General features: G+C 61.2%; 51 protein-coding genes. 24 read left to right on the top strand and 27 right to left on the bottom strand.

Going from position 1 to position 57,671, the window contains the following annotated elements; all coding sequences use genetic code 11:
* Positions 1-7 precede the first annotated feature (7 nt).
* Positions 8-1,117 carry a DUF3182 family protein gene (locus tag K0F88_RS28920; RefSeq protein ID WP_094470404.1) on the top strand — a complete coding sequence of 370 codons (1,110 nt, stop codon included), beginning with the start codon at positions 8-10 and terminating at the stop codon, positions 1,115-1,117.
* Positions 1,107-1,865 (top strand): S9 family peptidase, encoded by a 759-nt coding sequence (locus K0F88_RS28915; RefSeq protein WP_109635233.1) that lies wholly within the window; start codon positions 1,107-1,109, stop codon positions 1,863-1,865. The genes K0F88_RS28920 and K0F88_RS28915 overlap by 11 nt, the downstream gene beginning before the upstream one ends.
* 58 nt (positions 1,866-1,923) lie before the next feature.
* On the opposite strand, the gene K0F88_RS28910 is transcribed toward K0F88_RS28915, so the two are convergent.
* From K0F88_RS28910 to K0F88_RS28890, 5 genes are all read right to left on the bottom strand, one after another.
* Positions 1,924-2,934, bottom strand: a complete 1,011-nt coding sequence (locus K0F88_RS28910; RefSeq protein WP_219097495.1) for a lysylphosphatidylglycerol synthase domain-containing protein — start codon at positions 2,932-2,934, stop codon at positions 1,924-1,926.
* Positions 2,921-4,216 carry a cardiolipin synthase ClsB gene (gene clsB, locus K0F88_RS28905; RefSeq protein ID WP_219097494.1) on the bottom strand — a complete coding sequence of 432 codons (1,296 nt, stop codon included), beginning with the start codon at positions 4,214-4,216 and terminating at the stop codon, positions 2,921-2,923. Before clsB ends, K0F88_RS28910 begins: the two co-directional genes overlap by 14 nt.
* Positions 4,213-5,010 (bottom strand): endonuclease/exonuclease/phosphatase family protein, encoded by a 798-nt coding sequence (locus tag K0F88_RS28900; RefSeq protein ID WP_219097493.1) that lies wholly within the window; start codon positions 5,008-5,010, stop codon positions 4,213-4,215. The genes clsB and K0F88_RS28900 overlap by 4 nt, the downstream gene beginning before the upstream one ends.
* Complete coding sequence (locus K0F88_RS28895; protein WP_219097492.1) at positions 5,007-5,933, bottom strand: DUF72 domain-containing protein; 927 nt, start codon at positions 5,931-5,933, stop codon at positions 5,007-5,009. The genes K0F88_RS28900 and K0F88_RS28895 overlap by 4 nt, the downstream gene beginning before the upstream one ends.
* A 211-nt stretch (positions 5,934-6,144) precedes the next feature.
* Positions 6,145-7,356: an MFS transporter gene (locus K0F88_RS28890; protein ID WP_219097491.1), complete on the bottom strand. Its 1,212-nt coding sequence runs from the start codon at positions 7,354-7,356 to the stop codon at positions 6,145-6,147.
* A gap of 312 nt (positions 7,357-7,668) precedes the next feature.
* On the opposite strand from K0F88_RS28890, the gene K0F88_RS28885 reads away from it, so the two are divergent.
* Positions 7,669-9,777, top strand: a complete 2,109-nt coding sequence (locus K0F88_RS28885) for a mechanosensitive ion channel family protein (RefSeq protein WP_219097490.1) — start codon at positions 7,669-7,671, stop codon at positions 9,775-9,777.
* Positions 9,778-9,911: 134 nt separating this feature from the next.
* On the opposite strand, the gene K0F88_RS28880 is transcribed toward K0F88_RS28885, so the two are convergent.
* Positions 9,912-14,228 (bottom strand): DEAD/DEAH box helicase, encoded by a 4,317-nt coding sequence (locus K0F88_RS28880; protein WP_219097489.1) that lies wholly within the window; start codon positions 14,226-14,228, stop codon positions 9,912-9,914.
* 324 nt (positions 14,229-14,552) lie between these two features.
* Here K0F88_RS28880 and K0F88_RS28875 point away from each other — a divergent pair, with 324 nt between their 5' ends.
* Together K0F88_RS28875 and K0F88_RS28870 are read left to right on the top strand one after the other, a co-directional pair.
* Entirely contained in the window at positions 14,553-15,437 is an 885-nt protein-coding gene (locus K0F88_RS28875; RefSeq protein ID WP_219097488.1) for a sugar nucleotide-binding protein, read from the top strand.
* A complete protein-coding gene (locus K0F88_RS28870) occupies positions 15,430-16,359 on the top strand; it encodes an NAD-dependent epimerase/dehydratase family protein (RefSeq protein WP_219097487.1) in 930 nt (309 codons plus the stop codon). Before K0F88_RS28875 ends, K0F88_RS28870 begins: the two co-directional genes overlap by 8 nt.
* 73 nt (positions 16,360-16,432) lie before the next feature.
* Here the strand turns inward: K0F88_RS28870 and K0F88_RS28865 are convergent, their stop codons facing one another.
* The 5 genes from K0F88_RS28865 to K0F88_RS28845 form a co-directional block, all read right to left on the bottom strand.
* Entirely contained in the window at positions 16,433-17,131 is a 699-nt protein-coding gene (locus K0F88_RS28865; RefSeq protein ID WP_219097486.1) for an OmpW family protein, read from the bottom strand.
* A 222-nt stretch (positions 17,132-17,353) separates the two neighbouring features.
* A complete protein-coding gene (locus K0F88_RS28860) occupies positions 17,354-17,866 on the bottom strand; it encodes a DUF3299 domain-containing protein (RefSeq protein ID WP_102593826.1) in 513 nt (170 codons plus the stop codon).
* A gap of 11 nt (positions 17,867-17,877) precedes the next feature.
* Complete coding sequence (locus K0F88_RS28855) at positions 17,878-19,143, bottom strand: ABC transporter permease (protein WP_219097485.1); 1,266 nt, start codon at positions 19,141-19,143, stop codon at positions 17,878-17,880.
* 1 nt (position 19,144) lies between these two features.
* Positions 19,145-19,855 (bottom strand): ABC transporter ATP-binding protein, encoded by a 711-nt coding sequence (locus tag K0F88_RS28850; RefSeq protein ID WP_010467315.1) that lies wholly within the window; start codon positions 19,853-19,855, stop codon positions 19,145-19,147.
* Positions 19,856-20,021: 166 nt separating this feature from the next.
* A complete protein-coding gene (locus K0F88_RS28845) occupies positions 20,022-20,600 on the bottom strand; it encodes a DUF2796 domain-containing protein (protein WP_094470417.1) in 579 nt (192 codons plus the stop codon).
* Positions 20,601-20,734: 134 nt separating this feature from the next.
* On the opposite strand from K0F88_RS28845, the gene K0F88_RS28840 reads away from it, so the two are divergent.
* Positions 20,735-21,076, top strand: coding sequence for a hypothetical protein (locus tag K0F88_RS28840; protein ID WP_094470418.1), 342 nt, complete (start codon positions 20,735-20,737; stop codon positions 21,074-21,076).
* A 14-nt stretch (positions 21,077-21,090) separates the two neighbouring features.
* Here K0F88_RS28840 and trxA read toward each other — a convergent pair whose 3' ends face one another.
* The 3 genes from trxA to K0F88_RS28825 all read right to left on the bottom strand — a co-directional run bounded on the left by trxA (position 21,091) and on the right by K0F88_RS28825 (position 23,259).
* Entirely contained in the window at positions 21,091-21,963 is an 873-nt protein-coding gene (gene trxA / locus K0F88_RS28835; protein WP_219097484.1) for a thioredoxin, read from the bottom strand.
* A gap of 145 nt (positions 21,964-22,108) precedes the next feature.
* Positions 22,109-22,798: a methyltransferase gene (locus K0F88_RS28830; protein WP_219097483.1), complete on the bottom strand. Its 690-nt coding sequence runs from the start codon at positions 22,796-22,798 to the stop codon at positions 22,109-22,111.
* Complete coding sequence (locus K0F88_RS28825; RefSeq protein ID WP_094470446.1) at positions 22,795-23,259, bottom strand: YbaY family lipoprotein; 465 nt, start codon at positions 23,257-23,259, stop codon at positions 22,795-22,797. The genes K0F88_RS28830 and K0F88_RS28825 overlap by 4 nt, the downstream gene beginning before the upstream one ends.
* 128 nt (positions 23,260-23,387) lie before the next feature.
* Here K0F88_RS28825 and nrdR point away from each other — a divergent pair, with 128 nt between their 5' ends.
* From nrdR to K0F88_RS28765, 12 genes are all read left to right on the top strand, one after another.
* Positions 23,388-23,852 (top strand): transcriptional regulator NrdR, encoded by a 465-nt coding sequence (gene nrdR / locus K0F88_RS28820; protein WP_003228656.1) that lies wholly within the window; start codon positions 23,388-23,390, stop codon positions 23,850-23,852.
* Complete coding sequence (ribD, locus tag K0F88_RS28815) at positions 23,849-24,982, top strand: bifunctional diaminohydroxyphosphoribosylaminopyrimidine deaminase/5-amino-6-(5-phosphoribosylamino)uracil reductase RibD (protein ID WP_219097482.1); 1,134 nt, start codon at positions 23,849-23,851, stop codon at positions 24,980-24,982. The genes nrdR and ribD overlap by 4 nt, the downstream gene beginning before the upstream one ends.
* A 46-nt stretch (positions 24,983-25,028) precedes the next feature.
* Complete coding sequence (locus K0F88_RS28810) at positions 25,029-25,691, top strand: riboflavin synthase (protein ID WP_010467322.1); 663 nt, start codon at positions 25,029-25,031, stop codon at positions 25,689-25,691.
* A 16-nt stretch (positions 25,692-25,707) separates the two neighbouring features.
* Positions 25,708-26,799 (top strand): bifunctional 3,4-dihydroxy-2-butanone-4-phosphate synthase/GTP cyclohydrolase II, encoded by a 1,092-nt coding sequence (gene ribBA / locus K0F88_RS28805; RefSeq protein WP_109635198.1) that lies wholly within the window; start codon positions 25,708-25,710, stop codon positions 26,797-26,799.
* Positions 26,800-26,890: 91 nt separating this feature from the next.
* Complete coding sequence (gene ribE, locus K0F88_RS28800) at positions 26,891-27,367, top strand: 6,7-dimethyl-8-ribityllumazine synthase (protein WP_003185938.1); 477 nt, start codon at positions 26,891-26,893, stop codon at positions 27,365-27,367.
* A complete protein-coding gene (gene nusB / locus K0F88_RS28795) occupies positions 27,364-27,864 on the top strand; it encodes a transcription antitermination factor NusB (RefSeq protein WP_219097481.1) in 501 nt (166 codons plus the stop codon). Before ribE ends, nusB begins: the two co-directional genes overlap by 4 nt.
* 21 nt (positions 27,865-27,885) lie before the next feature.
* The gene (gene thiL / locus K0F88_RS28790) at positions 27,886-28,851 is read left to right on the top strand and encodes a thiamine-phosphate kinase (protein WP_219097480.1); all 966 of its coding nucleotides are present in this window, start codon (positions 27,886-27,888) and stop codon (positions 28,849-28,851) included.
* Positions 28,848-29,351, top strand: a complete 504-nt coding sequence (locus K0F88_RS28785; RefSeq protein WP_008033735.1) for a phosphatidylglycerophosphatase A — start codon at positions 28,848-28,850, stop codon at positions 29,349-29,351. The genes thiL and K0F88_RS28785 overlap by 4 nt, the downstream gene beginning before the upstream one ends.
* Before the next feature lie 22 nt (positions 29,352-29,373).
* Positions 29,374-30,111: an ABC transporter substrate-binding protein gene (locus K0F88_RS28780; RefSeq protein ID WP_094470427.1), complete on the top strand. Its 738-nt coding sequence runs from the start codon at positions 29,374-29,376 to the stop codon at positions 30,109-30,111.
* 252 nt (positions 30,112-30,363) lie between these two features.
* A complete protein-coding gene (ribA, locus tag K0F88_RS28775) occupies positions 30,364-30,981 on the top strand; it encodes a GTP cyclohydrolase II (protein ID WP_219097479.1) in 618 nt (205 codons plus the stop codon).
* Entirely contained in the window at positions 30,978-31,397 is a 420-nt protein-coding gene (locus K0F88_RS28770) for an MFS transporter (protein WP_219097478.1), read from the top strand. Before ribA ends, K0F88_RS28770 begins: the two co-directional genes overlap by 4 nt.
* On the top strand, positions 31,397-32,197 hold the full coding sequence (locus tag K0F88_RS28765; protein WP_219097477.1) for a cobalamin-binding protein: 801 nt from the start codon (positions 31,397-31,399) through the stop codon (positions 32,195-32,197). Before K0F88_RS28770 ends, K0F88_RS28765 begins: the two co-directional genes overlap by 1 nt.
* 108 nt (positions 32,198-32,305) lie before the next feature.
* On the opposite strand, the gene K0F88_RS28760 is transcribed toward K0F88_RS28765, so the two are convergent.
* The 5 genes from K0F88_RS28760 to K0F88_RS28740 all read right to left on the bottom strand — a co-directional run bounded on the left by K0F88_RS28760 (position 32,306) and on the right by K0F88_RS28740 (position 38,871).
* Positions 32,306-34,189 (bottom strand): TonB-dependent receptor domain-containing protein, encoded by a 1,884-nt coding sequence (locus tag K0F88_RS28760; RefSeq protein WP_219097476.1) that lies wholly within the window; start codon positions 34,187-34,189, stop codon positions 32,306-32,308.
* A 156-nt stretch (positions 34,190-34,345) separates the two neighbouring features.
* The gene (gene dxs / locus K0F88_RS28755) at positions 34,346-36,244 is read right to left on the bottom strand and encodes a 1-deoxy-D-xylulose-5-phosphate synthase (protein ID WP_219097475.1); all 1,899 of its coding nucleotides are present in this window, start codon (positions 36,242-36,244) and stop codon (positions 34,346-34,348) included.
* A 91-nt stretch (positions 36,245-36,335) separates the two neighbouring features.
* Positions 36,336-37,238, bottom strand: a complete 903-nt coding sequence (gene ispA, locus K0F88_RS28750; RefSeq protein ID WP_219097474.1) for a (2E,6E)-farnesyl diphosphate synthase — start codon at positions 37,236-37,238, stop codon at positions 36,336-36,338.
* On the bottom strand, positions 37,235-37,477 hold the full coding sequence (locus K0F88_RS28745; protein ID WP_007894317.1) for an exodeoxyribonuclease VII small subunit: 243 nt from the start codon (positions 37,475-37,477) through the stop codon (positions 37,235-37,237). The genes ispA and K0F88_RS28745 overlap by 4 nt, the downstream gene beginning before the upstream one ends.
* 248 nt (positions 37,478-37,725) lie before the next feature.
* Complete coding sequence (locus K0F88_RS28740; RefSeq protein WP_219097473.1) at positions 37,726-38,871, bottom strand: Fic family protein; 1,146 nt, start codon at positions 38,869-38,871, stop codon at positions 37,726-37,728.
* A gap of 276 nt (positions 38,872-39,147) precedes the next feature.
* Between K0F88_RS28740 and K0F88_RS28735 the strand changes: the two genes are divergently transcribed.
* From K0F88_RS28735 to K0F88_RS28710, 6 genes are read left to right on the top strand one after another with little or no spacing between them, the layout of a single operon-like run.
* On the top strand, positions 39,148-39,939 hold the full coding sequence (locus K0F88_RS28735; RefSeq protein WP_094470435.1) for a YfaP family protein: 792 nt from the start codon (positions 39,148-39,150) through the stop codon (positions 39,937-39,939).
* Between the two features lie 37 nt (positions 39,940-39,976).
* Positions 39,977-41,689, top strand: a complete 1,713-nt coding sequence (locus K0F88_RS28730) for a DUF2138 domain-containing protein (RefSeq protein ID WP_094470436.1) — start codon at positions 39,977-39,979, stop codon at positions 41,687-41,689.
* A complete protein-coding gene (locus tag K0F88_RS28725; RefSeq protein ID WP_094470437.1) occupies positions 41,674-42,324 on the top strand; it encodes a DUF1175 domain-containing protein in 651 nt (216 codons plus the stop codon). Before K0F88_RS28730 ends, K0F88_RS28725 begins: the two co-directional genes overlap by 16 nt.
* Positions 42,321-46,886 (top strand): alpha-2-macroglobulin, encoded by a 4,566-nt coding sequence (locus tag K0F88_RS28720; RefSeq protein ID WP_094470438.1) that lies wholly within the window; start codon positions 42,321-42,323, stop codon positions 46,884-46,886. Before K0F88_RS28725 ends, K0F88_RS28720 begins: the two co-directional genes overlap by 4 nt.
* Position 46,887: 1 nt before the next feature.
* Positions 46,888-48,507 carry a DUF2300 domain-containing protein gene (locus K0F88_RS28715; RefSeq protein ID WP_219097472.1) on the top strand — a complete coding sequence of 540 codons (1,620 nt, stop codon included), beginning with the start codon at positions 46,888-46,890 and terminating at the stop codon, positions 48,505-48,507.
* A gap of 3 nt (positions 48,508-48,510) precedes the next feature.
* Positions 48,511-49,326 (top strand): YfaP family protein, encoded by an 816-nt coding sequence (locus tag K0F88_RS28710; RefSeq protein WP_094470440.1) that lies wholly within the window; start codon positions 48,511-48,513, stop codon positions 49,324-49,326.
* Between the two features lie 399 nt (positions 49,327-49,725).
* On the opposite strand, the gene K0F88_RS28705 is transcribed toward K0F88_RS28710, so the two are convergent.
* The 8 genes from K0F88_RS28705 to eat form a co-directional block, all read right to left on the bottom strand.
* The gene (locus K0F88_RS28705) at positions 49,726-50,472 is read right to left on the bottom strand and encodes a S24 family peptidase (RefSeq protein ID WP_094470441.1); all 747 of its coding nucleotides are present in this window, start codon (positions 50,470-50,472) and stop codon (positions 49,726-49,728) included.
* Between the two features lie 230 nt (positions 50,473-50,702).
* Complete coding sequence (gene ppa, locus K0F88_RS28700) at positions 50,703-51,230, bottom strand: inorganic diphosphatase (protein WP_027924322.1); 528 nt, start codon at positions 51,228-51,230, stop codon at positions 50,703-50,705.
* A gap of 113 nt (positions 51,231-51,343) precedes the next feature.
* Positions 51,344-52,156: a zinc-dependent peptidase gene (locus K0F88_RS28695; protein ID WP_219097471.1), complete on the bottom strand. Its 813-nt coding sequence runs from the start codon at positions 52,154-52,156 to the stop codon at positions 51,344-51,346.
* A 6-nt stretch (positions 52,157-52,162) separates the two neighbouring features.
* Positions 52,163-52,819: a DedA family protein gene (locus tag K0F88_RS28690; protein ID WP_219097470.1), complete on the bottom strand. Its 657-nt coding sequence runs from the start codon at positions 52,817-52,819 to the stop codon at positions 52,163-52,165.
* Positions 52,820-53,057: 238 nt separating this feature from the next.
* Positions 53,058-53,516, bottom strand: coding sequence for an N-acetyltransferase (locus K0F88_RS28685; RefSeq protein ID WP_109635166.1), 459 nt, complete (start codon positions 53,514-53,516; stop codon positions 53,058-53,060).
* 120 nt (positions 53,517-53,636) lie between these two features.
* On the bottom strand, positions 53,637-54,461 hold the full coding sequence (eutC, locus tag K0F88_RS28680) for an ethanolamine ammonia-lyase subunit EutC (protein WP_219097469.1): 825 nt from the start codon (positions 54,459-54,461) through the stop codon (positions 53,637-53,639).
* A gap of 8 nt (positions 54,462-54,469) precedes the next feature.
* Complete coding sequence (locus K0F88_RS28675; RefSeq protein WP_219097468.1) at positions 54,470-55,864, bottom strand: ethanolamine ammonia-lyase subunit EutB; 1,395 nt, start codon at positions 55,862-55,864, stop codon at positions 54,470-54,472.
* Between the two features lie 139 nt (positions 55,865-56,003).
* Positions 56,004-57,374 carry an ethanolamine permease gene (eat, locus tag K0F88_RS28670; RefSeq protein WP_219097467.1) on the bottom strand — a complete coding sequence of 457 codons (1,371 nt, stop codon included), beginning with the start codon at positions 57,372-57,374 and terminating at the stop codon, positions 56,004-56,006.
* Positions 57,375-57,671 lie beyond the last annotated feature (297 nt).

The raw sequence follows: 57,671 nt of genomic DNA, 5'->3' as shown, positions 1-57,671 counted from the left end.
GGGACGCATGACCCCAACAAACCGCAAAAAACTGGTGGTCGCCCATTCGGTCCGCCCCGAGGCGCCCCAGCACGAAGTCGAAACCAATCGCGCGCTGGCGCGTTGGCTGGCTCAAATCCTCGGGCTCAAGTTCGGTGGCAGTTACGACCCCGAACTTCACAACGGCCGGGACCTTTATCTCTTGCCGACCCAGACCCTGGTCGGCGTCGCTGCCGCCCGGGCTTTGGGCGTCACGGGGCCGGAGGATCTGTGGGGCGGTTACGTTGACCACGATTTCATCTGCACCAAAGCCATCAGCCACGGGTTGCGCAACAAAAATGCGCAGGCACCGGAAGGCTGGTCACCGTTGTTTTCCGAACGCGTACGCAGCGTGGTGCTCGATGGCCTCAGCGTGTTCTCGTTCGACGATGCGCGACCGGCGGCGGAGCATTTGCTTTACGCAGGTCCCATCCGCATCAAGCCGATTCATGCCTGCGCCGGACGTGGACAGGAAGTGATCAAAAGCCTCGACCAGTTCGACGCCGTTCTGGCTCGCCCCGATGCCAGGGCACTGTTCAGCGAAGGCGTGGTGCTCGAGCAGGATCTCGACAAAGTGATCACCCACAGCGTCGGCCAGAGCTTTTTCGGCGGCAAGGTGCTGAGTTATTGCGGTGATCAATACTTGACCGAAGACGGTCGGGGCGAGCAGGTTTATGGAGGTTCCAATCTGTTGGTGGTGCAGGGGGATTACGAAGACCTGCTGAAACTGGACCTGCCTGACGATGTGCAACGGGCGATCCGGCAGGCGCAAGTGTTCGACAGTGCCGCAGACGAGGCCTATCCCGGTTTTTACGCCTCGCGCCGCAACTATGACATCGCCCAGGGCCTGGACAGCAGCGGCAAACAGCGCAGCGGCGTGCTCGAACAGTCCTGGCGCATGGGCGGTGCCAGCAGTGCCGAAGTGGCCGCGTTGCAGAGCTTCGTCAACGACCCTGGGATGCGCGCGATTCGCGTGTCTTCGGTGGAAACCTACATCCACCAACCGCTGCCGGCGGACGCCATCGAGGTGTATCGCGGGCCGGCGGAAAACAGTGACTTTCTTCTCAAGTACGTAACGGTCAAATCCTATGACGGCTAGAAGCGAAACCATTCAGATCGACATCGACGATGAACAGATGAGCGGGACCTTTCTGAGCCCCAAATCGAAAGTCCCCGGCGTATTGTTTGTGCACGGTTGGGGCGGCAGCCAGGAGCGGGACCTGGAACGGGCCAAAGGCATCGCCGGCCTGGGGTGCGTGTGCCTGACGTTCGATTTGCGCGGACACACCGGCGGCACCGGCATTCCACTTACTCGCGTCACGCGCGAAGACAACCTGCGTGACTTGCTGGCGGCGTACGACCGCTTGCTCGCCCACCCGGCGCTCGACACTTCTGCCATTGCGGTGGTCGGCACCAGCTACGGCGGTTATCTGGCCTCTATCCTGACGTCGTTGCGCCCGGTGCGCTGGCTGGCGCTGCGAGTGCCTGCGCTGTATCGCGATGATGAATGGCACACGCCCAAGCGGGAACTGGACAAGGCTGATTTGCGCGATTACCGCAACACGCTGGTGCGTGCCGACAGCAATCGCGCCTTGCATGCCTGCTCGCAATTCACTGGGGATGTGCTGCTCGTGGAGTCAGAGACCGACGACTTCGTGCCGCACGCAACGATCATGAGCTACCGCGCCGCGTGCCAGCAGACGCATTCGCTGACGCACCGGATTATCGACGGTGCCGATCACGCGTTGAGCGAGCCTGTTTCGCAGCAGGCGTATACGTCGATCCTGGTGGACTGGATTACCGAGATGGTGGTGGGTGAGCGGTTGAGCATTATTCAATCGAAGTGAGATGTGCAGCGTTTTTGAGGACGCCATCGCGGGCTTGCCCGCGATGGCGTCCACGAAATCAACCTGACTCTTTGGGCTTTTTAGCAATCCGCAGCGACTTCGCCTTGGCCTCCACCACCAGATACATCACCAACGTAATCAGCAACGGCAAGATGAAATAGATCGCCCGATAAGCCAGCAACCCCGCCACCAGGCTCCCCCGCGAAGCCTCATGTTGCAGCAGCGCCACAAACACCGCTTCCAGGACCCCAAGGCCGGCAGGAATATGGGTAATCACCCCGGCAATCGCACTGATCAGCAACACGCCCAGCACCAACGGGTAATCCAGTTTGCTGGGCAGCAACGTGAAGATCACCGCCGCCATCAGCGACCAGTTCAGCGCTCCGAGGGCCAGTTGCAGCACCGCCATGCGCAAGGACGGCAGGTTGATTTCCACCCCGCGTATCGCCCATTCCCGACGTTTGGAGAACTGGCACGCCGCCAGATACCCCGCGCTCACCAGCAGCAACAACACCCCCACACCTTGCAATGCGCCGCTGCTCAATTTCCAGCCCGGCGGCATTCTGACCAGTCCGCTACTGAACACCGCGCCCGCAATCACCATGTAGCCGAACCAGTTGGTCGCCAGGCTCAAACCGAGGATTTTCGCGATGTTGCTTTTGCTCACCCCGAGCCGCGAATACAGGCGATAACGCATGGCAATCCCGCCGACCCACGCGCTCAGGTTCAGGTTGAAGGCGTAGCTGATGATCCCCACCGGCAGGATCTGTTTCCAGGTCAGGTCCTGGCGGATGTAGGTGCGGCCGATCAGGTCGAAGCAGGCATACACCAGAAAACTCATCAGCGTCAGGCCGGACGCAATGATCAGCGTGCGCACCTTGAAATCGGCCAGGGTGTCGAAGACTTCGTTCCATTCGATGCGCTGGGCGAGCATCGTGAACAGCACGATCAGCGCCAGGAAAAACAGCATCGTCAGCGGTTTTTTCCAGCGGCTCCAGCGTGTTTTCTTTACCGGGTCAGTTGTTGCGCTGTCGTCGTGAGCTGCCGAGTGAGCCTCAACGCGGTCCATGGTGATCGCTCCCGGCGGGATGAGTGAAGGGTTTCAGACGAGGTTTATGCGCCGGCAGCCAACCGGCCCACGCCGGGAAATGGCGCAGGAAGTGAAACACCAGAAAGCCGACGGTCATGTGCCAGATCCGTCCGCGCGGCGACTTGTCCGCTGACATGGCTTTGCAGTGGTTATTGCTCAGCACCTCAAGCCGTTCGAACAGATCGTGGTTGAAGGCCCGGTCGCGGATCAACACGTTGGCTTCCAGGTTCATCGACAGGCTCAACGGGTCGAGATTACTTGAACCGACGGTGCTCCAGTCCTCATCCACCAGCGCGACTTTGCCGTGCAGCGGGCGTTCGCAATATTCGAAGATCTGCACGCCGGCCTTGAGCAAATAGTCGTAGGTCATGCGCGCGGCCAGTTTGGCCACCATCATGTCCGGTTGCCCCTGCAGAATCAGGCGCACGTCGACGCCACGGCGAGCGGCGTTGCGGATTTCGCGCAGCAAGCGGTAACCCGGAAAGAAGTAGGCATTGGCGATCACGACCCGGCGCTGGGCACTGCGCAGCACCTGCCGGTAAACCTCTTCGATATCCGTGCGATGGTCGCCGTTGTCGCGGTACACCAGCCGGACCTGGCCGTCGTGGTCACTGAACGCCATTTCCGAACGCCTCTGCCGGCGGCGTTGCCACCAGTATTTGGCGCGGGCCGGGCGGCCACTTTGCAGCAGGGCGAAGTGATGAATGTCGGCCACCGCCGGGCCTTGCACTTCAACCGAGTAATCCTGCTTGGCCTCGGGGCCGAAGTCGGCCAGGTGGTCGGCGGAAAAGTTGATCCCGCCGATGAACGCAATCGTGCCGTCCACCACTACAATCTTGCGGTGCAGACGGCGGAACCAGTTGGTTCGGATGCCCAAACGCTTGGGTGCCGGATCGAATATTTGCAGGCGCACACCGGCCTGGCTCAATGCAGTGAGATACCCGGTGGTCAACTCGCCACAGCCGAACCCGTCGAGACTGGCGGTGACCCGTACACCGCGTTGTGCGGCTTCAATCAGCACTTGTTGCAGCTCATTGCCGACCTTGTCCTCGAACACAATGAAGGTTTCCAGGAGGATTTCAGTCTTGGCCTGGCGCATGGCCTCGAATACCCGTGGGAAATAGGCTTCGCCGTTTTCCAGCATTTCCACAAGGTTGTTGCCCTGCCAGCCGTATTCGACGTCGACCACGCCGGGTTCACGCACCGGCGGGGTAGTCGGCACGTGTTCAACGGTGGCTTTTTCCATCGGGGCGCTGCTCATAGCTCGATCTCCACCGACAGCGGTGCGTGGTCGGAAAGGTGTGACCAGGGACGTGCCGCCAGCACTTGCGGACGGCTGGCCTTGAGGTTGCGCACATAGATACGGTCCAGGCGTAACGCCGGCAGTCGCGCTGGAAAACTGCGCGCCGGTTTACCGAGATGCTCGGCAAACACCTCGCGCAGTCCGCAGGGCTTGAGCAAGGCATCGGCCCGTAGGCGCCAATCGTTGAAATCGCCGGCGACAATCACCGGGGCGTCGACCGGAAGGTCTTCAAGGCGTCGCGCCAGTAACTTCAGTTGTTCCGTGCGGTGGCTCTCACGCAGCCCCAGATGCACGCAAATGGCATGCACTTCCCGGCCATCGCCCGGCAGGCGCAGCACGCAGTGCAGGAGGCCGCGGTTCTCATGGCCGCTGATCGAGACGTCGAGGTTGTCATGGCGAATGATCTGGAACTTCGACAGCAGCGCATTACCGTGATCACCCGCCGGGTACACCGCGTTGCGGCCATAGGCAAATTGCGGCCATAAGGTGTCGGCAAGGAACTCGTACTGCGGCATCGTCGGCCAGTTGCTGTAACGCTGGGGATGATGCTCGTGGGTGCCGTGGACTTCCTGCAAAAACACCACGTCGGCAGACACGCTGCGCACCGCTTCGCGCAATTCCGGGAGGATGAAGCGTCGGTTAAGCGCGGTGAACCCCTTGTGGGTATTGACCGTCAGCACGGTGAAACGGCGCACGGCAGTGATGATGGGTTGCTGTTCGTCGGTGGTGCCGACCGGTTCGGAAATGCTCATGGCAATACCCCTTCGGCAGCAGGTTCGCCGGGGGCGGTAGCGAGGTCTTTGTCGAGATGGAAGTGCTCAAGCAAGCGTCGCGCATCGAAGGGGGCGCGGACCTTGATGTCGTTGTCGAAATAGCAGAATACTTCCCGGGACTTGCGGGTTTTCGGCTTTTGCCGAGGTGCGATCAGCTGCGGATCCGCCGGTTGTTGGCCGTGGTTCCAGGCGTCAATCCGCTCGCCCCAGCGCTCCAGTGCCTCAGCGGTGTAACCGCTGGCGTAGAGTTCTTCGGCGCCATGCAGGCGCAGGTAGACGAAATCACTGGTGACGTCTTCGCGGTATGGCCATTTTCCGGCGGTATCGGCGATGACCAGGGCCACGTTGTAGCGTTTGAGCAGGCGCACGAACGACGGATCAATAAAGCTCTCGTTCCTGATTTCGACCGCATGGCGCAGTGGCTTTTTCTTGTACGCCTTCATGCTGGCGGGGCCGTGCAGGTGCGAATCGTGCTGGCAGGCTAGGGCGGCCGCCTGTTGGGTATCGTGGGGCAATTGCTCGAGGAAGCTTTCGAACAGCTCGACGTCGAATTTGAAATTGGGCGGGAACTGCCACAGGATCGGGCCGAGTTTTTCTTTGAGCTCAAGGATTCCGGAGGCAAAGAAATTCGCCAGCGGTTTATGAATGTCCCGCAGGCGTTTGATATGGGTGATGAACCGCGGGGCTTTGACGCTGAACACGAAGTCTGCCGGGGTTTCGGCGTACCACTGAGCGTAACGTTCAGGCCGTTGCAGGGCGTAAAACGATCCATTGATTTCGATGCTGTTGACCGCCCGTGATGCGAACTGCAATTCGCGCTTCTGGGTCAGCCCCTTCGGGTAGAAACCTCCCCGCCAGGGTGTGTAGCGCCAGCCTGAAATACCGATGTGAATCGCCGCCATGTCGCCTCCCGTCTAATGGTCCTCGGTTGCCCCTGTCTTTTGATGACTTCGGGGCGGGGGAGAAAGTTTCGACGGGTTTACGGACGGTACACTTTCAAAAAATCACAGCAGAACCTGTGGGAGCGGGCTTGCCCGCGATAGCGTTATGACTGTCACATTAGCTTCGAATGTGCGGCCGCCATCGCGGGCAAGCCCGCTCCCACAGGGTTCGTCAGTGACCCGTGACGACGCGGGTTGAACCTTCAACTGGCTTGGCATAGAACGGGGCGAGTCGATCAAGTCGACCGCTCCACGCCGTCAGCGCCAACGCCACCAACACCACCAGCCCGCCAATCCACGCGGTATGGATCAAGCCCATGTGCGCAACGATCAACCCACCACCCCACGCGCCACCGGCGATGCCAAGGTTGAACGCGGCGATGTTCAGCCCCGACGCCACGTCCACCGCATGCGGGGTGTGATGTTCGGCTTGACGCACCACATACACTTGCAGCCCCGGCACGTTACCGAACGCCACCGCGCCCCAGACCAGCACGGTGGCCAGCGCCAGCCATGGGTTGCCGGCGGTAAAGGTCAGCACGAACAGCACGGCAGCGAGCAGGGCGAAGATGATTTTCAGGGCGCTGATCGGGCCGCGCTTGTCCGCCAGTTTGCCGCCCCAGATGTTGCCCACCGCCACCGAGATGCCGTAGACCAGCAACACCAGGCTGACCGTGCTGGCGCTGAAGCCGGAAATGTCCTGGAGAATCGGCGCCAGGAAGGTGAAAGCGATGAACGAACCGCCGTAACCCACTGCGGTCATGGCGTACACCAGCAGCAGGCGTGGCTGCTTGAGCACCTGCAATTGCTGCAACAGCGAAGCCGGTTTGCTGTGGGCGATGTTTTTCGGCACGTAGAGCAGGCTGCCGATAAAGGCGATCACGCCCAAGGCGGACACGGCGAGGAAGGTTTCACGCCAGCCGAAATGCTGACCGATGAAGGTCCCCAGCGGCACACCGGTGACCAGCGCCACGGTGAGGCCGGTGAACATGATAGCGATCGCGCTGGCGGCTTTTTCCTTCGGCACCAGGCTGGTGGCGATGGTCGAGCCAATCGAGAAAAACACCCCGTGGGCGAGGCCGGTGACGATCCGCGCCAGGACCAGCGATTCGTAGCTGGGGGCTTTCCACGCCAGCAGGTTGCCAAGGGTGAACAGCACCATCAGCGACAACAGCAGCCATTTGCGCGGGACTTTGCCGGTGAGGGCGGTCAGCACCGGGGCGCCAATGGCAACGCCCAGGGCGTAAAGGCTGACCAGCAGGCCGGCGGACGGCAGGCTGACGCCGAGGTCAGCGCCGATGGTGGGTAACAGGCCAACGATGACGAACTCGGTCGTCCCGATGGCGAAGGCGCTGAGGGTCAGCGCGAGCAAGGCAATGGGCATGACTGCAACTCCGGTGGGTTTGATTGATGGAGCGCAGTGTCGGGGTTTGGGTTGTGCGGAAAAATAGAGGGGTGGGCATTTGATATTTGCGTGCAGGTCAAATATCGACAGAACACTACAAAACCCTGTGGGAGTGAGCCTGCTCGCGATAGCGGCGGCACATTCAACATATATGTGACAGGCAGACCGCCATCGCGAGCAAGCTCGCTCCCACAGGGGAACTGCGGTGTTAGTTATCTCGCGGGCAAAACCGAACTTGCCCGCCATTTCCCGATCAGTTCCTTACAGACCCTTCCCAAGGAGCTTCCCGTTTTGCTCAAGTTCAAGACCGCGATACTGCTGGGGGCGTTGCTGTTTCTGGGCAGCAACGAGTTGGAAGCCGTCACGCTGCCGGGTGTTCCCGCCACTGCCGAGGAGCCTGCTACGCCTGAACCGTTGGTCCAGGGCGGCCTGCTCGGGGCCATCAGCTCCAGCATCGACGACGTTCAGGACAAGCTCGACCTCAACGAAAACCTGGTCGATGCCTGGCGCCTGCGGGCCGACCGGGCGGCGAATGAGGTGGACAAACTGGTCAATCGACCCTCCAACCGTTCAGGCTGGAGCGTGATTGGCGACTTCCTGATGTTGTCTGGCGTCTGGCTCGGCAGCTTTGCCTTGCTCACCGTACTCGGCGGGATCCTCGCCAAACGCTTGAACCAGGGCCGCTATCTGCGAACCCGCCAGCGCAGTCAGGATCTGCTCAATTATGTGTTGCCTTACACGCTACCGGCCCTGATCTGCCTGCCGTTGACCCTTTACGTCAGCCATTTCCTGCCGGCCTCGGTGGGCCGTGCGCTGGCGCTGTGTTTCGCCTACGCCACCAGCAGCGGCATTTTCTCGACCTCGATGCTGCTCTGCGTGATTGTCATGTTCAATACCGGCCACAAGCGCAGGGCGGTGCAGATCATCCGCGATTTCTGCCCGCGACCGCTGTTCCTGATCGGCTTCCTCGCCGCACTCAGCGATGCGCTGACCAGCCCGCAGATCGCCCGGCAACTGGGCGGCAACATCACCAGCAGCGCTGCCGTGCTCACCGGTTTTTTCGTCTCGATCATCTTCGGATTACTGGTGATCCGTTTGCGGCGCCCGGTGGCACATCTGATCCGTAACCGACCGCTGGCCCAGCGCCTCAAACAGCCGTCGCTGCAAGAATCCCTGCGGATCTTTTCCGGGCTCTGGTACTGGCCGATCCTGCTGATGGTGATGGTCTCGGCGATCAACCTGCTCGGCGTCGGCGATGACAATCAGAAGGCGCTGCGCTGTGCGTTGTTCACCACCATTCTGCTGATCGCCACGGTGTTTCTCAGCACGATTTTCCAGCACATGTTCAAGTCGCGTCAGGTCGCGGCGATCCAGCACAGCAGCGCCTACAAAGAGCGTTTTCTCAGTCTGCTGCATGCGTTGCTGCGAATCATCATGGCCGTGGCCTTCATCGAAATTCTTGGGCGGATCTGGGGCGTGTCGCTGTTCGAATTTGCAGAGCAAAACTCGGTAGGGCGGGCGATCAGTGAGTCGTTGAGCAGCATGGGGCTGATCTTTCTGGTGACCTGGTTGCTGTGGGTGGTGCTCGATACGGCGATCCAGGAAGCGCTGAAACCGCCGGTCAACAAGCGCACGTCGCAGCCGAGTACGCGGGTGAAAACGATCCTGCCGCTACTGCGCAACGCGATCAAAATCATCCTGGTGGTGATCTGCGCGATCACCACCATGGCCAATCTGGGGATCAACGTCGCGCCGTTGCTGGCCGGTGCCGGGGTGGTCGGCCTGGCCATCGGTTTCGGTTCGCAGCAATTGGTGCAGGACGTGATCACCGGGTTGTTCATCATCATCGAAGACACGCTGTCGATCGGCGACTGGGTGGTGCTCGACTCCGGCCATGCCGGCACGGTCGAGGGCCTGACCATCCGCACCTTGCGCCTGCGGGACGGCAAGGGTTTCGTGCACTCGGTGCCGTTCGGTCAGATCAAGGCAGTGACCAACCAATCGCGGCAGTTTGCGTATGCGTTTTTCTCGGTGCAGTTCACCTACGACACCGATGTCGACAAAGCCATCGAGCTGATCCGCGAGGCGGGGGATTCGATCCGCGAGGACGCGTTTCTCAAGTACAACCTGCAAGGTCCGCTGGACGTGTTTGGCGTCGACAAAATGGACCTCAACGGCGTGGTGCTGACGGCGCAATTCCGCACGGTGTCGGGTGGGCAATATGCAGTAAGCCGGGCGTTTAACCAGCGGTTGAAGAAGCTTGTGGATAACAGCCCATGGGTGCATTTCGCGCAGACTTATCCACAGCAGGTTTTGATGCCGAAACAGGCGATGGCAGAGGATGGGCCGGTGGCCGAAAATTCGCCGGTGTTGTTGCCGGATCAGCCTCGTACCCAATAGATTGCGTTGGTGCTACTGGCCTCATCGCGGGCAAGCCCGCTCCCACAAGGATTTGTGTCGGTTATAAAATTTGGCTCAGACACAGATTAACTGTGGGAGCGGGCTTGCCCGCGATGAGGCCCGCCCGGACACCATCAATGCCGGATCAGCTTGCTGTGTAGTTCAGCAGTCGATTGCTGATCCAGTTCCACCCAGAAAACCTGCTTCCCAGCGATTTCGGCGGCAGCCGGAAGACCATCCCGATACACCAACCGATTACTCGCCAACGCCGGCACCTTCGCCCCGGGCAATAAAGTCCCGGCAAGGTTCAGCGGATCAACCCCGCACACCGCAATCAAACTCCCGTCATGCGGCCGGCGCCGGACTTCGCGCAGCAACGGAATTGCCTCGGGCAACGCAAATTGCTCTCCAGCCAAACCACTGACAAACCGTCCACCGCGAATCTCCCCCCGCGCCTCCAGCCGATGGAACGTGCGCAGCAATTCGCGCCAGCTCGGCAACCAATCCGCTTCCCGTTCCAGCAAACGCCAGAACACCACGCCGTAGCGCCGAAGCAAGGTCATGGCGATATGTTCCAGGGTGTCGCTCGGCGTCGGCGCCGGGCGCTTGTTATCCACAACCGGCACGGCAGGACCGCGTCGCAGCAAAGCCCAGCGCCCGGCATCGTCCATCCCGCCGACAAACGCCCCACGCCCACGTCGGCTGCTGCGGTTCTGTCGCTTGCTGGCCGGGGTGATCAGCGCTCGCAGGCCGGCGAAGCTGTCGGCGTTCACCAGCCCGGCGCCGACCAGTTCCTGCAAGGCAATTTCCAGCTCGGCGCGCAGCAGGTGCGCCTCGTGAATCAACTCATCGAAGAACAGCGCGCCATGTTGGCTGAGTGCTTCGTAGACCTTTTGCGTCTTGGGCGACAGTTCGCTGGCCGGGGTCTGCTCGGTCAGGCTGCTCCACAACCCGACCTGACTGCGCGGCAGCAGCAGAATCGGTGTGCTGCGCAACGCCGTGCCGGCCGTCTTGTTGCGCGCAGTCAGGCGCGTCCAGACCAGTTTGCCGCTGCGGCACAGGTCGTCCAGCCAACTCGCCGAATAGCCTTTGATCCGCATCGGCAGAATGTCGCTGTCCCAAGCGGAAGCGGCAGCGGGATAGCCTTCGAACTGCGCGACGATGGCGGGCAACACCGCGTTGCCCTGGCCTTGCGTCGCGGCCGACAGATGCTGCCAGTCGAACAGAAACCGCATGAAATCCTGCAACGCCACCGGCTCGATTTCCCGCCGCAGGCGCTTGACCGTGTAGCGATGAATCCGCGCCAGCAGGTGCCGCTCACACCATTCGTCCTCACTGGCGCCAGGGGTGAATTGACCGCGCAGCACATAACCTTCGCGCTCCAGTTGCGCCAGCGCTTGGGTGACTTCAATGGCCGGCAATCCCAAGGGTTCGGCAATCGCTTGCAGCGGCAATGGACCAAACGCGCTGAGCCGCGCGCGAATCACTTCCAGCACGGCTTCGTCCGGCTCCCAGACTTCATCGAAACCTGGCAGCGCCTCCATCGGTGGCAGCAAATTCGCCTGTGGATAAATCGCCCGCAGGCAAGTCAGACGCTCCAGCGCCAACCACAGCGATTGCTTGGCGTTGAGCTGCAAACGGCTGGCGCGGCCGCTGTCGGCAAGTGCGTTCAGCCAATCCAGCCAATGCGCATTGGTCTGCGCCTCGACATCGGAGATGCACGCCAGACTCATCAAGGCCTCGTGCATTTCATCGACGCTGGTGGGGGCGGGCCAGGCTTCGTCGCGCACCGCTTGAATCGCTTCGGCGTCCAGCGCGCCGAGGTCGTCGGTGGACTGCGGATCGGTCCAGCGCCGGTTAAGCACCGCTTGGGTGCGGCGTTCTTCCAGCGGCGCATCGTCGAGAAAGGTGTAGGGGCGGGCGCTGAGGATTTCTGCTGCCAGGGGTGAGGGCGCCGGCAAATCGCGGCTGATCAGCCGGACATCGCCGCTTTCCATACGCCGTAACAACGCCAGCCAGCCTTCGCTGTCCATGGCCTCGTGCAGGCAATCGTCGAGGGTTTGTTCCACCAGCGGATGCTCTGGCACTTCGCGTTCGCCGGCGAGGTTTTCCACGCAGGCAATCTGATCGGGAAACACGCTGGCGATCAGGTCTTCGCTTTTCATGCGCTGGATCTGCGGCGCGACTTTGCGTCCGCCGGTATAGCGCGGCAACGCCAACGCCACCCCGGCGTTCCAGCGCCAGCGCACGCCAAACAGCGGCGCATCGAGTATGGCCTGGATCAGCAGGTGTTCGGCGGTGTTGCTGTGCACGTAGTGCCAGACGTCGTCGAGTTCGAAGCTGTGGCTGGTGGACAGCGACAGCACGATCGCGTCTTCGCTGGCGGCAGCCTGCAATTCGAAGTTGAAGGTGCGGCAGAAACGCTTGCGCAGGGCCAGGCCCCAGGCGCGGTTGATGCGACTGCCGAACGGCGAGTGGATGATCAATTGCGTGCCGCCGGATTCGTCGAAAAACCGCTCCATCAGCAGCGTGTCTTGCGAGGGCAGGGCGCCCAATGTCAGGCGTGCCCGGGCCAGGTAATCGACCAATTGTTCGGCGCTGGCGAGGTTCAGGCCGAGGGTGTCGGTCAGCCAGTCGATGGCGGGCTGCAAATTGCCCGGTGTGGCACTGAGCAGTTCGTCGAGCTGCGCTTGCAGGCGCGCGACGGCGAATGACAATTCAGCGCTGCGTCCCGGTGCTTCTCCAAGCCAGAACGGAATGGTCGGCGGCTGGCCCTGAGCGTCTTCGACCCGGACCTTGCCGGTGTCGACGCGCAGGATTCGGTACGACGTATTGCCCAGTTGGAAGATATCCCCGGCGATGCTTTCCACGGCAAAGTCTTCGTTGACGCTGCCGATGTTCAGCCCTTGAGGCTCCAGCAGCACGCTGTAATCGGCGTTGTCCGGGATCGTTCCGCCGCTGGTCACGGCCGTCAGTTTGCTGCCCCGACGACCACGCAACGTGCGGGTTACGGCGTCACGGTGCAGGTACGCGCTGCGGATTCCCTGACGACCGTTGTAGCCCTCGGCGAGCATGTTCAGCAGCGCCTGGTAATGTTTTTCGTCGAGGTCGGCGTAGGGCGAGGCTTTGCGGAACATCTCCAGCAGCGCCTGCTCCTGCCATTCCCGGCAGCTAACCTCGGCGATGATCTGCTGCGCCAACACGTCCAGCGGCGCCTTGGGAATCTGCAGGGTGTCGAGTTCGCCACGGCGCACGCAGTCGAGCAGGGCGGCGCATTCGATCAAGTCATCGCGGGTGGTGGCGAACAAGCGGCCCTTGGGCGTGCCGCCGACCTGGTGCCCGGAGCGACCGACCCGTTGCAGAAAACCGGCAATCGAGCGCGGCGAGGCGATCTGGCACACCAGGTCGACGTCGCCGATGTCGATCCCCAGTTCCAGCGAGGCCGTGGCGATCAGCACTTGCAGATCACCGCGCTTGAGGCGCTGTTCCGCATCGAGGCGAAATTCCTTGGCCAGGCTGCCGTGGTGCGCGGCGACGGCCTCTTTGCCGAGGCGCTCGCTCAAATGCCGGCTCAGGCGTTCGGCCAGGCGCCGGGTGTTGACGAAAATCAGCGTGGTGCGGTGTTCGCGGGCGAGGACGGCGAGGCGGTCGTAGACCAATTCCCAGACATCGTTGGCCATCACTGCCGAGAGCGGCACTGGCGGCACTTCGATGTCCAGATCCCGTGGGCGGGCGTGGCCGATGTCGATGATTTCGCACTCGCGGTCGCGACCCACGAGAAAGCGCGAGACCGCCCCGATGGGTTTTTGCGTGGCGGACAGGCCGATGCGCATCAGCGGTTCCGGGCACAGTGCCTGCAAACGTTCGAGGCTCAGGGCCAGGTGGCTGCCGCGTTTGCTGGCGGCGATGGCGTGGATTTCGTCGACGATCACTGTGCGCGTGGTGCCGAGCATCTGTCGGCCAGAGTCTGAACCGAGCAGCACATAAAGGGATTCCGGGGTGGTCACCAGAATGTGCGGTGCACTTCGGCGCATGGCCGAGCGCTCTTTTTGCGGCGTATCGCCGGTGCGCACGGCGGTGTTGATCTGCAATTCGGGCAGGCCCATGGCGCGCAATTGCTCGGTGATGCCGGCCAGCGGGTTTTGCAGGTTGATCTGGATGTCGTTGGACAGGGCTTTGAGCGGTGAGACGTAGACCACCAGGGTTTCATCGGGCAGGTGGCCGCCGTTGTCCAGGCCGCGATGGACCAGGTCGTCGATGACCGCGAGGAAGGCCGTGAGGGTTTTGCCCGATCCGGTGGGCGCGGCGATCAGGGTCGAGCGGTGCTGGCGGATCAGCGGCCACGCCCGGGCCTGGGCGGCGGTGACCGTCGGGAAGGTATTGCTGAACCAGGCGCTGACGGCGGGGTGGAAGCCTGCCAGGGCCGCGTCCGTGGGGATGGGCAGATTCATGGGTGATTTATGCGGGTGGGTGACTGAAGATGCAAGTACCGCTCGGGATCTGCGCTGTACTTCAGGGCTCTATCGCGGGCAAGCCCGCTCCCACAGGGTTATGTGTTGAGCCAATATTCTGTGGCCATCCGATAACCCTGTGGGAGCGGGCTTGCCCGCGATGAGGCCAGTAGCAGCACCCCAAATCCCGGGGATCTACACTTTACGGATGACGGTTGCGCACTAAACCCGCAAAATGCAACGATTCCGGCAACTATCAACGACATCGCCCATGGGCGCTGTCGATAAAACCATCGTTCCAATCAGACTGGGCCTGCTGACTCTATGCGAATGCGCCTTATGTTACTGGGCGGCGGAAATGCCCTTGGGCAGGCGCTGATTCGCCTCGGTGCGGAGGAAGACATCGGTTTCCTCGCCCCCCGCCCACCGCAAGACGGCTGGGATGCCGCGAGCCTGACGCAACTGCTCGACGACACCCGCCCGGACGCGCTGATCAATCTCGCCTACTACTTCGACTGGTTTCAGGCGGAGACGGTCAGCGAACAGCGTCTGGCCGGGCAGGAGCGGGCGGTCGAGCGTCTGGCCGAACTGTGCCAGCACCACAACATTGTGCTGCTGCAACCGTCGAGCTATCGGGTGTTCGACGGCTCCCGGGCGACCGCCTACAGCGAAAAAGACGAGCCGGTGCCGCTGGGCTTGCGCGGTCAAGCCTTGTGGCGGATCGAACAAAGCGTGCGCGCCACCTGCCCGCAACACGTGCTGCTGCGATTCGGTTGGCTGCTCGATGACAGCCCCGACGGCACCCTCGGGCGTTTCCTCGGTCGCGCCGAACAGCCGGAAGAATTGCTGATGGCCGACGACCGCCGGGGCAACCCGACACCGGTCGACGACGCGGCGCGGGTGATTATTTCCGTGCTCAAGCAACTCGATTGCGCGGCGCCGCTGTGGGGCACCTATCATTACGCCGGGCATGAGGCGACCACGCCGTTGGCGCTGGGGCAGGCGATCCTGACCGAAGCCCGCAGCCTGCATCCGCTGGCCATCGAAGCGCCGACCGCCCAGGCCCATGCCGCGCGCCCGGACGCCGCCGAAGAGCCGCAACACGCGGTGCTGGCCTGCAAGAAAATACTGCACACCTTCGGGATCAAGCCCCGCGCCTGGCGCGCGGCACTCCCGGGCTTACTGGATAGGTTCTATCGCCATGGCTGACGGCCCTGTTTTAATCACCGGCGGCGCCGGTTTCATCGGCTCGCACCTGACCGATGCCTTGCTTGCCAAGGGCCATTCGGTGCGAATTCTTGATGACTTGTCCACCGGCAAACGCAGCAACCTGCCGCTGGACAATCCCAAGGTCGAACTCATTGTGGGTGACGTCGCCGATGCTGCGCTGGTGGCCCAGGCCGTGATCGGTTGCAGGGCCGTGGCGCATCTGGCAGCGGTAGCGTCAGTGCAGGCCTCGGTGGACGATCCGGTGAAGACTCACCGCAGCAATTTCATCGGCTCGCTGAATGTCTGCGAAGCCATGCGTCAGGCTGGCGTCAAGCGAGTGCTGTACGCCTCCAGCGCGGCGGTCTACGGCAACAATGGCGAAGGCGAGTCGATCGATGAAGACACGCCCAAGGCGCCGTTGACGCCGTATGCGGCGGACAAACTGGCCAGCGAGTATTACTTCGATTTCTACCGTCGCCAGCATGCCCTGGAACCGGTAATTTTCCGCTTCTTCAACATTTTCGGCCCGCGTCAGGATCCATCATCGCCGTATTCCGGCGTGATCAGTATTTTCAGCGAGCGCGCGCAGAAAGGCCTGCCGATCACCGTGTTTGGCGATGGCGAGCAGACGCGTGATTTCGTCTACGTTGAAGATTTGGTGGATTTGTTGGTGCAAGCCATCGAGCAACCGCAGGTCGAAGTCGGCGCGGTCAATGTCGGCTGGAACCAGGCAACTTCTCTCAAGCAAATGCTTGAGGCGCTGGAGGTGGTGGTCGGTCAATTGCCCCCGGTGAGTTATGGCCCGGCACGTTCCGGTGACATCCGCCACTCGCGAGCGAACAATCGGCGGTTGCTGGAGCGGTTTACCTACCCTGAGCAGACGCCGATGAATGTTGGCTTGGCGCGGTTGTTGGGACGATAGATCGTTCCCACCACGGAGCGTGGGAACGATCATGAAAAAGGCGCCTTTCGAGGCGCCTTTTGTGTGTGTGGGTTTAGAACTTGTAACCCAGGCCAACCATGTAGATGAACGGGTCGACATCCACATCGACCTTGGCCCGAGTGCCCGGAGCCACGGCGTTGTTTTCCACGGTCGCCGTGGTGTCGATGTCGATGTAGCGCACTTGGGCGTTGAGCATGATGTTGTCGGTGATCATGTAGTCAGCACCGACCTGAAACGCCATGCCCCAAGAGTTATCCGCCTTGAAATTGCTGAAGCCGTTGGCCTGTGCTTCGCTGCCGACGTGTTCGTCGTAGATCCAGGTGTAGTTGATACCGGCGCCGACATACGGCTGGAATGCGGACTTCCCGTCCAGCGGGTAGTACACAACGCTCAAGGTTGGCGGCAGGTGTTTCAGGCTGCCGAGTTTGCCATTGGCTGCGCCCAGGGCGGTGCCTTTAATCTTCACGTCATGCTCGAATGGCGTGGCCGCCAGCAGCTCGATCCCCCAGTGGCTGTCGATCATGTAAGCGAAGTTCAGACCCAGCTGCGTGTCGCTGCTCATGGTGGCCTTGCCACCCAGGTCGGCGCCGGCCAGCGGGCCTTGGTCGACCTTGACGCTGGAGCTGTCGGCTTTCGGGTTGACGGTGATTGCACCGGCACGAACGAGGATGTCGCCGGCTTCGTGGGCGTAGGCGAGCGGGGCTGCAAGCGCGAGGGCAAACAGCGAAGCGCTGAGCAAGGACTTGTGCATGGGGGCTCCAGAGGACGTTAAAAATATTCGATGTCCAATGGTACGGAGGCGTCTGATACGGTCTTTTGATTCAGCTCAATGAAACAGTGATGGCCTTGGTTTTTGTGGTGCGGCTGATGACCTCATCGCGAGCAGGCTCGCTCCCCCGGGGATTAGGTGATCCCCTGTGGGAGTGAGCCTGCTCGCGATAGCTATCGATCAAACGGTACAGAATCGCCGGATTCACTCCGGCAATTCATACACATAAATCTTGTCCGCCTCCATCTGATACCCCGCATCCGCCAGCTCACTGGTCGATGCTTTGACCTGCAACGCCCCCTCGATCCAGTACGGCTGGTACAGCTCATCCAGCTTCACGCCCACTTCGCTTTTCACATGCACGATCTGGTTCGACGGCGGTGGCGGCACATGGATGCAGGCGCCGAAATATGGCACCAACAAAAACTCCGTGGTGCGACCTTCTTCGCTCACTTCCAACGGCACGATGTAGCCCGGCAAGCGAATGTTTTGCCCGTCGAGGTTTTTCACCACGGGCGCGTTAGGCATGTCCTGCTTGGCGGCGGGTGCCGATTCCAGCGCGCTGCTCATCTGCGACAGGTCGTGCAGCGGTGTCATGTTCGGCACTTCCGGTGCAGCGTCGGGCGGGATCATTTCCGACCAGGTCAGCTCTTTCGGCTCGGCCGCCCACAGCGGCAGGGCGACCAGCATCAACAGCGCAAGCAGAGCGCGGGGCATCATTAACGTCCTCATAGTCGGATCGACAGGCCATCGGCCAGAGATTGGCGATACGCGCGCCAGGCCGGCACGCTGCCCATCAGCAACGCGGCGATCAGGATGCCACCGAGCAGCGTCCATTCATATTCACTGGGCCAGGCGAGTGGCAGGTACAAGCCGTAATTGGCTTGCACATACCCCTGGGCCAGGGCGATGCCCACGTACAAAAGACCTAGCCCGGCGATCACGCCGGACAGCGCCAGGGCAAACGCCTCCAGTACCAATAACGTCGCAATGTGCCAGGGCCGGGCGCCGACCGAACGCAGAATCGCCATCTCGCGACGTCGTTCGTTGAGGCTGGTGAGAATCGCCGTGAGCATGCCGATCAACCCGGTCAGCACCACAAACAGCGAGACCACGAACAAGGCTTTTTCCGCCGTGCTCATCAAACTCCACAGCTCTTGCAGCGCTACGCCAGGCAGGATTGCCAACATCGGCTCGCCACGGAATTCATTGATCTCACGCTGCACGGCGAAGGTCGAAATCTTGTTGTTGAGGCCGAGCATGAACGCGGTGATCGCTTGCGGCGTCAGGTCCATGTTGCGCGCCTGATCAGCGCTGATCCGGCCTTTGCCCTGGGCCGGCACGCCGTTGTGCCAGTCGACGTGAATCGCTTCCATGCCGCCGAGGCTGATGTGCAGCGTGCGGTCCACCGGGGTGCCGGTACGCTTGAGAATACCGACCACGGTGAACGGTTTGTCGTCGTGCTTGACCAGGCTGATCACGGCCACGCCGTGGGCCAGCACCAGTTTGTCGCCGAGTTTGTAGTGCAGCGCGTCGGCCACTTCGGCGCCGAGCACCACTTCGAACGGATCGCTGGCGAAGGCGCGGCCATCGGCCACTTCGAGGTGCTGTTGATGGCCGTATTGGTAGTGCTCGAAGTACGCCTCGGTGGTGCCCATCACGCGGTAACCGCGATGGGAATCGCCGAGGGACATCGGGATTGCCCACTTCACTTTCGGGTTGTTGGCGAAGTGTTCGAAGCTGTCCCAACGAATGTTGTTGGTGGCGTTGCCGATGCGGAACACCGAGTACAGCAACAGGTTCACCGAACCGGAACGCGCGCCGACGATCAGGTCGGTGCCGCTGATGGTGCTGGCGAAACTGGCCTTGGCTTCGGTGCGCACCCGTTCAACGGCCAACAGCAGGCAGACCGACAGGGCGATGGCGAACGCGGTGAGGATCGCTGTGAAGCGACGGTTAGCCAGGCTGGCCAGGGCTAGACGAAACAAATACATCTCAGACCTCGAACGGGGTGGCGGCGCGATTGAGTTCGGCCAGCGACAGGTGGCGATCGAACAGCGGCGCGAGGCTTTGGTCGTGGCTGACAAACAACAGGCTCGAACCGGCCTCGCGGCATTCGGCGAACAGCAGGCGAATGAAGTTTTCGCGAGCGTCGTAGTCCAGGGCCGAGGTCGGTTCGTCGGCGATCACCAGTTCCGGCTGACCAATCAACGCACGCGCGGCGGCGACCCGTTGCTGCTGGCCGATGGACAGCGAATCGGCGCGGCGGCTGAGGAGGCTTTCATCTTTCAAACCTAAATGTGCGAGCAGAGTGGCTGCGGCCTGGTCGACGCTGCCGTGGCGCTGTTTCGCCCGTTCGGCGCGTAACTTTGAAAAGTGGCAGGGCAACTCGACGTTCTCGCGCACCGAGAGGAACGGCAGCAAGTTGAACTGCTGGAAAATGTACCCGGTGTGATCGACGCGAAAGCGGTCACGCGCGCCGGCACCGAGTTCGGTCAGTTCCTGGCCCAGCAGGCGAATGCTGCCGCGATCGGGCTTTTGCACACCGCCGAGCAGGCCCAGCAGGGTGGTCTTGCCACTGCCGCTGGGGCCTTTGAGGAACAGGGTTTCGCCGGGTTCCAGGCGAAACGCCGGGATGTCCAGCAGCGGCGGGTGACCGGGCCAGCTGAAGCCCAGGTCAGACAGTTCGATGAGTGCTTGGGTCATGGCGCCGGTTTCATGGGGTTTAGATACTTGTCTCAATTTCACCTTCAACACAAACCCCCTGTGGGAGCGAGCCTGCTCGCGATGAGGCCATCACCTTCAACATAGATGTCGACTGTTCGGCCGCTATCGCGAGCAGGCTCGCTCCCACAGGGGATCTTCGGTGAATTCAGAATTTCAGGGCGGCAGCCTTGGCCGTCACTTCAACCCCTTGCTGCCCGCTCGGGCTGATCAGCTGTACCTGAATCTTCTGGGTGGCCGGGAAAGTGTTGAAGATATTTGCCAGGTCCAGGGTTTTCAGCGCGCCGGGGGCTGAGCAGGTGAATTGGTAGTGGGCGTGGATTTCGCTGTGGTCGTGGTGATGCTCGTCTTTGGCATCGTGATCGTCATCAGCATCCGGCTTGTCACCAAACAACGGGCTTTCCAGTTCCTGGGTCGCCACCACGCAACCGGCGGCTTTCGCCAGGTTGAACAGTGCCAACGGTTTCTCAAGCTGCGCACGAGCGGCGGCGACCTTGGCCTTGTCGGCGTCCGTGGAGGCAACGTGTTCGAAGCCCACCAGGTTCATCGCCGGGCTTTCCAGTTCCAGCTCCAGGGTCTGACCGTCCAGCGCTGCATTCAGGCGACCGACGCCATGTTCGTGGGCGCTGAGGCTGCCGTGTTCATGGTCATGATCATGTTCTTCAGCCGCGTGGGCGACGGCCAGCGGCAACAGGGCGAACGGCAGAGCGAGCAGCAGACGGCGCATGGCGGGTCTCCGAAAGTAAAATGAAGAGTTTGTTATGTAATCTTATAACGAAAGTGCGGGAAGTTTGACCGTCTGCTTGGCGTTGCGCAAGTCACATGGGAGCATGCACGTCAGAAATGTGCAGGAGCAGACTTATGTTGCGAATTCGCGGAAGCATCGGCGACTGGCCGGTGGATTTGACGCTGGAGATGGACGACGGTGATTGGGCGCGGCTGGGTGCGCAGTTGCAGGTGGTCAAGCCTGAGGCCAGTGTCGCCCCGGCCAAACCGGTGAATCAGGATGATGCGCTGTGGCAGGTCGCCAAAGACTTGCTGCGCAAGGCCGGGCATTTGAGCGGGCCGGATCTGCTGGAGCAGCTGGAAGGACTGACCGGCAGCGCGGGATCAGGCAAACGCCTGTTGGTGCGCCTGCGCCATTGCGCGGATGTGAAGGTGACGAGCGGCGGGGATACGCCGCTCTACAGCTGGATCGAGTAAATCGCAAAGATCTTTCAATAAAGCGCGGCAAACAACTTGCGGCGGTAGGTGGTCACCAACGGGTGATCATTGCCCAGCAGTTCGAACACCTGCAGCAAGGTCTTGTGCGGCAAGCCTTCGCTGTAGCTGCGATTGCGGATGAACAGCTTCAGCAGCGCATCCAGCGCGGCGTCGTACTGCTGACGGGCCAGTTGCTGGATTGCCAGCTGATACACCGCTTCATCGTCTTGCGGGTTTTTCGCCAGGCGCGCTTTCAGGTCTGCGGCATCCGGCAAATCCTTGGCCTGGCCAAGGAACTGGATCTGCGCCTTGGCGCCGGCCAGCGCTGCTTTGTGCTCGTCGCTTTTCACTGCGTCGAGCACGGTTTGCGCTTCGCCCAGTTCGCCCCGTTCAGTCAGGCAACGGGCGTAGAGGATCAAGGCGCCAGCGTTGGTGTTGTCTTCGCCCAGCAGCACTTTGAGCGCGGCTTCGGCATCGGCGAAACGGCTGTCGTCGAACAGGGCCTGGGCTTGCTCGAATGGATCGGCCGCTGCGGGTGGCGGCATTTGCACGTGAGGCTCAAGCATCGCCCGCACGGCGGATTCCGGCTGTGCACCGGCAAAACCGTCCACCGGCTGACCGTCTTTGAACAACACCACCGTCGGCAGGCTGCGAATACCGAAGCGGGCGACGATGTCTTGTTCGAGATCGCAATTGACCTTGGCCAGCAGCAACTCACCCTGGTAGCTCTCGGCGATGGTTTGCAGCATCGGCATCAGCACTTTGCACGGCGCACACCATTCGGCCCAGAAATCCACCAGCACCGGTTTGTGGAAAGAATTCTCGATCACCGACTGGTCGAAATCGGCGGTCGTGGCGTCGAAGATGTACGGCGTTTCCTGACTCATGGGGGATCTCGTAAAAGCGTGAATGGGGCAACTATAAGGCTTGATGGGGGGCGGCCGGAAGCGAATGGCAGTTAGTCATCGAGTGTCTGGCGTATTGTCATCGCGAGCAAGCTCGCTCCCACAGAGATCTTTGGGATGACGTAGATCACCTGTGGGAGCGAGCTTGCTCGCGATGCTCTTGGCTGCGCCGCGCGTGGTACAGGCTCACATGCCGAAACTCTTCCGGCTCGGCCAGATCCGGCAAGGTCATCGCCTCCAGCATTTCGATGCGTTGATACAGCGGATGCCTGAAATCCCTCACCCGCGAATCCGCCACCAGCGCCTCCTTGCCACGGCTCAAAAACTCATCGAGCAACGGCAGATTCGCCCGGTCGTAGAGCACGTCGGCCACCAGAATCAGATCAAACCGATCCGCCTCGGCGAAAAAGTCCGTTGAGTAGCTCAGCTCCACTTGATTGAGTTCAGCATTCGCCCGACAGGCGGCAATCGCCAGCGGGTCGAGGTCACAGGCTACCACTTCCAGTGCCCCGGCCTTGACGGCCGCGATCCCCGCCACCCCGGAACCAGCACCAAAATCCAGCACCCGCTTGCCTTCGACCCATTCAGGGAATGCGGCGAGATAGCGGGCAACCGCCAGGCCGCTGGCCCAGCAGAAACTCCAGTAGGGCGGTTCATGCAGAATCCGCCGGGTTTCTTCGGGGCTGAACGCGCGGTCCATGTTATCGCCGTCGATCAGCCAGAGTTTCAGCTCGGTATCGGGCAATGCGACCGGCACAAGCTGCGCATCACCGAGCAATTCACCCAACGCTTGTTGCAGGTCGAGCGGTGCAATCATGGCGCTTTGACGAATTGCAGCTGACCCAAGGCCTGGGTTGTCGGCTGGGTAATGACCTGCGAGGGCAGGTGCAAAATCAACTGGCCAGACTGGCTGGCACGACCGCGCAATTCAACGCGAACGCCGGCCGGGAACGATTCCGGGTTGAAGCGCAGGTGAAACGGCAGAACCTGATTGGTGCCGATCAGGCTCGAACTGGCGAGCAATTGTTGCGGGCGGTCCTGGGCATCGATCACCAGCAGCGCCAGTTCGACTTCGGCACCGGCCGGTATGCCTTGCAGGGTGCCGCTCAATTCACGCTGATACGCGGGCAGCGGGCCGAGGTTGGCGGACTCCTTGGCTTTTTTCTGCGCGGCTTGTGGGGCTGGCCCTGGTGTCGGCGGCTGGGGTTTGGGCGCATCGCTGCTGCAGGCCACCAGCAGGCTGAAAACACTGAGCAATACGAGTGGTCTTAGGGACATTTGCGGCTCCAGCAAGGTGAAATCCATGGATCAAGCTCTATAGTCCGTCTGTATACCGCAAACCCTATGGCTTGTCTTGCCACGGGGATGCGCTACCATGGCCCTCCCTTTTTTTGTTGCCTGCCACCATGCACTGTCCCTTCTGCGGTGCCAACGACACCAAGGTCATCGACTCGCGTCTGGTCGCCGAGGGCGAACAGGTGCGCCGCCGGCGTGAATGCCTGGCCTGCGGCGAGCGTTTCACGACGTTCGAGACCGCCGAACTGGTGTTGCCGCGCCTGATCAAAACCGACGGTAGCCGTCAGCCCTTCGACGAAGAAAAACTGCGCGCCGGCATGCAGCGTGCGCTGGAGAAACGCCCGGTGAGTGTCGAGCGCCTCGAATCGTCGCTGGTGCACATCAAACACAAACTGCGCGCCACCGGCGAGCGCGAGGTCAAATCCCTCGTGGTCGGTGAACTGGTGATGGCCGAGCTGCAAAAGCTCGATGAAGTCGCCTACATTCGTTTCGCCTCCGTGTATCGGCGCTTCCAGGACCTCAATGAGTTCCGTGAAGAGATCGATCGCCTGGCCCGTGAGCCGGTGAAAGAATGACCACGTCCCCAGAACAAGCCATCCTCGACGCCCATTACATGGCCCGCGCCCTGGAACTGGCGCGCAAAGGTCATTACACGACGCACCCCAACCCTCGCGTTGGCTGCGTGATCGTGCGTGACGGGCAGATTGTCGGCGAAGGCTGGCATGTGCGCACCGGCGAGCCCCACGCTGAAGTCCACGCCCTGCGTGCCGCAGGCGATAAGGCCCGAGGCGCCACCGCTTACGTAACCCTCGAACCGTGCAGCCACCACGGCCACACGCCGCCTTGCGCCGATGCGCTGGTGAATGCCGGCCTTGCGCGGGTCGTCGCGGCGATGCAGGACCCGAATCCGTCGGTGGCCGGTCGCGGCATGCAACGCTTGGCCCAGGCCGGGATCGCCATCGAAAGTGGCGTGCTGGAAGGCGAGGCGCGCAAGCTCAATCAAGGCTTCCTCAAGCGCATGGAACATGGCTTGCCGTTCGTGCGGGTCAAGTTGGCCATGAGCCTGGACGGTCGCACGGCGATGGAAAGCGGCGAGAGCCAATGGATCACCGGCCCGGCCGCACGTTCGGCGGTACAACGCCTGCGAGCCCAGGCCAGCGTGGTGCTGACCGGCGCCGACACGGTGCTGGCGGACAACGCCCGCTTGACCGTGCGTGCCGATGAGCTGGGCCTGGACGCCGAGCAAACGGCCCTGGCCATGAGCCGTCCACCGCTGCGCGTGCTGATCGACGGCCGTCTGCGAGTGCCACTGGATGCACCGTTCTTCAAGGCCGGCCCGGCATTGGTCGCCACCTGCATGGCGATTGAAGAGCAATATGCCAACGGTCCGGAATGCCTGATCGTGGCGGGCGACGATGGTTTGGTTGACCTGCGCAAGTTGCTGGTCGAACTGGCCAATCGCGGGGTCAACGAAGTGTTGGTCGAAGCAGGTCCGCGTCTGGCCGGGGCTTTTGCCCAGCAAGGGCTGGTGGACGAATTCCAGATTTTCATCGCCGGCAAGTTCCTTGGCTCCTCGGCCCGGCCGTTGCTGGACTGGCCGCTGGCGCAAATGAAGGACGCGCCCGAGCTCAAAATCACCGAAATCCGCGCGGTTGGCGATGACTGGCGAGTCATCGCCATTCCTGCGCCAGCGGCGAGCGTATAATTCCCGGCCTGCGCCACGCGACGGCCCTGTTCTCGAGGAGGACTCCATGTTTACCGGCATCATCGAATCCATCGGCAGTATTCGTGCATTGACCCCAAAAGGCGGAGATGTGCGGGTCCACGTAGAAACCGGCAAGCTCGATTTGAGCGACGTCAAACTGGGCGACAGCATCGCGGTCAACGGCGTGTGCCTGACCGCGGTTGAATTGCCAGGCAACGGCTTTGCGGCGGACGTCAGTCGCGAAACCCTCGACTGCACCGCCATGAATGACCTGAAAAGCGGCAGCCCGGTGAACCTGGAAAAAGCCCTGACCCCGACCACTCGCCTCGGCGGGCACCTGGTCAGCGGTCACGTCGATGGTGTGGGTGAAGTGGTTTCCCGTACCGAGAATGCTCGCGCCGTGGAATTCCGCATCCGTGCGCCGAAGGATCTGGCCAAGTACATCGCCCATAAAGGCTCGATCACCGTCGACGGCACCAGCCTGACCGTGAACGCGGTCGATGGCGCCGAGTTCATGCTGACGATCATTCCCCACACCTTGAGCGAAACCATCATGGCGTCTTATCAGCCAGGTCGCCGGGTGAACCTTGAAGTCGACTTGCTTGCCCGTTATCTGGAGCGCCTGTTGCTGGGCGATAAGGCCGCAGAGCCAACTTCTGGAAACATCACCGAAAGCTTTCTGGCCGCCAACGGCTACCTCAAATCCTGACCCAAGGGGGTGCCTTGTGGCGCTCAATAGCATCGAAGAACTGGTTGAAGATATCCGCCAAGGCAAGATGGTCATCCTCATGGATGACGAAGACCGCGAGAACGAAGGCGACCTGATCATGGCCGCCGAGTGCTGCAAGGCCGAACACATCAACTTCATGGCCAAGCACGCCCGTGGCCTGATCTGCATGCCGATGAGCCGCGAGCGTTGCGAGCTGCTCAAGCTGCCCTTGATGGCGCCGCGCAACGGTTCCGGCTTTGGCACCAAGTTCACTGTGTCCATCGAAGCGGCCGAAGGCGTGACCACCGGGATCTCGGCTGCCGACCGCGCTCGCACCGTGCAAGCGGCCGCCGCGAAAGACGCCAAGGCTGAAGACATCGTCAGCCCCGGGCACATTTTCCCGCTGATGGCCCAAGCCGGCGGCACCCTGGCGCGCGCTGGCCATACCGAGGCGGCGTGCGACCTGGCGCGCATGGCCGGTTTCGAGCCGAGCGGTGTGATCTGTGAAGTGATGAACGACGACGGCACCATGTCCCGTCGCACCGAACTCGAAGCGTTTGCGGCTGAACACAACATCAAGATCGGCACCATTGCCGACCTGATTCACTACCGGATGATCCACGAACGTACCGTTCAGCGGATTGCCGAGCAGCCTTTGGACAGCGAACTGGGCCAGTTCAACCTGGTGACCTATCGTGATTCCGTGGAAGGCGACGTGCACATGGCCCTGACCCTGGGCACCGTGTGCGCCGAAGAACCGACCCTGGTTCGTGTGCACAACATGGACCCGCTGCGAGACCTGTTGATGGTCAAGCAACCGGGCCGCTGGAGCCTGCGCGCCGCCATGGCTGCGGTGGCCGAGGCGGGCAGCGGCGTGGTGCTGCTGCTCGGTCACCCGCTTGATGGCGACGTGTTGCTGGCGCACATCCGTGAAACTGCGGATCAGACCGCCGTGAAAAAACCGACCACCTACAGCATCGTCGGTGCCGGTTCGCAGATCCTTCGGGACCTGGGCGTGCGCAAAATGCGCTTGATGTCTGCGCCAATGAAATTTAATGCGATATCCGGTTTCGATCTGGAAGTTGTAGAATACGTGCCCTCCGAATAATGACCGGTTGTTTCCAGTCCTTGATTCGCGGCTAACACATCACCGAGGGATGCGTAGAAAACGCGTCCCGGCTCTTTAAGAGATCTAACGAATGACCCTGAAGACCATCGAAGGTACCTTCATCGCCCCTAAAGGCCGCTACGCTCTGGTAGTGGGCCGTTTCAACAGCTTCGTCGTTGAAAGCCTGGTCAGCGGTGCAGTTGATGCCCTGGTTCGCCACGGCGTGAGCGAAAGCGACATCACCATCATCCGCGCGCCTGGCGCCTTCGAAATCCCGCTGGTTGCGCAGAAAGTCGCTCAGAAGGGCGAGTACGCGGCAATCATCGCCCTGGGCGCGGTCATTCGTGGCGGTACTCCGCACTTCGAATACGTGGCTGGCGAATGCACCAAGGGCCTGGCCCAGGTGTCCATGGAGTTCGGCGTTCCGGTCGCTTTCGGCGTCCTGACCGTTGATTCCATCGAGCAAGCCATCGAACGTTCCGGCACCAAGGCCGGTAACAAAGGTGCCGAGGCTGCCCTGTCCGCTCTGGAAATGGTCAGCCTGCTGGCGCAGTTGGAGGCCAAGTGATTAGCGACGACAGCGATCAGTTCAACCCGCGCGATCCAAAGCCTGCGGATGCCGGCAAGCCATCGAAAAGCGTCAAGCGTCGCGAAGCTCGTCAGCTCGCGACCCAGGCGCTGTACCAATGGCACATGGCCAAGCAGTCGCTGAACGAGATCGAAGCGCAGTTCCGGGTCGATAACGATTTCAGCGATGTCGACGGCGCCTACTTCCGTGAAATCCTGCACGGGGTTCCAGCGCAGAAGGACAAGATCGACGCCGCTCTCAAGCCTTGCCTGGACCTGACCATCGAAGAGCTGGACCCGGTTGAACTGGCGGTATTGCGCCTGTCCACCTGGGAACTGCTTGAGCGTGTCGACGTCCCGTACCGCGTTGTGATCAACGAAGGTATCGAGCTGGCGAAAGTCTTCGGTTCCACCGACGGCCACAAATTCGTCAACGGTGTACTCGACAAGCTGGCCCCGCGTCTGCGTGAAGCTGAAGTGAAGGCGTTCAAGCGCTAATCGGCGCTTGATAGCTGCCACATGGGCGAGTTTGAGCTGATCCGCAATTTCTTCGCCGCCGCGCCTTGTGCGCAAGGCGGCGAAGGCGTTGCCCTCGGGATCGGCGATGACTGCGCCTTGCTCGCTGTTCCCCCCGGGGAGCAGTTGGCGATTTCCACCGACACGCTGGTTGCCGGCGTGCATTTCGCAGAGCCTTGCGACCCGTTTCTGCTCGGTCAGCGTTCGCTGGCTGTAGCCGTCAGTGATCTGGCCGCCATGGGCGCCACCCCCGTTGCCTTTACCCTTGCCCTGACCTTGCCGACGGTGGCCGCCGATTGGCTGGACGCCTACGCCCGTGGTTTGAACGTCATGGCGCAGAGCTGCGGGGTGACGCTGGTGGGCGGCGATACCACGCGCGGGCCGCTGAGCCTGACCATAACCGTGTTCGGTCGTGTGCCGGCCGGCAAGGCGTTGACCCGAGGCGGTGCGCAGCCTGGTGATTTGCTCTGCGTGGGCGGTGAGTTGGGCAATGCGGCGGGTGCCTTGCCCCTAGTGCTGGGGCAGCGTACGGCTGACGCCGCCATCGCCGATCCATTGCTGGCCCATTACTGGTCGCCCCAGCCGCAGCTGGCGTTGGGTCAGGCGCTGCGCGGCAAAGCCACGTCGGCGCTGGATATCTCCGACGGCCTGCTCGCTGACTGCGGGCATATTGCCCTGGCGTCGAAGGTCGGCATTCAGGTTGAACGGGACCGATTGCCGCTGTCGAACGCTTTAGTGGCCTTCCTCGGCCAATCGGGCGCCGAAGCGGCAGCGTTGAGCGGCGGGGACGATTACGTGTTGGCCTTCACCCTACCGTCCGTCGAGTTGCCCGCGTTGCTGGTCGCCGGCTGGCCGATCCATGTGGTCGGCAGGGTAGAGGCCGGGCAGGGCGTGGTACTGCTGGACGCCGATGGACAGGACATCACCCCGCAAACCCGGGGTTATCAACATTTTCGGGAGACACCGTGACAGATCATCCCAAACAGGTCCCGGCGGAATTCGTACCGCCTTCGGTCTGGCGCAATCCCTGGCATTTCCTGGCGTTCGGCTTCGGTTCGGGTACCTTGCCAAAGGCACCGGGCACCTGGGGTTCGTTAGTTGCGCTACCCTTTATCCCGTTGTGGCAGATGCTGCCCGACTGGGGTTACTGGCTGATGCTCGGCATCACCATGCTGTTTGGCTTCTGGCTGTGCGGCAAGGTTGCCGACGATTTGCGGGTACACGACCACGAAGGCATCGTCTGGGACGAAATGGTCGGGATGTGGATCACCCTGTGGCTGGTGCCGGAAGGCTGGTACTGGTTGCTGGCGGGGTTCTTGGTGTTCCGCTTCTTCGACATTCTCAAGCCCTGGCCGATTCACTGGATCGACCGGCATGTGCACGGTGGCGTCGGGATCATGCTCGATGACGTATTGGCAGGCGTGTTTGCGTGGTTGGCGATGCAAGGGCTGGTATGGATTTTCGCCTGATGGGCGAGACAGGGGACTAAGGATGGCTCGGCGCTGGTTGGCTGCGATGATGTTGACCATGTTTTGCTCGATCGCCCACGCGGGCGATGCTGCGACGACGCCGTCCGTGATTCACCTGGCCAGCGAAGACTGGGAAGACTACACCGCCGCTGACGGTCATGGCCTGGGTTGGGACGTGCTGCGGGAGGTGTTCGAGCCGGCCGGTGTCAAACTGGACATTCGCACCGAGCCTTACACCCGCTCCGTAGGCCTGGCCCAACTCCGCGAAGTGGATGCCTGTGTTGGCTCCTACCGCAACGAGAACAGCGATCTGCTTTATCCGCGCTGGAATTTCGATACCGATCACATCTATGCCCTGGGCCTGGCGAGCAATCCGGCACCGACCCCGGAGACGCTGGGCAACTATCGACTGGCCTGGGTTCGCGGCTATGACTTCCAGGATTACCTGCCCAACGTGCGGCGCTATAACGAAGTCATCCGGCGCACCGGCATTTTGTCGATGCTGACCCACAACCGCGCCGACTATTACATCGATGCGCTGACCGAAGTCGACTACGTCCTCAAGTGGGCCAAGGATCCTTCGCAGTTTCGGCGCACCCACATCGCGGAATTGCCGCTGTACCTGTGCTTCGCCGATACGCCAAAGGCTCGCACGTTGATGGCGCTGTTCGATGAGCGCATGGAGTTGCTGGTGAAAAGCGGCCGGTTGAAACCGATCTTCGAACGCTGGAAGCAGCCGTATCCGTTTGCCCCGAATTGAGCGCAGATTTCGCGGTACACGGCGAACTTTGTAGGAGCCGGCTTGCTGGCGATAGCGTCCGTTCAGTCGATAATCATGTCGGTTGACCCACAGCTATCGCCAGCAAGCCGGCTCCTACAGGCGTTGTTGCGCATTCGGGGATCTAACTTTTAGATCGTTATGCCCCATAATTCAGCCTAAGCGTCTGTAGGAACCTGCTGTTACAATGCCGCCTCTGCGAATCTCCAGTACTTATTAATCAGGAGCACACCGGTGCCTGTCGTTTTTGTCGCCGCTTCCAAGCTGCCAACACCCTTTGCGCAATTCACCATGCACGGCTTTCTCGATGAAGAGAACGGGCGCGAGCACGTGGTGCTGAGCCTGGGTGAGTTCGCCGACGGTGCCCCGGTACTCGGCCGGTTGCACTCCGAATGCCTGACCGGCGATGCCTTGTTCAGCCAGCGTTGCGACTGCGGCTCGCAGCTTGAGGCCGCCTTGCAAGCCATCGCCCGTGAAGGCCGTGGCGTGTTGCTTTATCTGCGCCAGGAAGGTCGTGGCATTGGCCTTTTGAACAAAATCCGCGCCTATGAGTTGCAGGATGGCGGTGCCGACACCGTTGAAGCCAACGAGCGTTTGGGCTTCGCCGCCGACCAGCGTGACTACGCCATGTGCCTGCCGATGCTGCAGCACCTGGGCGTGAAATCCCTGCGCCTGATGACCAACAACCCGCGCAAGGTCAAAGCCTTGACCGACATGGGCATCGTGGTCGCCGAGCGCGTACCGCTGCACACCGGACATAACCCGCACAACAAACTCTACCTGGCCACCAAGGCCAGCAAGCTCGACCACATGATGGGCAACGAGCATCAGGGCGAGGCAGACCGGGCGTGACGCGCGGTCAAGTACGGCGGCGATTGTCCTTCAACTGGTGGCAATACCTGGCCATGGCCCTGGTGCCGCTGTTTGTGATCAATGGCGTGTTCGGCCAGGGTGAAGCCATCCTGCCGGTGCTGGCGATGCCATTGTTCATTGCCGGGGTCGCGTCGATGTTTGTCAGCCTGAAGTTTTTCGGCAGCTACAAGCACGCACTGATCGCCACCCAGAAAGCCCTCGACACTCCTGAAGAACCCGCCGCCTGGATTACCCTGGCCGCCAAGCGCCGCACGGCGTTGCTGGTCGCGAGCCTGCCGGCCTGGATCGGCGCGTTGGCGGTGTTCGTCGGCCTCGAAGCGGTGCCGTTGGTGCTGCTGGCGCTGTCGACCACGGTGCTGTTTTATCTCTACCGTATCCCGCGTCAGCTCGGCTGATGTTTCGCTTCTGGCTGGCGCTGATGCTGCTGGCCGGCAGCGGCATGGCCTCTGCTGTCGAGCGCGTTGTCAGTCTCGCGCCGTCTCTGTCTGAAATCGTTGTCGAACTGGGCTCCGCGGACCTTCTGGTCGGCGTGCTGGACGCCGGAGAGCGTCCTGCCGAACTCAATGGGCTTCCATCGGTTGGCCGCTACGGCCAGTTGGACATGGAGCGATTGCTAAGCCTCAAACCCGATTTGCTGCTGCTCTGGCCCGGCAGCGTTGGTCCGGCCCAGCGCGAGCAGCTCAAGCGACTGAACATCCCCACGTATGTCGCCGAACCCCACAACCTCGAACAACTGACCGCGCAGATTGAAGCGATTGCCACCCAGCTCGGTCGTCCTGAGCGTGGCGTTTCATTGGCTGCGCAATTACGCCAGCGCCTGGATGTATTGCGCCAGCGTTATCGTCGGGATAAACCGTTGCGGGTGTTTTATCAGGTCTGGGATCGACCGCTGTACACCGTTGGCGGCGGGCAGATCATCAGTGATGCACTTGAAGTGTGCGGGGCGCGCAATGTGTTTGCCGATCTGACATTGCCGGCGCCGCAGGTCAGCGTCGAGGCGGTGTTGCAGCGTAATCCCGAGGTGATTCTGGCCAGTGATCAGGCGCAGCTGGAGGCTTGGAAAGCCTGGCCTCAGGTGACGGCGGTGGCACAGGGGCGGTTGCTGTTGGTGGCGGACAAGGGGCTGGAGAGACCGAGTGGGCAGATGATCGAAGCGACGGCCAAGTTGTGCCATATCATCGCACCGGACCGTTAAGACCGAGGTGCATTCATCGCGGGCAAGCCCGCTCCCACAGAGATCACACTGAACCTGTGGGAGCGGGCTTGCCCGCGATGAGGCCAGTGTAAACACAGACATTTCAGATCAGATTTCAGGCGTCCAGGTCACCCCAAACATCCACGCCCGACCTTCCTCGCGATACCCATACTGACTGCCATCATGGGTGTACAACGCCCGGCTATAGCCTTTGTCCAGGAGGTTATCGACCTTCAGCTCAAGCTTGATCTCGCGATTCAATTCCCAGCTGCTGCGCAACCCCAACAGGGCATATCCACCCAACGGCTGTTGATTGTTCAAGTCGTCATAGCTGCTGCTCACCGCTTGCCAGCTGGCGCCGAGGCCGAACCGGTCGAACTGTCGATCCAGGTCCAGGCTCAAGGTGCGCCGCGCACGACGGGCCAGGGTATGGCCACTGTCGCGATCCCTCGGGTCGATGATCGCCACGCCGAGGTTGCTCTGCCAGCCGAACAGTTCCTGTTTCAGAGCCGCCTCGAACCCGTTGATCCGCGCCGAAGCCACGTTCTTTGGCCGTGAGTTGCTGCCAAAAATAATCGCGTCTTCAAGGTCCGTGCGGTACAGCGAAGTTTCGAGACGACTGGTCTCGGTCAACTGACTGCGCCATTGCAGCTCATAGCTTTTCGAGGTTTCAGGCTTCAGGTCCGGGTTGCTGAAATCGGGGTAGTACAAGTCATTGAAGGTCGGCGCGCGGAAACCTTCGCTGTAGGTCAGCAATACGTCGTTGTCCGGGTTCAGCGGCAGGGTGAAGGTGCCGCTCCAGCTGTTCTGGCCACCGAACTGCTGGTTCTGGTCCCGGCGCACACCCAGTTCTGTGGAGAACCTGTCCGCCTGGTAGCGATGCTGGATAAACGCCGCGCGGTTCCAGCGGCTGTCCTCGTCGAACGGGGTGCTACTGTTGATCCGGTCTTCGTACCAGTCGCCGCCGAGAATCAGGCTGTTGCGCTCATTGAGCGTCAGGTCGTTCTGCCAGTTCACCGAATCACGGTACGTGTTGAACACGCTGCGCTCATCGCTGAGTTTGTCCAGGGTCTTCTCGCGATTTTCGCTGTGACCGAATTCGACGCGGGTTTTCCAGATATCGTTGACCCGGGCATCGACATAACTGCTGATGCTGCTCACGACAAAGTCGCTGTAGGGCTGCTGCTGGAGCGATTCGAAGGTCGTTGGGTCGAAGCGCCCGAATGGATTGTCGAACTCGCTTTTGCCGCGGTTATCCAGCAGGTTGAAGCCGATTTCGATGTCGTCGGTGAGGGCATGGCTCAGGCTCAGACTGACCGATTTATTGCGGTATTCGTCATGATCGCCGTCGCTGGGATAGGACTCGTGGGTGCGGTTGATCCCGGCCGTTTCATCGAGGCTGGCGCCGAGGTTGAAGCGGGTTTTCTCATCGCCGCCGGATAATCCGAGGCTGCGTTCCCACGTCTGATTGCTGCCAAGCCCCACGTGCATACGTGGATGCAGGCCTTGTTCGCCACCACGGCGAGTGAAAATCTGGACCACGCCGCCAATCGCATCACTGCCATAAATCACCGAACGGGAGCCGCGCAGCACTTCCACGCGCTCGACCTGCTCGATGTTGATGTGTTGCAGGTTGCTGTCGCCGGAAGTCGAGTTGCCGATGCGTTGACCGTCCACCAGCACCAGGCTCTGCGCCGACTGGGTCCCGCGAATGTAGATCCCCGGCAGACTGCCGCGCCCGCCGGTCTGCACGACCTGCACGCCGGGTACCCGACTCAGCAAGTCCGTGACGCTACCCGGTTGCAGGCGGTCGATGTCGTCGCGGGTGAAAACAGTGTTGGCGGCGCTGCTGTCGTTGCGCGCTTCGACCTGACGGTTGGCGCTGATCAGCACCTCAGGGAGTTTCAGGGCTTGATCGCGTTCGAAGGTGTCAGCCAGGAGTTGACCGGCTGGCAGCAGCGTCAGCGTGAGGGCGAGGGGGGAGAGTTTCATCGGTAATCCGTTGACGCTTTAAAGCGAACACAAATTTTGAAAGGCACACAGAACACTGTGGGAGCGGGCTTGCCCGCGATTTCGGTGTGTCAGTCAAAATTGATGTCGACTGATCCACCGTAATCGCGGGCAAGCCCGCTCCCACAGGTTTTGCGTTTAGATGTTGAGCAGGGTCAGGCGCTCACGCACCGAAGCCTCGATCCCTGCCTCATCCAGCCCACACTCGGCCAGCATCTGCGCAGGCTTCGCGTGCTCGACGTAACTGTCCGGCAAGCCCAGGTGCAGCATCGACTTGAGGATGTTTTCACGCGCCAGGAACTCGCTGACCGCGCCACCGGCACCGCCCATGATCGCGTTCTCTTCGATCGTCACCAGCAACTCATGGCTGCCGGCGACTTCGCGAACCAGCGCTTCATCCAGCGGTTTGACGAAACGCATGTCGACCACGGTGGCATCCAGCGTCTCGGCGACTTTCAGCGCCTCAGCCAATTGCACGCCGAACACCAGCAGGGCGACTTTGCTGCCCTGGCGGCGAACCACACCTTTGCCGATTTCGATCGGTTGCAGGTCTTTCTCGATCGTTGCATTCGGGCCGGTGCCGCGCGGATAACGCACCGCCGCCGGGCCGTTGAACAGGTGCCCGGTGGTGAGCATTTTGCGCAGTTCGTTTTCGTCGCTCGGGGTCATCACCAGCATGCCGGGGATGCAACGCAGGAACGACAGGTCGAAGCTGCCCGCATGGGTCGGGCCGTCTTCACCCACCAGACCTGCGCGGTCGATGGCGAACAGCACGTCGAGGTTTTGCACCGCGACGTCATGGATCAGTTGGTCGTAACCGCGTTGCAGGAAGGTCGAATAAATCGCCACAACAGGTTTCGCGCCTTCGCAGGCCATGCCGGCGGCGAGGGTCACGGCGTGTTGCTCGGCAATTGCCACGTCGAAGTAGCGCAGCGGGAAACGCTCGCTGAACGCCACCAGGTCGGAGCCTTCTTTCATCGCCGGGGTGATGCCCACCAAACGGGGATCAGACGCGGCCATGTCGCACAGCCATTCGCCGAACACACCGGAATACTTCGGCCCGCCGGATTTCTTCGGTGCAGCGGCCGGCGCATCAACGGGTTCAAGCTTGGTGATGGCGTGGTAACCGATCGGGTCGACTTCCGCCGGGGCGAAGCCTTTGCCTTTCTTGGTGACGACGTGCAGGAACTGCGGGCCTTTGAGATCGCGCATGTTGCGCAGGGTGGCGATCAGGGTCGGCAGGTCGTGGCCATCGATCGGGCCGATGTAGTTCCAGCCCAGCTCTTCAAACAGCGTGCCGGGGACCAGCATACCTTTTGCGTATTCTTCGGTGCGACGGGCGATTTCCCAGGCGCCGGGCAGGCGCGACAGGACCTTTTTGCTGCCTTCACGCATGCTCGCGTAAGTGCGGCTGGACAGGATCTTCGCCAGGTAATTCGACAGCCCGCCGACGTTGCGCGAGATCGACATGTCGTTGTCGTTGAGGATCACCAGCATGTTGGCGTTCACTTCCGGCGCATGGTTCAGCGCTTCGAACGCCATGCCCGCGGTCAGTGCGCCGTCGCCGATCACGGCAATGGCCTTGCGATCACTGTTCTGCAGGCGGGCGGCAATGGCCATGCCCAGCGCTGCGCTGATCGAGGTGCTGGAGTGGCCGACGCCAAAGGTGTCGTACTCGCTCTCGGAACGACGCGGGAAGGCGGCAACGCCGTCCTTCTGGCGCAGGGTGCCCATGCGCTCGCGACGGCCGGTGAGGATTTTATGCGGGTAGGCCTGATGACCCACGTCCCACACCAGCCGGTCATCCGGGGTGTCGAAGACGTAATGCAACGCGATGGTCAGCTCGATGACGCCCAGGCCTGCACCGAAATGCCCGCCGGTCTGACCGACCGTGTAGAGCAATTCCAGGCGCAACTCATCGGCCAGGGTTTCCAGCTCGGCTTCGCCTAACCGGCGCAGGCCGTCCGGCGTGTTGGCACGGTCGAGCAGGGGCGTGGTCGGGCGCTTGCGGGGAATCTCATGAAACGTCGTGGGCATCAGGCGAATCGTTATAGGTATAAAAGATGCGGCAGTTTACCTGATGCATCGCCCCCTGCCCACGCGTTGCTCTTTTTTGGCGGATACGCTGTCAGCTGCGGCGTTCGACGATATAGCGGGCCAGATCACGCAACGGCTCGGCTGCCGCGTCAAACGGTCGCAGCGCGTGCAGGGCCTGATCGCGCAGTTCCAGGGCGTAAGCCTTGGCCGCGTCGAGGCCGAGCAGGGCCGGGTAGGTCGGCTTGTCGCGCGCGATGTCGGCGCCCTGGCGTTTACCGAGGGTTTCGGTATCGCTCTCGACGTCGAGAATGTCGTCCTGCACCTGGAATGCCAAACCGATGGCCTGTGCATAAGTCTGCAGCGACTTCAGTTCGTCCTTCTCGGCACGGCCGCTGGCCAGGGCGCCGAGTTTGACGCTGACTTCGATCAGCGCGCCGGTCTTGTGCCGGTGCATGGTTTCGAGGGCTTTTTGATCGAGTTTCAGACCGACCGAGCCGAGGTCGATGGCTTGGCCGCCGACCATGCCGGCCGGGCCTGCCGCCAACGCCAGGGCGCTGACCATCTGCAAGCGGAGGTGATCGGAGGTGAGAGCAGCGTCCGACGAGCTCAGGCGCGGGTCGAGCAGGGCGCTGAAGGCCAGGCTCTGCAAGCCGTCACCAGCCAGAATCGCGCAGGCTTCATCGAATTTTTTGTGAGTGGTCGGCTGGCCGCGACGCAGATCGTCGTCGTCCATGGCCGGCAGGTCGTCGTGTACCAGGGAATAAGCGTGAATCAGCTCCACCGCGCAGGCCGCGCCGTTGGCTTGCTCAGCTTTGCCGCCAAGCGCTTCGCACGCCGCGTAGGCCAGCAGCGGGCGGACCCGTTTGCCGCCATTCATCACGCTGTAGCGCATGGCTTCGTACAACCGCGCGAGCTCAGGGCTCGGCGCGGTGAACAGGGTTTCCAGTGCAGCGTTGACGCGGGCCTGGCTGGTCGCCGAATACGCTGCAATCATTCTGGCTGATCCGCGTCGAAGGGTTCCTCGGCCAGCTCGCCATCACGCTCGAGCAGCACTTGAACCTTTTGCTCGGCCTGGGCCAGCGCCGCCTGGCAATCGCGGGTCAGACCGATGCCCTGCTCGAAAGCCGTCAGCGAGTCTTCCAGCGACAATTCGCCGTTCTCCAGTCGCTCCACCAGCGTTTGCAGGTCAGCGAGAGATTGTTCGAAATCCAGTGCAGCTTTTTTGCGGGCCATGGCGGCTATTTCCGGTTGACGTTAAACCGGCGCGACACTAGCAGACATGGGGGTTATGGGCAAATGAGCGGGTGTCTGAGGCCTGTTCTGTGACGAGGGGGCTGTCCTGATTCCAATCAGTCCAGGATTTGCACAATCCCTGTGGGAGCGGGCTTGCCCGCGATAGCGGTAGATCAGTCACTATCAATGTTGAATGTTAAACCGTCATCGCGGGCAAGCCCGCTCCCACAGGTGCGGGTTTCAACAGGTCATTGTGTTGAGTCTTCGCGATAACGGATCTGGTATCGAGTATTGCGCCCACCGCCTGGCAGACGCTTCAAATAGCCTTTTTCCAACAGTTCGCTCAGATGACGAGTGGCAGTCGCTTTGGATACGTTCGCCACAGCCTGATACTGCGCCGCACTGATGCCATTCTCGAAACCGCGTTCCCCGCCATCCAGCAAGCGATTCAGCACTTTGGTCTGCTCCGCCGTTAACGAGGACTCCCGATGCGCCTGCCAGAAGCGCGCCTTGCCCAGCACCGATTCGATCCGCGCCATGGCCTGTTGCAGGCTGCGTAGCAATGTTTGCAGGAACCACTCCAGCCAGAGCGTGATATCCGTCGTCGCTTTCTGACTGTTTTCCAGCACCCGGTAATAACCAGTGCGATCTTCAAGAATGCTCGCCGACATCGCATAAAAACGGATGGCCTGTGCCTCGCCCTGAGCCAGCGCCAGATTGGCGAGGGTTCGTGTCAGGCGACCATTGCCGTCATCGAAAGGGTGCAGGGTGACGAACCAGAAGTGCGCTATGCCGGCCCGCAGCAATGGATCGAGCTCTTCCTGTCGTTGGCTGGTTTCAAACCAGGCAAGGAAATTCTCGAGTTGTTGCTCAAGGCCAAGTCGGGGCGGAGCTTCGAAGTGAACGGTCGGTTTGTCGAGGCGCCCGGAAACTACCTGCATCGGCTCATCTCCGCGCAATGCACCGACATGGATTGAGCGGGCAGCGAAATCCGTTTCCTGATCCGGAAACAGCCATTCATGCCATTCCAGCAATCGCTCCAACGTCAGCGGTTTCGCAAAGTGCTGTGTGGCATCGAGCATCAACTGCGCCAGTCCTTCGCTGCGCTGGCTGACGTGATCGCCATCGACCTGCTCCAGACCCAGGCGCCGCGCCAGCGAAGAGCGGACCGATCCCACATTGAGCTGCTCACCCTCGATTGCCGAAGACGTCACGATGTTCTGCAACAACGCATCCAGTTCGCTCTGCGCACTGAACGAGCTACCCACGGAACTGGCCATGCCCATCAGCTGACCTTGGGCCTGCACGCACTCGCGCAGCAGAGGCGTCAGTCGCTCGGCTTGCCAGTTGAAATTCGGCCAGTCGGGCTGTTGCCAGATCCAGTGAGGTGCCATGAATTCAGGTGCTCCGAGGTCAATGAGCCGAATAATAGTCTATTCGGCTCATTTCGTGAGCCGAATAGCCTCTCTATTCGGCTCACGTCCAAAAAACACCGTGATTCCTGCCGCAAATATAGATGTATCCGATTGTTAAAAAACCGCCAAATAGCTAACCTTCGCGCCTTCTACGACCCAATAGTCACGGGTCTATCTGACGAAACACAGTTTTTGGATCTGTAACGCGCCGAGGATCGGGTGCAAGGTTTCGTTATGCATGGCAGGAGGCGTCACATGCGTTCATTTCTTCTGGTGCTGATGGGGCTGGTCTGCGCGACCGCTGCCTGGGCCGAGCCGACGGCTGAGTTGTCGGAGCCGGTCGGCGGCTGGCGCTTCAACGGCCTGCTCGATCGCAGTGAATACCCGCAAGTCGCCTATCCGACGCCGCCCATCGACCGGGGTGTGCAGCGCAATCGCACGATGATCCAGGGCCAGCTCAAGGCCATTGGCACGCAACGCGGGCCTCATACGCTGGCCGTCAACGGTAACCCTCTGAATCTGTACACCGATGACCAGGGGCGTTTCGCCCGGCCGTATGCGTTCGGTGCCGGCTCCAACAGCGTTGAAGTGCGTAGCGCCGAAGGCAAATCACTCAAGCGCGTTCAATTCTATGAAGCCAACAACCTGCGCACCCCGGCGCGGATTCGTGTGGTGTTGGGCTGGGATGACCCGAAAGCCGAACTCGATCTGCACATCGTGACCCCCGACGGCCAGCACGCGTTCTGGGCGCGCCCGGCGATGAGCAATGGCGGCGGGCTGGATCCGGACGGCGTCGATGGCCCCGGCCCGGAAATGTTCACCATGACCGCGCCGATGCATGGCACCTATCTGGTTTACGTGAACTATTGGGGCAACTTCGGCAGCGGCGGCTATAACTTCGATGAGACCAGCAACCAGAACGAGGTGATCACCTCGCAGATCAACCTGGTGCTCAACGAAAACACTGTCGACGAAAAACGCGAGACCTTCATCGTGCCCCTGCGGGCCATCGGTGACCTGCTGCTGGTCAAGACTTTCAACTATTAAGCATCCCGCTCCACGGATGACATCGGGTTTTGTGAACATGAGCGATAACACTGTTTCTCCGGCCGCCGAAACGCCAGCTGCCAAAACTCCTCGCCGCTGGCCGACGCTGCTGGTCGGGCTGGTCCTGGTGGCCGGCGTCGCGGCCGGATTGGGCTGGTTCATGCACAAACCCAAGACGCCACCGGCAGCGTTGGCCAGCGACAAACTGGGCATGAGCCGCCCGGACGGTCTGCTCGAAACCCATTCCCTGAGCCAATTGCCCAAGGACTTGCTGGCGGTGCCGTTCCTCAAGGAAACCCTGACTGAAGATTTCGTCTTCTATTACGAAGCCCATGCCGATCGCCTCGGCTTGATCGGCAGTCTGCGGCGAATCATTTATGAGCATGATCTGAAGTTGCAGGACAGTTTGATCGAGCAGCTCTTCGATCAACCGGCGGATGTGGCGTTGTGGCGTGGGGCGGACGGTCGTCTCAAAGACTTCTTGTTGGTGATGGATCGCGGGGGGCTGGCCAAGGTGCTGGAGCCGCTGACGAAAGTGGCGCTGGATGATTCGCAGCTGTCCGCCGTCGCCACAGTGAAAGTCGGCGCCGATGACGTGACTCTCTATCAACTGACCTATAACAACAGCAAGGCGCTGCTGTTCGCTTCCCATGGCGACAAACTGGTGGTGCTGTCCAACCCGACCAAACTCTACGATCCAGAAGGCGGAGCTTCGGAAGAACCGGGCAGCGTTTCGACCCAGTCCATCGCCGCGTTGCTCAACGGCGACAAACTGTTCCCCGAAGCCTTCGGCCTGCCACCGCGCGCGCCCGAGGTGAAACAACGCCTGTCGGTCAACGCCAGCGTCCTGGCCATGGGTTACCAGCGTTTCATCCCGAATTTCGCCGGCCTGCGCTTCGACATGGACGACAAGGGCTGGCATAGCTTCCTCGCCATGGACGAACTGGACAACCAGCCGGACTTCGATTTCAAACCGATCTGGCAAGCCATGCCGATGGGCGCCAGCGCCTGCGTGGCCTTGCCGCTCGCCGCCGAACAGCAGAAACCGCTGCTGGTGAAACTCGGCGCCGAAGAATCCGTGGCCCAGGCGCTGACCGAACACATGGCCGGCGCCGCCGGGCTGTGCTGGTACGCCGATTCGCGGTTGTACACGCCGTTGCTGGTGGCCAGCCTGAATGATGATGACAGCGCCAAACTCGACGGTGACCTGGGCAACCTGTTCAGCTCGATGGTCGGCGCCTATGAAGGCAACGTCGAAGAACACGCGTTCCCGGTGGTCGAGAAACAGGAAGGCCAAAGCCATCAGTGGCAGCGCCAGGTCAGCTCCAACTTCGGTCCCTACAAAGCCAAGGACGCCGAGAACCCGGACGCAATCACCGGCAAGGCGTTCATGAAAGTCAGCTTGGCGCGTCACGGTTCGACGTTGCTGTTCTCCCTCGACGACAAGCTCGTGGACAAGGCCCTCGGCACTCTCGACAAACGCTTCCCGCCGATGGCCGACGTGGTGCCGAAAGACCTGCTGATGCCGGTCTACTTCGGCCCGGAATCCATGGCGCAACTGATGCAACAGGAAACCCTCGACAGCCTGCCACAGGACATGGAGCCGGTGTTCTACAACGCCGCGCAAACCTACCTGATCCCGAAACTGCGCAAGCTCGGCGGTTATGGCAAATACGCCCTGACCTTGCCGGAAGGCAGCGAACCCAACGGCCACTGGCAGTGGCTGCCGCTGGAATGGAAAGCCCTGTGACAGCACTTATCCGAGGCCTCGGCCTGCTGGCGTTGCTACTGGGCACCCGAGCCTTTGCCACTGAGGCGCCGCCGCTGGACGTGCAGCAATCCCAGGTATTCCGCGCCTGGTTCGTGCGCATCGCCCAGGAACAACTGTCCCAAGGCCCGAGCCCGCGCTGGTATCAGCAGGACTGCGCCGGCCTGGTCCGTTTCGCCGCCAACGAAGCGCTGAAAGTCCACGACGACAAATGGCTGCGCAGCAATGGCCTGTCCAACCGATATCTGCCGCCAGAGCTGCAACTGAGCGAGGCCCAACGCGGCCTCGCCCAGCAATGGCAGCAGGGCGGCGGCAAAGTCGGGCCGTACGTCAACGCAATCAAACTGATTCAGTTCAACAGCCATCTGGTCGGCCGCGATCTGGCGCAAGCCCGGCCCGGCGACCTGATGTTTTTCGATCAGGGCGACGACCAGCACCTGATGATCTGGATGGGCCGCTACATCGCCTATCACACCGGCACCACCACCCCGACTGACAACGGCATGCGCTCCGCAAGCCTGCAGCAACTCATGACATGGAAGGACACCCGATGGATACCCGACGCAGCCAACCCCAACTTCATCGGCGTCTATCGACTGAACTTTCTCTCCCAATGATCGGTGCCCGCATGTCGCGTTTCCTGCCTCTGCTGTTGGTTTTGGTGCTGCCGTTTTCGGCGGTCAACGCCGAAGACACCGTCGAGCCGAGCGGCTACACGCCGGTGGCCGGTGAAAGCTTTTTCCTGCTGGCCGACAGCAGTTTCGCCGCCGACGAACAGGCGATGGTCCGCCTCGAAGCGCCGGGCCGCGATTACCGTCGGTTCCGCATGGAGCCTTACGGCGGCGCCGACATTCGCGTGTACCGCATCGACAAACCACTGGATTTCCTCAAGCGCCAGAAGAACCTGCACCGGGTGGTCAGCGACGGCCAGTTCAAGGGCGAAGGCTTGTCGAATACGCTCGCGTACCTGTGGGACAACTGGTACCGCAAATCCCGTCGGGTGATGCAGCGGGCGTTTTCCTACGAGTCCCGCAAACAAGTCACCGAGGAAGTGCCGGAACTGAAGATGGGCAGCGCGATTGCTGCACCAACGCCTTACGACGCTCAGCCGCAATTCGCGCTGATTCCGGGCCTGCCGGTGGTCAGCCAGTTCCGTTATCCGCTGTGGCAAGCCAAACCGATCCAGCCGCCTACCGGTGTGAATCTGGCCGGTTCGTCGAGCGAGTTCGTCAGCGTCGCACCGGGTAACGTGTACATCCCGTTGGGCAACCTGAAACCGGGCCTGTATCTGGTGGAAGCGCTGATCGGCAAGTACCGCGCCACCACCATGGTCTTCGTTTCCAACACTGTGGCCGTGAGCAAGATTGCCGGTGATGAGTTGGTGGTCTGGGCTGCGCGCAAGCACGAAGGCAGTTCGGTGCCGAAGGTCAATGTGCTGTGGACCGATGGCCTGGGTGTAATGAGCAGCGGCGCCACCGATGCCGATGGTTTGTTGCGCCTGAAACACGTCAGCCCGGAGCGTTCGTTCGTGATTGGCGAGGACGAAGAGGGCGGGGTGTTTGTCTCCGAAAACTTCTATTACGACAGCGAAATCTACGACACCAAACTCTACGCCTTCACCGACCGGCCGCTGTATCGGCCGGGGGATTGGGTGTCGCTGAAAATCGTCGGTCGCGAGTTCAAGAACGCCCGGGATTCCGTGGCGCCGACCGCTGCCGACGTCAACGTGACGGTACTCGATGCCACCGGCACAGCGCTGCAATCGCTGGCGCTGAAGCTGGATTCCAAGGCCGGCACCCAAGGCCGATTCCAGTTGCCGGACAACGCCGTGGCCGGCGGTTATGAGCTGCGTTTTAGCTACAAGGACCAGGCCTACAGCAGCGCCTTCCGCGTTGCCGAATACATCAAGCCGCACTTCGAAATCTCGCTGAACCTGGCCAAGCAGGATTACCGCACCGGCGAACCGGTCAAGGGCAACCTGGTGCTGCTGTACCCGGACGGCAAACCGGTGGCCGATGCCAAGCTGACCCTGAGCCTGCGCGCCCAGCAATTGTCGATGGTCGATAACGAGCTGCAATACCTCGGTCAGTTCCCGGTGGAGCTGACCAGTACCGAACTGACCACCGACAGCAAAGGCAACGCGACCCTCGACCTGCCGGCCGCCGAAAAACCGAGCCGTTACATGCTCACCGTGTTTGCCAGCGATGGCGCGGCGTATCGGGTCAAGACCACCAAGGAAATCCTCATCGACCGTGGTGCCGCGAGTTTCCGCTTGAGCGCGCCGCAGCGCTTCAGTGCCGTGGGCGACAAGGTTGCGTTCAGCTATTTGAATGAGGGTGGCAGCGAGCAGGCCAAAGCCGTCATGCCGGGCAGCTACAGTTGGGTGCGCCTTGAAGACCAGAGCACTGGCGAAGGCAAACTCGCCGCGACGGATAAAAGCTTCACCTTGGCCTTCGACCGTCCAGGCACCTACAACCTGACGTTGAAGGATGACCATGGCCGCGTCGTCGGCGCCACCGGCCATTCGGTGACTGGCGATGGCGTCAAAGCCGTGCCCGGCACCGTGGAAATCGTCCTCGACAAACCCGAGTACAAGGCGGGCGACGAAGCCCTGGCGTTGATCACTTTCCCTGAGCCGGTCAGCGATGCGCTGCTGTCCCTTGAGCGGGACAAAGTCGAGGCCACGGCGTTGCTGTCCAAGGGCGGCGACTGGCTGAAGATGGAAAAACTCAGCGACACCCAATACCGCGCGCGCATCCCGGTGAAGGACACCTTCGCGCCGAACCTGACGTTCTCGGTGCTGTACACCAAGGGCGGTCAATACAGTTTCCAGAACGCTGGCATCAAGGTGATTGCGCCGCAAATCGACGTGGCCATCGTCACGGACAAAGAGGCGTATCAGCCGGGCGATACCGTGTCGGTGGACCTGACCACCCAGTTCGCCGGCAAGCCGATTCCGGCACACCTGACGGTCAGCGTGGTCGATGAAATGGTCTACGCGCTGCAACCGGAAGTCGCGCCAACCATCGACCAATTCTTCTACCACCCGCGCCGTAACAATGTGCGCACCAGCGCCAGTCTGTCGTTCATCAGCTACGACGTTGCGTTGCCAGGCAGCCCCGGTGCACCGGGCAAAGCCAATCGCAGCGAGCGGGGCGTGAAAGTGCTGGAGCGGCCCCGTCGTGAAGACGTCGACACCGCCGCGTGGGAACCGGAGTTGATCACCGACGCCAACGGCAAAACCCGCTTCACCTTCAAGATGCCGGACTCGCTGACCCGCTGGCGCATCACTGCCCGCGCCATCGCCGATGACGGCCAGGTCGGGCAGAAGAAGCAATTCCTGCGCTCGGAGAAACCGCTGTACCTGAAATGGAGCGGCCCGACTCACTTCCGCAATGGCGACAAACCGGAGCTCGGTGTGTTCGCCTTCAGTCAGGCAGAAAAACCGGTCAAGGCCGAGTTGGTGATCCATTACGGCGGCGCCGAACAGCGCGTGCCGGTGACCCTGAACAATGGCATCAACTACATCGCGCTGCCGGCGTTTGCGTTGACCTCCGGCGAGTGGAGCGCCGAACTGGTGCAGGACGGCAAAACCGCCGACGCCCTGGCCGTGCGCCTGACTGCAACCGGCGAAGGCTGGCAGGTCACGCAAAGCCAAAGCCTGGACGTGGTCAGCGGCGACACACCGCTGACCTTGCCGGCGGACGCGACGGATATTCGCCTGCGTCTGGATGACAGTCCGCAAGCGCTGTTCCGTTCGGCGCTCGATGATCTGCTGAGCTATCCGTATGGCGGTGTCGAGCAGACAGCAAGTCGTTTGCTGCCATTGAGCATTGCGTACCCGACCTTGTCGTCGAACCCGCAGATCCGCGATCGCTTGCGCCTGATCATGCAAAACAGCCGTCTGCGCCTGGTGCAAATGGCCGGGCCTTCCGCGAGCTTCACCTGGTGGGGCATGGACGGTGAGCCGGATGCGTTCCTCACTGCCTACGCCTATTACGCCGACTGGCACGCCAGCAAAGCACTTGAACTGAGCCTGCCGCCGGAGCATTGGCAGCGGGTGCTGGAGGTGTATTCCAAGCAGGCGAAAAACACGCCGCTGTTGCAGCGGGCGCTGATTCTGTCGTTCGCCAAGCAGATGCAATTGCCGGTCAACACGTTGCTCAGTGGCTTGATGGATGACCTGGCAAAAGCAGGCGAGGGCAATGCTGCGAACCTGATGGAAGATGGCGAGGACAGCCTTGTCATGAGCGATCCTGATTCGGCGCTTGGCTTGGCGGCTGCTCGTGCGCTGACTGCCTCGTTGGCGAAGCAATCGAAGGTGACTCTGCCGGACGCATTCAGTCGTCAACTGCCGGATGCGCAACAACGGCTGGCGGTCAGTTCTCAACCGTTTGCCGAAGCCTTGAACCTGTCGCTGCAACCCTTCGATCAGGCTCACGCGCAAGCGTTGTTGCAACGTTTACTGCCGCAGCAATCGACCCTGGAACGCGCTCTGGCGCTGACCTGGTTGCAACGCAGCATCGAGCAGGCATCACCCACCATCGCACTGGCCCCGGGTGAAGGCTGGAAAAAACAACACGGTGATACCGGTGAGATGTACTGGACGTGGCAGGGTGCTTCGCCGGTACCGGCCGTGTTGTCGCTGACCGGGACGCAAGAACGTCCGTTGCGCGCCGCGTTGAGCTTCCAGACCATGCAACCGCCGGTTGAGCCGATGGCGGTGACCATCACCCGTCGCCTGTCGCGTCTGGTGCCGGGCGACGAAGCCTTCACCTTCAAGCTGGAAGCGATAGGCAGCAAGCCTTTGTCCAGCGACAGCCTGTACCTGGACGAAGTGATCATCACCAGCAAAGCCGCCAAACCGCTGCGCTACGGCATGCTCGAAGTGCCGCTGCCGCCGGGCGCGGATGTCGAGCGCACCACGTGGGGCATCAAGTTGATGGGCAAGGCCGGCACCGAGCCGACCGCACTGGAGAAAGCGCGTTTCGAACCGGGCCAGATGGCTTACGCGATTCCGGTCGATGCCTTGAGCGGCGAACTGCGCCTGCGTCATTTGGTGCGCTTCTCACAGAAAGGCCAATTCAACCTGCCGCCGGTGCGTTTCACTCAGGTCTACGCGCCGCAGCATCAAGCCCAGGAACAGAAACCGGCCCTCGGCCAGGTCACGGTCAACTGACATGCCCCGAGCGCTGCTCTGGTGGCTGCTGTGTTTGATCCCTGCGCTGGCGACAGCGCAGGAGGAGCCGCTGCGTCTGGGCTTCAAGGGTGAATTGATTTCGTTGAGCCGGACTCAGGTGATTTCACGCGAGCCATTGCCCAGTGATTTGCAGGCGCCGTTGGGCAGTTTGTGGAAGTTGTTTGTGTACGGCTGGTTGGTGGATACCGGCGCCCGTGAGCCAGCGTATGAGTGTCGCGGGCAATCGAAAGAGGAAGTTTATTGCTGCACCGCGGGCGGCAAGATTGAGCGCGATCAGGCGTTGGTGAAATCGTGTGGCTTGTACTTCGAGCCTGCACGATTGGGTATTTCTGATGCAGGCTGGCGGGAATATTGGCAGGCTCGGCAGGCGCCGGAATGGTTGCTGAACCTGCCTTCGTTACAGCCTTCTACGCGAGTTTCCGTGGCTGAATTGCTGAAAGTGCTGGCCGTGATGCCGGCGCAGGATCAGGCGCGGCGGGTGTTGCTCGATGTGGTGCTAAGCGCCTCTGACGGCAATGTCGTCGGCGAACTCGGTGGCCGATTGCGGGTGAAAACCTGGAGCTGGTTGGGCGATCAGGACCCTTCGTCGCGTCAGGGTGGGTTTGCGGGTTGGATGGCGGACGGCACGCCGATCTGGGCGGGTGGGCGCGGGACCAGTCAGATGGTGCTTCGTCATTACGGTGCTGCGTTGGCTTCGGTGTTGCCGGCGGATTGGCCTTTGGATGCGGGACGTTGCGTCGAAGTCGGTCTGTTTTCCCGTTATCCGATCGGGCGTGTTCTTGCGGGGGATCGGGTTGTTTCTTCCGGGCCTCTGCAGGGCGACTATCGCGTCGAATTCGCCAATGGCAATCAGCTGGATATCCACAGCGATGGCGAACTGTTTCTGCTTAAGGACAAACTCGTCGCTCGACTCGACCGTGAAGAATACGTCGCCCGCGTCCTGCAAAGGGAAGCCAAACCCGAACCCGTTGAAGCCGCCAAAGCCCTGGCCATCGCGATAAGAACCTACCTGCTGCAAAACGCCACCCGCCACGGCGACTGCCTGAGCATCGACGACAGCAGCAGTCGCCAACGCGTCGCCCCACGCCCGGCCACCGCTGAATCACGCCACATTGCCGCCTGGACCAGCGACCTCGTCCTCGCCGGCAGCACCGTCACCTACCACTCCGACCAACCCGGCCCGGACAAACTCTCCTGGCAGCACGCCGTCGAACAAGCCAACGCCGGCCAGCGCTACGACGCCATCCTGTTGCACGCCTACCCGCGCGCCAGCCTCAGCCGCTGGGACAGCCCCGTCGCCTCCTGCGAAGCACTGCCCGCCGCGCAAGACTGGCTTCAAAAGCAACGCCGCGGCTGGCGCACGCGGTTGGAAAGCGAAGTCGGCTACAACGACGTCAGCACCATCGCCGTCTGCCGCCTGGCCTTCGGGCGCCCCTACGTCGACCGCGAACGTCAACGCCTCTATGTGCGCGGCGTGCTGTCACTGCAAGACCGCCTCGACCTGACCCATGAATACCTGCACCTGGCCTTCGAAGCACACCCCAACGGCCAGGATGAAACCTACATCGAAGGGCTCGCCCGACATCTCTTGCTGGAATAGGCCATGAAACTCCGTTATCCACAGGTCTTCCTGTTCCTTTGTTCTTTTTGTGTACTGCCGACGGTTTTTGCGGCTGAGAGCGGCGTGAAACTCGATACGCCCGTTGGCGGCTGGCGCACCGGCGCGGCCGAGGGGGAGGGTGAAAACTTCCGTCAGACGGTCAACTATCCAGCCTCCTCGGTGAATACCCCGCTGGGGCAGGCCAACACTGCGCGCATCACCGGGCAGATCAAAGCCGCGCCCAAGTCCGGCGAACCTGGGCGGTTGATCGTCAACGGCGTCAGCATGCCGCTGAAGATTGATCCGGCCGGGCGTTTTGATCGACCGTTCTCGTTTCCCAATGGCAGCAACAGCGTTGAAGTTCGTAGCCCTGATGGACAGCAACGGTCTCGGACGCAGTTTCTTAATGTCAGTGGTGGGGCTACGCCGGCCAAGTTGCGGGTGCTGCTGGCCTGGGACAGCGATGGCACGGATCTGGATCTGCACCTCATCACGCCTGACGGTGCGCACATTTGGTATGGCGATCGGGTTGCACCGAATGGTGCGGCGCTGGATGTGGACGTGACGACGGGGTATGGGCCGGAGATTTTTGCCATGCCGGCGCCGATCAAGGGGCAGTATCTGGTGTATGTGAATTACTTCGGGGGCGGGTATCGCAGTGATGAGGAAGGGCAGGAGGAGGCGGTTCAAGCGCTGACGACGGCGCAGGTGACGGTGATTACGGAGGAAGGGACGCCTAACGAGAAGATGGAGACTTTTCTGGTGCCGATGCGGGCGGTGGGGGAGTTGACGTTGGTGAAGGGGTTTAGTTATCCGTGAGGAATTGTGCAGCAGGTTGCTGCACTATTTACTTTTTCCAGGCATTAAAAAGCCGGCTTGTGGCCGGCTTCTCGGGGACTGGCTTGGTTCATTTTTGGTAAACCTCGCCAGCCTTCAAAACGTACACCCGGATCTTGCGTCCGGCTGTGGGACTCGGCGAGAAAATCATCTGCCGTGTCGGTGCGATCAGAGCCGCGGGGCGGGGTGATGCGCAAATGTGGGGCGCAGCATACTGATTTTCTTGGGGGATTCCCAGTGTGGTGTGCGCCTTAGAGCTATCGGGGGCTCGGGATCAGGTAATCCATCCGATTTTTTGGGTGAATGTTCCATCGCTTTCGCGGGCAAGCCCGCTCCCACAGGGATTGTGGGATGCCTGTGGGATGTAAAAATGCCAGGGCGTTACAAAAACGGCACCGCCGGCCGCCGTTTGTTCAGGGTCGACCACCAGAATACCCACCCCAGCACCCTGATGTTCTGCTTATCAATCTGCTCGGCATTGAAGATTTCATCCGGGTGCTCTGCTTTGTTGTAACTGCGCAGCCGCAGGGCATTGCCCGGCATCCGGTGCAGGTATTTGATTCGCAGCATCCCGTCGTGCTCGATGGCGTAGATCTCCCCATCAATCACCTTGGTCAGTCCTCGGTCGATGGCGAGGGTGGAGCCGTCCTCAATGCGCTCGCCCATGCCGTTGCCGCTCATGTGCACGCAGAAGACATCCGTGTATTTGATTTCCAGGGAGTCGAGGTGGGTTTTGGGCAGGCGGATGAATTGGCCGGGGTCTTCGGCGACGTGGGTTTTACAGGACCCCGGGGTGATGGGGATTTCCTTGTAGAGGGGCAGTTCGACATCGGTCGGCTCGACCACCGTGTAGACGCCGCGAATGGCCTGGGCGTCGAAGGTGTTGCCGGACTCGTCGAGCAGGCGCAGATGTTTGGAGTCTTGTGGGCCTTCGCCGGTCTTGAGCCAGTCGCTGTTTACCGAGAGTAGTCTGGAGACCTCTTCCATGCGGTAGGCGGGCACACCGCGGGTGTACCAGTTATGGATATTTTGCGGCTCCGTGTCGAAGAAAGCGGCAAATCCTGTCGTCGTTATTTTCGCTTTTTCGAGGAGCGCTTTAAACCGTGGGCCGCTAGTGTTCTTTTTCATAAACACGAGTCTACGGCCGCTGGGCCGGGCTTTGAATAAACGAACCGTTCAAATTTCGAGGGAAATTTACGACCGGATGTAAGACGTATTTGGAACAAATTAAACAAGAAAAAACGTAGCGTTCTGAAACTAAACGCCCCGTTTAAAAGGCCCTTAATAGACGCCCACAAAAAACCCCGGATCAACCGGGGTTTTTTTCAAGTCGTCACAGGCGCGGGGCCAATGGCGTCTCAGCCTTTGTAGGCAGCAGCCGACTTGGTGATCGCTTCGCGAGCGGCATCTGCACCGGCCCAGCCTTCGATCTTCACCCATTTGCCTTTTTCGAGATCTTTGTAGTTCGCGAAGAAGTGCTCGATCTGCTGAATCAGCAGGGGTGGCAAGTCGGTGTATTCCTTTACGTCGACGTACAGCTGGGACAGCTTGTCGTGTGGGACTGCGATGACTTTGGCATCGCCGCCACCGTCGTCGGTCATGTTCAGGATGCCGACTGGACGAGCGCGGATCACCGAGCCTGGTGCAACCGGGTAAGGGGTCACGACCAGCACGTCGAGGGGGTCACCGTCGTCGGCCAGGGTGTTCGGGATGTAACCGTAGTTGGCCGGGTAGAACATCGGGGTGGCCATGAAACGGTCAACGAACAGGCAATCGCTGTCTTTGTCGATTTCGTATTTGATCGGCGCGTGGTTGGCCGGGATCTCGATCGCGACGTAGATGTCGTTCGGCAGGTCTTTGCCAGCCGGAATCTTGCTGTAGCTCATTGGGCGGTGCCCCCGTTAGTTGACCAAAAACACTTGGCCGGATTGACCAAAAAGTGGCGGCGATTATAGGCATATTCCGCCGTTGATGCTACGGACCAAGGGTCGTAGAGACCTTAGTCGTGTGCCTGATAGACCGGGTTCTCGGCCAGAAGTTGCCGCAGCCGGGCCAGCGGGTCCTGGCGGTAAAACAGCTTCAGTTGCTCATAGACCTGTGGATACGCCTCGTGCAGCAAATCCGGGGCGCTGAAGAAGTATTCGCTGGTGACGGCGAAGAATTCGGCGGGATTTTCTGCTGCATACGGATCGATGGCTGTTTCGGCGTCTGGATTACGGTCAAGGTGCCGATTGAGGTCGTCGTAGGCGTGCTGCATGACCTTGGCCCACTCGCTGACCCGCATGTCGGGGTGCAGCGGCGGCAAGCCGTTGGCGTCGCCGTTGAGCATGTCGAGTTTGTGTGCGAGCTCGTGAATCACCAGGTTGTAGCCTTCCCAGCCACCGCTGGCCATTACGCCGGGCCAGGCGAGGATGATCGGGCCTTGCTGCCAGGCTTCGCCGCTGTGTTCGCCGTCCCACTCGTGTTCGACACCGCTGGCATCGCGATGCCGTTGGGGGCTGAGGAAGTCGTCGGGGTAGAGGACGATTTCGTGGAAACCCTGATACCAGTTCAGATCGCCCAGGTGCAGCAGTGGCAATTGCGCTTGAGCGGCGAGCAGCAGGCGTTGTTCCTGATGGAGTTCAACGCCGGGCAGGGCGGTCAGGTGTTTATCTTCCAGGAACAGCACGCTGGCTTCACGCAGCCACCGGTCTTCGGCGGCGCTGAGACCATCGAGAAAACTCAAGTGATGGCGCACCCGCTGCCACACGTCGTCGGCAATCGGGTGTCTGGCCAGGATGCGCCGGCGACGCCAGGCGCTCAGGGACCACATCGCCAGTCAGTGCGATTGGGTTTTGGACGCGGCGTTGCCGAAACGGCTGCGGACCACGCCGATGATCATCGGTACCAGCGACAGCAGGATGATGCCCACCACCAGCAGCGAAAGGTTTTTCTTGATGAACGGCACGTTGCCGAAGAAGTAACCCAAAGTCACCAGGCCGCCGACCCACAGAATGGTGCCGAGGACACTGAAGGCGAAGAAACGCGGGTAAGGCATTTTGGCAACGCCGGCGACGAACGGTGCAAAGGTACGGATGATCGGCAGGAAGCGGGCCAGGGTTACGGTCTTGCCTCCGTGCTTGTCATAGAAGTCGTGGGTCTGTTGCAGGTAGTCGCGGCGGAAGATTTTCGAGTTCGGGTTGCTGAACAAGCGTTCGCCCGCTGTTCGGCCGATGACGTAGTTGGTGCTGTCACCGAGGATCGCTGCCAGCATCAGCAAACCGCCCAGCAGCACCGGGTCCATGCCACCGCCGGCGGCAACCGCGCCCGCGATGAACAGCAGGGAGTCGCCCGGCAGGAAGGGCATCACCACCAGACCGGTTTCGCAGAAGATCACCAGAAACAGGATGGCGTAGATCCACGGCCCGTAGTTGTTCACCAGCAAATCGAGGTAAACATCGAGATGCAGGATAAGGTCGATCGGGTTGAAATCCATGGAGGGGCACCTGTGGTGACGGCCAGACTCAGCAGGCCTGTGCGGATGACTTCGCGAAAGCCTACAGACGAGTGTAGTTTTTCTTACAAGCCGAAAAGGCCGGCATTATACGGGCTGATTGGTGAAGCGCGCGTCGAGATTGTAGCGGGGGATGTCGATGAGGCGACGGGAAGTCGAGTGACAATAAATAACCCTTTCAGTGAGAAGGGAGCGTGCTCCCTCCCCACAGACGTCAGGATCAGAGCTCGTCGCTGATCGGCAACACGTAGTTCTTGAACTCGGTGTCTTCCTTGAACCCGATGGATTCGTAGGTTTTCTGCGCCACTTCGTTATTGCTGCTGGTGGAAACGCGCATGCGCACGGCATTGGTTTCCTTGGCCATTTTCTTCGCCGTGCGGATGAGGTTGTCGGCCACCAGCTGGCGGCGGGCGTCTTCGGCGACGTAGATGTCGTTTAGGATCCACACGCGTTTGAGCGAAAGGGATGAAAAGCTCGGGTACAACTGACAGAAACCCATCAGTTTGTCGTCGCCATCGGCCAGCGCCAGGTAAATCACCGATTCCTTGCGTCGCAGACGTTTTTCAAGGAACGCCCGGGAGGAGTCTGGATAGGCCAGTGAGCCATAAAACTCGCGATATTTGACGAACAACGGGGTCAGCAGGTCCAGGTGTTCGAGGGTCGCTTGAATAATCCGCATCGATAGGTCTCGTCTTCAAGTGGCTGTCTTCACGTGCTCTGACGGCGAACGGTTCTTCACTCGGGCAGCCGTGCATCGATCCTGCCTGAAACCGGAATAGAAACGCAATGCGGAAACGGTTCAGGCATTCGGCGGGCTCAGTAGGAAATTACCTTTCATGTCCGCACCGGCGTCCGACTCCAGCGTCTGAACCTGCGCCTCGTCCTTCAGATTGACCCCCGACAACTGCCGGCGGCACGCCTCGCGCATCAGGTACAGCAAGCGGTGTGCGGCCATTCCGTAGCTCAAGCCCTCGAGCCGGACATTGGAGATGCAGTTGCGGTAGGCATCCGTCAGTCCGACCTTTGGATTGTAGGTGAAATATAACCCCAGGCTGTCCGGCGAACTGAGGCCAGGGCGTTCACCGATCAGGATCACCACCATTTTTGCGCCGAGCAGTTCGCCAATCTCGTCAGCCACCGCGACCCGGCCTTGCTCCACCAGCACCACCGGTGAAACGGACCAGCCTTCAGCCTCGATTTGCTCTTGCATCCGCGCCAGAAACGGCAAGGTATGGCGATGAACGGCCAGCGCCGACAAGCCATCGGCGACCACGATCACCAAATCCACACCGCCAGGGTTCGCCTGCGCGTATTCGCGCAGGGTCTGGGCCGACTCATCACTCAACTTTCGCCCCAGATCAGGGCGCTGCAAGTAACTGTCCCGGTTCGTGGCGGCGCTGTGCAGCAGCACACTCTCGCGCCCGGCCTCGGCCAGTTGCGAGCGGAGCCCAGCATGGTCGAACGGCAAGTGCACGGCGTCCCGGGCTTGTGCGTGGGCGTACTGGAAATCCAGCTGCGCGCTGGTCGGCATGCTGGTGCCGGTGCGGCCCAGGGCAATCCGCGCCGGGGTCAGGCGGCGCAGCTCCAGTAGCGGATTCTCTGGATCAACAGGTGGCTTATCCATTTCAACACTCATCCCAGTTGCGCCATCGCTTGGCGGAAGGCTGGCGGCAGGCTGTCGCCGAAGTGAATCTTGCCGTCCGCCTGGGTCAGGATGCCCATTTTCGCCAGCCATTGTTCGTACTCCGGCGCCGGTTTCAGACCCAGGGTCTGGCGGGCGTAAAGGGCGTCGTGGAACGAGGTGGTCTGGTAGTTGAGCATGATGTCATCGGAGCCGGGGATGCCCATGATGAAGTTGATCCCGGCCACGCCCAGCAAGGTCAGCAGGGTGTCCATATCGTCCTGATCGGCTTCGGCGTGGTTGGTGTAACAGATGTCGCAGCCCATCGGTACGCCCAGCAGCTTGCCGCAGAAGTGATCTTCGAGGCCGGCGCGGATGATCTGTTTGCCGTTATAGAGGTATTCCGGGCCGATGAATCCTACAACGGTGTTGACCAGGAACGGCTTGAAATGGCGCGCCACGGCGTAGGCACGGGTTTCGCAGGTCTGTTGATCGATGCCGTGGTGGGCGTTGGCTGACAGGGCACTGCCTTGGCCAGTCTCGAAATACATCAGGTTCTGGCCCAGGGTGCCGCGATTCAGGCTCAGTCCGGCGTCGTAACCTTCCTGCAGGACATTCAGGTTGATGCCGAAACTGGCGTTGGCTGCTTCGGTGCCGGCGATCGACTGGAACACCAGGTCCAGCGGAACCCCGCGATTGATCGCCTCGATGGAGGTGGTGACGTGGGTCAGCACACAGGCCTGGGTCGGGATTTCGTAGCGCTGAATGATTGCGTCGAGCATTTCCAGCATGGCGCAGATCGACGCGATGCTATCGGTGGCCGGGTTGATGCCGATCATCGCGTCCCCGTTTCCATACAGCAGGCCGTCGAGAATGCTCGCCGCAATGCCGGCCGGTTCGTCGGTGGGGTGGTTGGGTTGCAGGCGTGTGGATAACCGCCCGCGCAAGCCCATCGTGCCGCGGAATCTCGTGACCACGCGTATTTTCTGCGCCACCAGCACCAGATCCTGCACGCGCATGATTTTTGAGACCGCGGCGACCATCTCCGGGGTCAGCCCGGGCGCCAGGGCGCGCAGGCTCTGTTCGTTGGCCGCATCGCTGAGCAGCCAGTCGCGGAAGCCGCCGACGGTGAGGTGGCTGACGGTGGTGAACGCGTGTTTGTCGTGCGTGTCGATGATCAGTCGGGTGACTTCATCGGCTTCGTAAGGAATCAATACTTCCTGCAGGAAGTGGGTCAGGGGGATGTCAGCCAAGGCCATTTGAGCGGCCACACGCTCGCCATCGTTGAGGGCGGCGACGCCGGCCAGGAAGTCCCCGGAGCGCGCCGGACTGGCCTTGGCCATCACGTCCTTGAGGCTCGCGAAGCGGTAGGTCTGGGCGCCGACGGAATGGGCAAATGTGGCCATGGGACGGTGTCCTCCTGATGTGTAGAAGTCTTGATACCCTGACATTCCCCTGTGGGAGCCAGCAGGCTGGCTCCCACAGGGGAACTGCGTGCACTTCAATATGGCAGGCGCCGGGCAACAGGCCCGGCGCCGGTGCAACTCAGACGCCTTCGAGCATCGCATCCGCCGGCGCGTCGAAACGCTGTTTGGCGGTCAATTGGAAATACAGGTAACCAGCTGCCATGAAACCGAGGAACACGCACCCGATCAGCGTGTTGAACCACGCCATCGCCACCAGGCACACCACGGCCAGAAACAGCGCGATCCCCGGGACGATCGGATAGCCCGGCGCACGGAAACTACGTTCCAGGTTCGGCTCGGTTTTACGCAGTTTGAACAGGCTCAGCATACTGATGATGTACATCACGATGGCACCGAATACCGACATGGTGATCATCGCAGCCGTCAGGGTCATGCCTTGCAGGTTGACCAGACCATCGCTGTAGATCGCCGCGATGCCGATCACGCCGCCAGCGAGGATGGCGCGGTGCGGGGTCTGGAAACGCGAGAGCTTGGCCAGTGAGCGAGGCAGGTAACCGGCCCGGGCCAGGGCAAAGAACTGACGTGAATAGCCAAGGATGATCCCGTGGAAACTGGCCACCAGGCCGAACAGGCCGATCCACACCAGCATGTGCATCCAGCTGGAGTTGTTGCCGACCACCGCTTTCATTGCCTGAGGCAGCGGGTCGTTGATGTTAGACAGTTGGCGCCAGTCGCCGACACCGCCCGCCATCACCATCACGCCGATGGCCAGGAACACCAGGGTCAAAATGCCGCTGACATAAGCCCTGGGAATGGTGCGTTTCGGGTCCTTGGCTTCTTCAGCCGCCATCGCCGCGCCTTCAATGGCCAGGAAAAACCAGATCGCAAAGGGGATCGCCGCAAAGATGCCGGGGATCGAGCCCATGGTGAACTCGTTGGCGCCCGACCAGCCGTTAAGTGCGAAATTACTGAAGCTGAAACCCGGCGCAACGACGCCCATGAACACCAGCAATTCGGCGACTGCCAGCACGGTTACCACCAGTTCGAAGGTCGCGGCGATGCTGACGCCAAGAATGTTCAGGCCCATGAACACGAAATACGCGCCAACGGCCGCTAGCTTGGGATCAAGTTCCGGGTATTGCACGTTGAGATAGGCGCCGATGGCCATGGCGATGGCCGGGGGCGCAAAGACGAATTCGATCAGGGTGGCGATGCCGGCGATCAATCCGCCTTTCTCACCAAAGGCCCGCCGGCTGTAGGCAAACGGCCCGCCCGCGTGGGGAATGGCGGTGGTCAATTCGGTGAAACTGAAGATGAAACAGGTGTACATCGTCGCCACCATCAGTGCGGTGACGAGGAAACCCAGGGTGCCCGCGGTGCCCCAGCCGTAACTCCAGCCGAAGTACTCGCCTGAAATCACCAGGCCGACGGCAATGCCCCATAGATGCAGGGTGCCGAGTGTGGGTTTGAGCTGTGTGGAAGAAGTCATAAGTCCTCGCTGTCTTTTTTATTGTTTGATCTGTTGGACTTGCGGTACGACGTTTTCGTGTGGAGCGGGCACGCAAAGCCCGTGCCAGAGGGGCAGGGCGATGTTTTGATGTTGTCGTCAAGGGCGCCATCGCGGGCAAGCCCGCTCCCACAGGGTTTTGGGGTGGACCAATAGTTTGGGGATAACCCAAATCACTGTGGGAGCGGGCAAGCCCACGATGGCATTCTGAAGGGCGATACAGGAATCCCTGCATCGCCCCCGGTTTTTAGAAGAAGCCCAACGGATTGATGTCGTAGC

Source organism: Pseudomonas sp. UMAB-40 (genome assembly GCF_900095275.1).
GTDB lineage: Bacteria > Pseudomonadota > Gammaproteobacteria > Pseudomonadales > Pseudomonadaceae > Aquipseudomonas > Aquipseudomonas mandelii_B.
Note: the sequence above shows the minus strand (reverse complement) of the source record. Positions and strands in the feature narration are given on the sequence as shown.

Coding starts and splice junctions, on each gene's coding strand:
- K0F88_RS28705 (WP_094470441.1), bottom strand. CDS start 50,472: ATGAAAAAGAACACTAGCGGCCCACGGTTTAAAGCGCTCCTCGAAAAA.
- K0F88_RS28780 (WP_094470427.1), top strand. CDS start 29,374: ATGGCTCGGCGCTGGTTGGCTGCGATGATGTTGACCATGTTTTGCTCG.
- K0F88_RS28845 (WP_094470417.1), bottom strand. CDS start 20,600: ATGCGCCGTCTGCTGCTCGCTCTGCCGTTCGCCCTGTTGCCGCTGGCC.
- K0F88_RS28870 (WP_219097487.1), top strand. CDS start 15,430: ATGGCTGACGGCCCTGTTTTAATCACCGGCGGCGCCGGTTTCATCGGC.
- K0F88_RS28735 (WP_094470435.1), top strand. CDS start 39,148: ATGCGTTCATTTCTTCTGGTGCTGATGGGGCTGGTCTGCGCGACCGCT.
- K0F88_RS28710 (WP_094470440.1), top strand. CDS start 48,511: ATGAAACTCCGTTATCCACAGGTCTTCCTGTTCCTTTGTTCTTTTTGT.
- K0F88_RS28890 (WP_219097491.1), bottom strand. CDS start 7,356: ATGCCCATTGCCTTGCTCGCGCTGACCCTCAGCGCCTTCGCCATCGGG.
- eutC (WP_219097469.1), bottom strand. CDS start 54,461: ATGGATAAGCCACCTGTTGATCCAGAGAATCCGCTACTGGAGCTGCGC.
- K0F88_RS28730 (WP_094470436.1), top strand. CDS start 39,977: ATGAGCGATAACACTGTTTCTCCGGCCGCCGAAACGCCAGCTGCCAAA.
- K0F88_RS28715 (WP_219097472.1), top strand. CDS start 46,888: ATGCCCCGAGCGCTGCTCTGGTGGCTGCTGTGTTTGATCCCTGCGCTG.
- ispA (WP_219097474.1), bottom strand. CDS start 37,238: ATGATTGCAGCGTATTCGGCGACCAGCCAGGCCCGCGTCAACGCTGCA.
- K0F88_RS28740 (WP_219097473.1), bottom strand. CDS start 38,871: ATGGCACCTCACTGGATCTGGCAACAGCCCGACTGGCCGAATTTCAAC.
- thiL (WP_219097480.1), top strand. CDS start 27,886: ATGGGCGAGTTTGAGCTGATCCGCAATTTCTTCGCCGCCGCGCCTTGT.
- K0F88_RS28720 (WP_094470438.1), top strand. CDS start 42,321: ATGATCGGTGCCCGCATGTCGCGTTTCCTGCCTCTGCTGTTGGTTTTG.
- K0F88_RS28840 (WP_094470418.1), top strand. CDS start 20,735: ATGTTGCGAATTCGCGGAAGCATCGGCGACTGGCCGGTGGATTTGACG.
- K0F88_RS28690 (WP_219097470.1), bottom strand. CDS start 52,819: ATGGATTTCAACCCGATCGACCTTATCCTGCATCTCGATGTTTACCTC.
- K0F88_RS28895 (WP_219097492.1), bottom strand. CDS start 5,933: ATGGCGGCGATTCACATCGGTATTTCAGGCTGGCGCTACACACCCTGG.
- K0F88_RS28760 (WP_219097476.1), bottom strand. CDS start 34,189: ATGAAACTCTCCCCCCTCGCCCTCACGCTGACGCTGCTGCCAGCCGGT.
- K0F88_RS28910 (WP_219097495.1), bottom strand. CDS start 2,934: ATGGACCGCGTTGAGGCTCACTCGGCAGCTCACGACGACAGCGCAACA.
- K0F88_RS28695 (WP_219097471.1), bottom strand. CDS start 52,156: ATGTGGTCCCTGAGCGCCTGGCGTCGCCGGCGCATCCTGGCCAGACAC.
- K0F88_RS28745 (WP_007894317.1), bottom strand. CDS start 37,477: ATGGCCCGCAAAAAAGCTGCACTGGATTTCGAACAATCTCTCGCTGAC.
- trxA (WP_219097484.1), bottom strand. CDS start 21,963: ATGAGTCAGGAAACGCCGTACATCTTCGACGCCACGACCGCCGATTTC.
- dxs (WP_219097475.1), bottom strand. CDS start 36,244: ATGCCCACGACGTTTCATGAGATTCCCCGCAAGCGCCCGACCACGCCC.
- K0F88_RS28920 (WP_094470404.1), top strand. CDS start 8: ATGACCCCAACAAACCGCAAAAAACTGGTGGTCGCCCATTCGGTCCGC.
- K0F88_RS28725 (WP_094470437.1), top strand. CDS start 41,674: ATGGAAAGCCCTGTGACAGCACTTATCCGAGGCCTCGGCCTGCTGGCG.
- K0F88_RS28880 (WP_219097489.1), bottom strand. CDS start 14,228: ATGAATCTGCCCATCCCCACGGACGCGGCCCTGGCAGGCTTCCACCCC.
- ribE (WP_003185938.1), top strand. CDS start 26,891: ATGACCCTGAAGACCATCGAAGGTACCTTCATCGCCCCTAAAGGCCGC.
- K0F88_RS28865 (WP_219097486.1), bottom strand. CDS start 17,131: ATGCACAAGTCCTTGCTCAGCGCTTCGCTGTTTGCCCTCGCGCTTGCA.
- K0F88_RS28850 (WP_010467315.1), bottom strand. CDS start 19,855: ATGACCCAAGCACTCATCGAACTGTCTGACCTGGGCTTCAGCTGGCCC.
- K0F88_RS28810 (WP_010467322.1), top strand. CDS start 25,029: ATGTTTACCGGCATCATCGAATCCATCGGCAGTATTCGTGCATTGACC.
- K0F88_RS28685 (WP_109635166.1), bottom strand. CDS start 53,516: ATGCGGATTATTCAAGCGACCCTCGAACACCTGGACCTGCTGACCCCG.
- K0F88_RS28830 (WP_219097483.1), bottom strand. CDS start 22,798: ATGATTGCACCGCTCGACCTGCAACAAGCGTTGGGTGAATTGCTCGGT.
- K0F88_RS28825 (WP_094470446.1), bottom strand. CDS start 23,259: ATGTCCCTAAGACCACTCGTATTGCTCAGTGTTTTCAGCCTGCTGGTG.
- K0F88_RS28765 (WP_219097477.1), top strand. CDS start 31,397: ATGTTTCGCTTCTGGCTGGCGCTGATGCTGCTGGCCGGCAGCGGCATG.
- K0F88_RS28675 (WP_219097468.1), bottom strand. CDS start 55,864: ATGGCCACATTTGCCCATTCCGTCGGCGCCCAGACCTACCGCTTCGCG.
- nrdR (WP_003228656.1), top strand. CDS start 23,388: ATGCACTGTCCCTTCTGCGGTGCCAACGACACCAAGGTCATCGACTCG.
- clsB (WP_219097494.1), bottom strand. CDS start 4,216: ATGAGCAGCGCCCCGATGGAAAAAGCCACCGTTGAACACGTGCCGACT.
- ribD (WP_219097482.1), top strand. CDS start 23,849: ATGACCACGTCCCCAGAACAAGCCATCCTCGACGCCCATTACATGGCC.
- eat (WP_219097467.1), bottom strand. CDS start 57,374: ATGACTTCTTCCACACAGCTCAAACCCACACTCGGCACCCTGCATCTA.
- K0F88_RS28915 (WP_109635233.1), top strand. CDS start 1,107: ATGACGGCTAGAAGCGAAACCATTCAGATCGACATCGACGATGAACAG.
- ppa (WP_027924322.1), bottom strand. CDS start 51,230: ATGAGCTACAGCAAGATTCCGGCTGGCAAAGACCTGCCGAACGACATC.
- K0F88_RS28860 (WP_102593826.1), bottom strand. CDS start 17,866: ATGCCCCGCGCTCTGCTTGCGCTGTTGATGCTGGTCGCCCTGCCGCTG.
- K0F88_RS28875 (WP_219097488.1), top strand. CDS start 14,553: ATGCGAATGCGCCTTATGTTACTGGGCGGCGGAAATGCCCTTGGGCAG.
- K0F88_RS28900 (WP_219097493.1), bottom strand. CDS start 5,010: ATGAGCATTTCCGAACCGGTCGGCACCACCGACGAACAGCAACCCATC.
- K0F88_RS28855 (WP_219097485.1), bottom strand. CDS start 19,143: ATGTATTTGTTTCGTCTAGCCCTGGCCAGCCTGGCTAACCGTCGCTTC.